This window comes from Janthinobacterium sp. J1-1 (assembly GCF_030944405.1).
In the GTDB taxonomy this organism is placed as follows: Bacteria; Pseudomonadota; Gammaproteobacteria; order Burkholderiales; family Burkholderiaceae_D; genus Janthinobacterium.
Genome location: NZ_CP132339.1, coordinates 5,860,676 through 5,916,789 on the forward strand (window position 1 = coordinate 5,860,676; position 56,114 = coordinate 5,916,789).

The window sequence follows — 56,114 nt, forward strand, 5'->3', positions numbered from 1 at the left end:
GCGCACAGCACGGCAATGACCATGCTTTTCACTGCGCGACCTGCACGTTGGCGTTCGGACTCTCGCCAAACATCTCGGGCGCATACATCGCTTCGATGCGCGTGGCAGGCAGGCTGAAGTCACCCGCATTGTTCAGGCGCACCGTATATTCCACGCTCCACGTGCCCTTCGGCACATAGGCGTAATAGGCGCGGAAGGCGTCGAAGGCGCGCTCCTCGTAGGTGGGCCAGACCCGGCCCGCCACTTTTTCGCCGGCCGTGGCCAGTGCCGAATCGCGGCCCAGGCCATTGCCCAGCACGCTGGCGCTGGCCGGGATCGGATCGCCGACCACCACCCAGCTCATGTCGGCCTGGGCCGACAAATCCAGGCGCACGCGGTAGACGTCGCCACGCGACCATTTGCCGGCCGTTTTCCGCTCGACCGCCGTGACGGTTTTTTTGATCGTGTAGCCGCTAGCCAACGGCGCCTTGAGCGGGATCGCCGCCAGGCTTTGCACGGTGGCCCAGGGCTTGCCGCTACCGCTGTTGGCCAGGCCCAGGGTATCCTTGCCGGCCGGCCAGGCCTGCAACACAGGGCCCAGCTTGTCGGCGTTGTTCCACACCAGCGTTTGGGTATCGCTGCCCAGCTTGGCGGCGACGGCGCCCGTGACTGGAGTGGACTCGAACTTCGCTGAAAATTTCGCGATCGCCAGGGTGCCCCAGGCATTGGCCACCGTGGTGTCCCAGCGGCCCTTCTTCTGGCGGCCCAGGCTACCGCGCATCAGGCGGCCGATATCGTCTTTCCAGGCCGGCTCGTCCAGCACGGCCAGCAGCAGGCGGTTGGCGTTGACGTCGCCGGACACCATCAGCCACCACCAGTTGTCCTTGCGCTCGGTGGAAAAGCCCATGGTCGTGCCCTGGAAGTTCAGGCGGCCACGCAAGATCTGCTGCGCTTCGGCCAGCAACACGTCGCGGCGCGCCAGCTTCGGCGTGCGCCGCAACAGCAGCGACCAGTCGATCACGGCCGAGGTCGGCCACAACTTCGGATCGATGCTGATCGATTCGAGCGCATCGGGCGGCACCTTGCCCGAGCGCGACAGCGCTTCCAGCGCCGCCAGCTTGCGCACCGCCAGGTCGTTGGTGGCCAGCGCCGCATGGCGCACGATACGCCCCTGCACGAAAGCGGTGAGGGCTTCCTCCATGCGGTTCTTCACCTGCTGCGGTATCGCATAGCCCGCTTCCGCACTGGCCGCCAGGATATACGCGGTCAGGCTGTCGCTGCCCTGCTCCATCGACGGGAAATATTTCAGCAAGCCATCCGCATCGAGATAGGCCGGCAGCTTGGCCATGGTGGCCTGCCACAGGGTTTTATCCCCCAAGGCGATGGCTTTCGAGCTGCTCTGCTCGAAGCAGGTGTAGGGGTAGGCCTGCATGTATTCGCGCACGCCGGGCAGGTCGCCACCGAGCCTGGCGGCAAAACTGGTCTGGATGCCGCCACGGCCCGGCAAGGCGCCGGCTGGCAGTTGCACGGGAAGATTGAGCGGCTGGTCGAGCTGCACCAGGGTCGCCTGGTAAGTACGCACCGGCGTGGCCTGCATCACTTTCTGCGTGATCTTCAGCTGATCGGTGCGCCCGCCGGCTTTCGCGCTGACTTGCCACACGACGCCGGCCGCGCCCATAGCCACCTGGTAGTCCCAGCCCGTCTCGCGCGCTTCGCCGGCCGCCAACGTGAGACTCTGGCGCGGCAGCGCCTTGCCGGCGGCGCTGGCATTGAGTTCCACGTTCAGGGAAGCCGAGGTGGTATTGCGTACCGTAAAGCCCGCGCGCAACTGATCGCCTTCGCGCACCACCGCCGGCAGGCCGGACACAATGATCAGGTCCTGCGAGGATCGGATATCCGTGCTGCCGGTGCCAAACAACTGCTGGCCGGCGCTGGCGATGGCCACGATGCGAAAGCCCGTCAATGAATCGTTCAGCGGCACTTGCAGCGTCGCTTCGCCCTTGGCGTCGAGCTTGACCGTGCCCTGCCAGAACAGCAGGGTGTCGAACAGCTCGCGGCTGGCGCCCTTGCCGCCGCCACCGCCGGCCGGGAAGGCCTTGCGGCCGAAGTGGCGCTTGCCGATCACCTGCATCTGCGCGGTCGACGTTTCCACCTGCAGGCTGCGGCGCGCCATCATCGCGTCGAGCAGCTTCCAGCTGTCGTTGGGCATCAGTTCCAGCAAGCCCGTGTCGACGGCGGCCAGCGCCACTTCGGCGCCGGCCGGCAGCGGCTGGCCATCGGCGCGGCGCACGCGCACCGACACCTCGGCCTTGTCGCGGGTCTTGTACACTTCCTTGTCGGACACCACCATCACGCGCAATTCATGCGCCCGCCAGCCCACGTTCAGGGGGGCGATGCCCATCTTGTAGGCCGGCTTGCCCAGGTCGACCAGGGCGGTGGGCTGCACGCCGTCGACCCTGCCGCGCACCACCAGCACCGACACATACACGTTCGGCGCGTAGTTGGGCTTGACGGGAATCGTGACCACCGGTTCGCGCCCGCTCAACTGCCGCACATAGGTGTCGAGTATGCCTTCGCGCTCGACCGTGATCAGGGCCGTGCCGGCGCGAAACGGCATGCGCACCTGCAAGCTGGCCTGTTCACCCGGTTCATGGCGTTTCTTCTCAAGCAGCACGTCGATGCGGTCATTATCGCTGGCGTCGAACCACCAGTCGCCGCCGCCGGCCACCCAGGTGTCGCGGTTGGCCACCGCCGCGCGGCCGGCGCCATCCTGCGTGCTGGCGCGCAAAATCAGATTGCCGCTGGCGGGCGCCTTGACGTCGCACAGCAGCAGGCCTTTGGCGTCGGTCTGGCCGGTGCAAGCCTGGCCCAGCTTGACGATCTCGCTGGTGTTTTCATAGGCATAAAAGCCGCCGATCAGGCGCCGGCGGTGGGAATAACTGTTGCGCTGGAAAAAGTCGACCGCCACCGGCGCATTCGCCACCGGCTTGCCATCAAGCGACAGCACGGCCACCGTAAACTTGAATTGATCTTTGCTCAAGGCCCAGGCGTCGGGCTTGATGCCGATCACCACGCTTGACGGCCACAACGGCACGCGGGTGGCGACCGAGGCCGTCTCGCCATTGGCGTCCTGGAACGCCAGCTCGGCCACCAGGTCGCGCGGCGTGGCCAGCTTGGGCAGCTGGTCGACCACGATGCGCGCGCCGCCGGCCTGATCGAGATTCAAGCTTTGCGTGCGCGCCGCCTGCGCGCCGCCAGGCCGGCCATTGCCTTCATCCTGCCATTCGCCGCCATCGTCCTCCTCGTCCGTGCCTTGCCTGACCAGGCCCTCTTTCACATCGCCATTGCTGAAGCTGTAATCGGCATAGTCGGCAAACGTCACTTGCTTGTCCTGCAGCAAGGTGCGCAGCTTGACCGGCGCACCGGTGGCGGCGCCGCCGACCAGGTAGTTGATCTGCGCGTCGAGGCTGACGGACGACGCTTGCACTGCGGGGTTTTTGGGTCCCTGCAGCACGGCTTTCATGGTCGGCACGCGGAACGCTTCGACGCGAAACGTTCCCGACGGCTTGCCGGCCATGCTGACCTGGTACTCGCCCTGCCTGGCGTCCAGCGGGATCACCCAGTCGTTCTCGGCCGAGCCACTGTTTGACCAGCGTAATGGCAGCTCGTATTTCTGCTCGCTGCCCAGGTGGGCAATCACCACCGAGGTGGCGCTGCCCGGGCCATTGCCCTTGCCCACCAGTGCCAGGCCCTGCTCCGTATGCCTGCGAATAAAATGCTTCATGTGCACGGTTTCGCCGGCGCGCAGCAAGGTGCGGTCAAATACCGTGGCCAGCAGGGTATTGTCGGCGCGCGTGTCGTCGGTGGGCAGGTTGAAGCGCCACGATTCGATGCCGCCGACCCAGTCCGACAAGGTAAACGTCATGTCGCCGCCGCTGCGCGCGCTGACAAAATAATTGGCGTTGTTCTTGCAGCCGGACCGGGCCAGCTCTTCGCGGATCTGCGCCACGCCGTTGTTATCGGTCACGTCCTGCCACAGCAGCTTGCCGGCACAGTCGCGCACCGCCACTTGCGCCCTGGCCACCGGGGCGCCCCTGTCGAGCGAGGTGACCCACACCAGCGACGATTGCGCGCCGTGCTTGAAGTGGGCCGCCATATTCGTCACCAGCGCGGCCGTGCGGACATACGCCGTGGAGGGCTTGCCCTGCACGGCCTTGCCGAGCATGGGGCTGGCCAGTTCCACCACATAAAAGCCGGGCTTGGCCAGCGGTATGCCGATCACCTCGAACGTTTTCTTGCCGGCCGGGCGCGGCAGTTTGATGGCGCGCGTGCCGGTCATGCCGTCGAGCACGGATTTTTTCATGCCGCCCGCATATTGCGCACTCGGCTGCCAGTACTCGCTTGCCTTGCCATCGCCGGCCAGGCGCCGCAGCCACTCGATGATGAACTTGTCGTCATGGTCGGGCACGCGCAAGGTGGCGCCGCTGGCGCCGTCCACGCCGCCGATTTCCTTGCCTGACAGGACGGGTTCGATATTGCGCACCGTCACCGGCAGCAAGCCATCGCCTTTCGCTTCCAGGATGCCGAACGGCGCCGGGAACTTCAGCAGCGGCGGCTGCTCGCCGGTGCGCACCGTCATGGGAAAGCGCGCGCGGTTGAGCAGGTCGCGGCCGGCGTCGTCCTGCAATGTGGGCGGCAGCGCCAGCACCAGGCTGGCTTGCTCGGGAAACGGCCCCTTGAAGGTCGCTGCGGTGAGGAATTCGGCCTTTTCCTCGCCTTCGGCCAAGCTCGGCTGCCAGGTCTTGCCATCGCCTTTCAAGGTCATGGCGCGCACCAGTTCCGCTTTTACGGGCGCGGAAAACTGCACGCGCATCGGCAGGAAGGGGATGCACTGCTCTTTCGGATTGCTGCGCTGGCAGCTGAAGCGGGCCGTGAAGTCGGGCCGCGTCTTGAAGTTCAGGGTCTGCGCCTTGTCGGTGGCGATGCCGCCAGCCCCGGCACTGGCGATCCCGGCGCCCCATACCAGCGATACCTTGGCGTCGGCGGGAAAGCTGCGCTTGCACTGCAGCACGGTGACGGGCAGCGGCGGCGCGCCCTTGCCGCGCGCCAGCATGCCGCTCTTCCACTCGCTGCCGCGGGCCTTGAAGTACACGCTCAGGTAGCGGTCGAGAAAATGCTTGCGCAAGGCCAGTATCTGCTCCAGTTCCTTGCCCTGCAGCAGGCGCACGGCGATCTTTTCATTGATGCCGTCGGCGCGGCAATACGCGTTGGCGGCAATGCTGGCCTCATCCGGCACCGCATCGAGGCCCAGCACGAACACCTGGTTTTCATCGATATATCGCTGGCCGTCATGGGGCGCCGCGTCAACGATGGCCGGCCCGCCGGTGGAAAAGCGGTAGCTGGCCTGGCCCTGCACGGCTTTGCCCGCCTGGTCCTTCAAGTTGGCTTGCAAGGCAAAAGTGCAGGCCACGCCGCCCGGCAAGTCGCGCTCGAAGTCATACGCCCAGTTGCGCTCATCGGCCCAGCGCCCCGTGCCCGCCACCACGCCCGGCGCCGCCTTGCCGCAATCGATGGTGAATGGCGCGGGCAGCGCCATGTCGCCGAACGGCACCATCGGCGTGCCAAACCGCACCCTGACCTGGCGCACGGCCTTGACGGTACCGGTGGGCGAGAAGCTTGCCACGCCGCTGTCGGCCCGGGCCAAGGGCTGCACGACGGCAGACAGCACAACACTGGCCAGGCACAGCAGCATGGACTTGGGGTGGAGGTTGGGCACGGGATGGCTCCTGGCAGGACAGCTGACAATGCGGAAAAAGCAGACTGGTCGGGCGAGGCTGGCTATAACACTGTTGTATAAGTTATCAAGCTCGCCATTGTTGTTAATATACATCGGTCGGCATGGCCCAGTCGTACGATAGACGCCTGTGCCCTCTGGTGATTTCATGCCGCGTAGTGAAAAGGACTAAACAATTTAGTGCTTAAAAATGTTGTATTTGTCTCAGTTTTGCAACACCATTGATATACAACAATCCTTTGTGCGCTAACGCACCGACCGGTTGAACTCGGAAACGTATTCTCCAATCCAACAGCAGTGCATCTCAAACAAAACATGCGCATCTGGAATTGTTGTCGCAGTAGAACGCAGACCATCTAGTCGTTTGATGTGTTAAGAAAAAATCTCTATTAACGTTGGGAGTTACTTGTGAATAATTTAAAAAAAATCGCCGTTGCCGCCGCCGTCTTGTGCTCGTCCTTCGGTGCACAGGCTCAGGAAATCAATCCATCCTGGTACATTCAACCAAGCATTAATGCTTCGAAACCAGATTCGGATTTCTCTTCCGACAAAACCGGCTATGGCGCTGGTCTGCGCTTTGGTAAGCCAGTTTCGCCACAGTGGGACATGCAGTTTGGTACCACCTACACCCGTTCGAAAGACAATGGCAACCGCTACCAGCAAAATACGCTGGGCGTCGATGGCCTGTACTTCTTCACCCGTAATCCAGGATTCGCTCCGTTCGTCGTCGTCGGCGCCGGCATGCAGCGCGACAAGGACAACGGTCCTCTGGGCGAACGCAGCAAGAGCTCCCCATACGCCAACCTGGGCCTGGGTTTCCAGAGCAAGCTGACCGACCAGTGGTCGACCCAGTTGGACGTGCGCAATGTGCATGGCTTCCTGCGCGGCAATACCTTCCCACAAAGCAAATCGAGCAACTGGTATGTCAACGTCGGCCTGAACTACGCTTTCGACAAACCGCCGGTCGCCGCCCAGCCAGCCCCACCACCGCCGCCACCAGTGCGTGAAGAAGTCGTCGTGGTTCCACCACCGCCACCACCGCCACCAGCACCACGCTTTGAAAAAGTGACGATGGCCGCGACCGAACTGTTCGCGTTCGACAGCGCCAAGCTGGCTCCGACCCAGACCAAGCTGGACGAAATCGCCCGCGTGCTGAGCGCAGCACCGGATGTCAACAACGTGGTCATCAGCGGCTACGCCGACCGTATCGGTTCGGCCAAGTACAACCAGAAGCTGTCGCAGCAACGTGCTGATTCGGTCAAGGAATACCTGGTTGCCAAAGGTGTTGCCGCCAACCGCCTGAGCGCCGAAGGCAAGGGTTCGACCAATCCAGTCGTTACTTGCGATAACAAGAAACGCGCTGACCTGATCAAGTGCCTGGAACCGAACCGTCGCGTTGAAGTCGAGCAAATCACGATCGAGCGCCGCGTACGATAATTACGTTTGTTAGTGGTACGCCACTGTTAAAAAAAGGGGCCGCGGCCCCTTTTTTCCATTGAAAGCCACGCATGACTATTTCTAGCCGCAATCCCCGCCTGGCCAGGCTGGCGCCGCTGGGCAAGACGATGCGCAGCGTCATCGTCTGCTCCGTTACCGAATGGCTGGAACACCGCGCGTCCAGCAAGGGCGCCGCGCTCGCCTATTACACTCTGTTTTCCGTCGCTCCCATCCTCGTGCTGGTGATCGCCATCGCCGGCTTTTTCTATGGCCAGTCCGCCGCGCGCGGCGAACTGATGGCCCAGCTGCAAGGCTTGCTCGGCACGCAGGGCGCCGAAGCGATCCAGCTGGTGCTGGCCGGCGCCCAGAACCACGACCAAGGCCGCATCGCCACCCTGATCGCCGGCGCCCTGCTGCTGTTCGGCGCCACCAGCGTGTTTGCCGAGCTGAAGGCCAGCCTGGATGAAATCTGGCAAGTACCGGCTCTGAAGGAATCGGGCGCCTGGGACATGCTGCGCACGCGCCTGCTGTCGTTTGGCCTGGTGCTGGTGCTGGCCTTCCTGCTGATGGTGTCGCTGGTCATCAGCGCCGCCATGGCGATCCTGGAAAATTACTGGGAAGGACACTGGAAAGACGCCGCCGTGCTGTTTTCCGTCCTGTCGAACCTGATCGGCTTCGGCGTGATCGCCTGCCTGTTTGCCGTCATCTACAAAATGCTGCCGCGGGTGCGCCTGTCGTGGCGCGACGTGATGATCGGCGCGCTCGGCACGGCCTTCATGTTCTCGCTGGGAAAATACGCGATCGGCGTGTACATCGGCAACAGCGGCGTGGCCAGCAGCTATGGCGCGGCCGGCTCGCTGGTGGCGCTGCTGATCTGGATTTACTACTCGGCGCAGATCTTTTTCCTCGGCGCCGAATTCACGCGCCAGTTCACCTTGCAACTGGGCAGCATGAAAGACGCACCGAAAACGGAAGATGGCGACCTGGTGACAAAAGTATTGAAGCGGCACCAGTCGTGATGTGATTAACAGCACCACGCAAAAACGGCACCCGAGGGTGCCGTTTTCCGTCATGCGCCAACAGTCGGATAAAGCCACTGTCGCCCGCAAAGGCTCCCGGGCCAAGCGGACCTGAAAAATGTCGAGGGCAAGGCGCAGCGACGAAGACAGTACGCATGTACGGCGAGGAGCTGCAACGCCGCCATCGGCATTTTCTCGGGCCCGCGCCTTCGGCCCGCCATTTTCAGTAATCCGACAACATTGTTGGCATCACTGGTGGTGTCGGGTTACGCCCTTCGGGCTAACCCGACCTACCCCACCTACTCTCCCAGCAACTCCGCCACCACTTCCATGCCCTGCACGCGCTCGGCCACCACCTTGACGATGACGATGATGGGCACGCCCAGCAACAAGCCCCAGACGCCCCACAGCCAGCCCCAGAACAGCAGGCTCACAAACACCGCGGTCGGGTTCATGCGGGCGATGCGCCCGGTCATCCAGGTGGTGACAAAGGTCCCGACCAGGGTGGCGATGCCGAGCGAGGTGGCCATCACCAGCAAGACCATCTCCAGCGATTCGAACTGCAGAAAAGCAACCAGGCCGGTGGCGATGGTGATCAACAGAGGGCCGAAATAGGGAATGATGTGCAGCAAGCCGGCCATGATGGCCCAGGCGCCCGCATTTTCCAGGCCGATGAAATGCAGCACCACCCACATCAGCAGCGCCAGCAAGACATTGGTGACCAGCAGCATGAACATATAGTTCTGGATCGAGGTGTTGATATCTTCCAGGATATGCACGGTGACTTTTTTGCGGCTCAGCGACGGCCCTGTCAGCTTGACCAGCTTGCGCTTGAAGGTATCGCCCGACAGCAGCAAAAAGAACACCAGGAAAATCACCATGGTGGCCTGGCTGACAAAACCCATCAGGCCCAGCGAACCGGCCCATACCCAGTCCATGATCTTGAAATTCGGGCCTTCGGCGGCGGCGGCGCGGCGCACGTTGCGGCGCGCTTCGGCGCCGGCGGCCACCTGCTCGATTTCATTGGCCACCGCCTGCATCTTTTGAAACGTGCTTTCCTTGCCGCCCGTGTTGGCGGCGATCAGGCGCGCCAGCTTGTGCGTGGCGGCCGGCAATTCTTCGACGATGGATTCGAATTCACCCTGCACGCGCTCGATGACGACGATGGAGCCGAACAGGATCAGCGCGGTGACCACGGTGGCGCCGATGGCCCGCGGCAAGCGGATTTTCTCCAGCCAGGCGACGAGCGGATTGAGGGTATAGGCAATGAAGATGCCGAAGATGACGGGTATCAGGAATTTCTGCGCCCACTGCAGCGCATAGACAACACTCACAGTGGCGATGATGCCGAGCGCCAGGCCACGCGCATTGACATGCAGCGGCAGGCGCAAGGCGGGGTCAAGCTGAGGCTCCACAGGCGTGCTTGCAGGTGGCTCGGCAGGAGCGGCGGCAACCGGCTTGGGAGGAAGTTCGGCTGGGTGGTTCATGAGACTCCCGCTACGGTCTGTGGATGGCCAAAGCGCCTGCCATCATGGCAGGCGCTTCGGCGGGACGGACAATGACTTGAAATTACTTGACGCGAATATCGTTCTTGACCGATTTCACGCCTTTGACGCCGCGGGCGATTTCGCCGGCTTTGGCGGCATCACCTGGCTGGGCAACGAAGCCGCTCAGCTGTACCACGCCCTTGAAGGTTTCGACGTTGATTTCGGTGGCTTTCAGGGTCGGCTCGTTGATGATGCTGGCTTTCACCTTGGTGGTGACCAGTGCGTCGTCGACGTATTCGCCCGTGCCTTCCTTGGTTGGGGTCGAAGCACAGCCAGCAACGGCGAACAGGGAAGCAACGAACAGGCCGGTAGCGATAGATTTGGTGAATTTCATGGTATTTTCCTTAGGAGTGGTCAATCAAGGGTGCTCAAAATGAGCTTCTTATTACAGTTCAATTCAAGCGTTTGAAACGCTTAATAGCCGAACTGGGTTTTTGCAGCCTTTACACATTCGTCCTTGGCTGCGCCGGCCAGTGCATCGCACTTTTCAGTGGCGACCTTGTACTCGGCTTTTCTTTTGTCTTCACGCGCATCGCTGCGCGCTTCGATGACTTTCTTGTCCGCCTTGGCATCGGCCAGGGCCGCCACCTTGGTCGACTTGGCCAGCTTGACGCAGACATCCTTGTCGTTGCCGGTCAGCGCATCGCAGCGCTTGAGGTCGACGTCATAGTTGGCATCGGCAATCTTGACGCGGGCCTTGGTGTAGGCGCGCAGGGTATTCGTGTATTGGGCCTGGGCCACCGCTTCGTCATAGGCACGCACGGCTTTCGCTTCGGCGATGCAGACATCTTTCGGGTTGCCGGTGATTTTTTCGCACTCGGCGTGGGCGGCCTTGTAGTTGACGCCAGCCTGGTCGTTGGCCGTTTTGTAGGCGGCCTTCGCTTCCGGCGTGGCGGCCACTGCGGCGCTGCCCCATGCTGCACAAGCCAGGCCCACGAGGACGGCGGCGAAGGTCTTGCTGATATTTTTGTTATTCATGTGATGCTCCCTGGTAGATGAAGATGATCTTTTGCCGATCTGCGTGGCATGACTACCGTTTTACGTGGATCGCCGGCGACGTTCTGTACGCTGCCGTACACAAGCTGGCTAATTTCACATCGCAAGGGAAACAGGGGACAAATAACCACAAATGAAGGGAGCGGCCCATGCCGGATATGGAAATCAGGCAACAAATAAGTACGTGCGGCAGCGTACAGACCGCGGCATTCGCCCTGCCTAAGATGAGCTCATGCACTTTAACAACGTCAGGAGAATAAAATGAAAACCAACGCCACCTTGGCTGCACTGATGCTTGCCGCGACCGCCGTACTGAGTGGTTGCGCCAGTACCGCCCCATCGCAAAACTACAATGGCTCGCAGCCTGAATCGGCCACCTATGGCACCATCGATTCGATCCAGGCCGTCCAGGGCCGTGCACAAACCAGCGGCGCGGGCGCGGTGGTCGGCGGTATCGCCGGCGCCCTGCTGGGCAGCAATATCGGTTCGGGCAGCGGCCGCACCGCCGCCACCGTGGCCGGCGCCGTTGCCGGTGGCGTGGTCGGCAACCAGGTCGAAGGCCGCCAGCAACAGGCACAGAATTACCAGATCAATGTACGCCTGGACAATGGCCAGTACCGCAACGTGGTGCAGGACAGCATCTATGACCTGAATCCGGGCAACCGCGTGCGCGTCATCGACGGCCGCGTCTACCGCTATTAATCCATGACGGCGTGATCGCCGCGTGATGGCCCCGCCGGGCCCTTTCCCTACCGCACACTACAAGGAGTTACCATGGGCACCATTATTCTGGTTATTTTGATCCTGGCGCTGATCGGCGTGCTGCCGACCTGGCCGCACAGCCGCAGCTGGGGCTACGGCCCCAGCGGCGTGGCCGGGCTGATCGTCGTGATCCTGATCCTGCTGTTACTGACAGGCAGGCTGTAACGATAACGAAAAAAGGCGCCGCGGCGCCTTTTTTCATTCTGAGAGGAACTACCATGAACAAGCTTGTCGCCACCCCTTTGACCGCCCTGCTGCTGGCCTGCGCCGCACCATGGTCCCTGGCGCAAACCGCGCCGCCCACCGGTACGCCGCAAGCCGGCGACCCGGCCCGCTGGTACCAGGCCGACAGCACGCCGCAAGCCCAGCTGCGCACCTTGCACAAGGAAATCGGCGCCGCCCTGGGCGAGGCAAAAAAAGCCTGCCGCCAGGAAGCACCTTCCGATCGCAGCGCCTGCCTGAAAGCCGCGCAAGACACGTATCGCCAGGACATGGCCAACGCACAGGTACTGCGCGACGCGGCCCATCCGAAATAAGGTCTATACCGTGCTGCGCTCGTACGGCGGCAGCTCGTGCACCACCAGCGGCGTGTCTTCCGTGACGAACGCCAGCCAGCCGGCCGCCTTGACGGCCCGCAGGCCATCCTGGTAGCCCTGCTCCCAGCGCCATTCGATCGAACCCTTGGAAAAATTGATGTCCTTGGCCGCCATATGCCAGTCGCGGCCCGCATACGGCAGGCGCACGATGTGCATGGTGCTGTCGCAGCCGAGCGCGATCAGCTCCTCGGTCTGCCGGCGGTTGTGGGCGTTGTCGGGCAATTTGGCGTACAGCTCGCGCAGCTTGTGCTGCAGGGTATGCGTGTTGACGTAGTCCTCGATATGGCGCTTCGAGCGCGAGGCAAACGTGACGTCTTTTTGCCGCGTCTGCACTTCGTCCAGGGTGGTCGGTTCCGGCCCTTCCGAACTCCACAGATCGACCATGAAGACCAGGGTGTCGACATGGGGCGTGTCGTCGAGCACGGTTTCCAGCGGCGTATTCGAATACAGGCCGCCATCCCAGTACAGATCGCCATCGACGCGCACGCCGGGAAAACCGGGCGGCAAGGCGCCGCTGGCGCGGATATGGTCGACGTCCAGGCGCTGGTGCTGGCTGTCGAAACTGTGCAGGCTGCCGCATTTCACGCGCAGGGCGTTGACCGACAGCCGCATGCCGGCGGGCTGGTTCAGGTAGTCGAAATCGACCAGTTCTTCCAGGGTGGTGGCCAGCTCGCTGGTGTCGTAGTAGCTCGCCTCTTCGGGCGGCACGGCCAGGCCGGCGGGAAACAGGCTGAACAGGCGTGGCTTGAAGAAGCCGGGCACGCCGCGCAGCACCGTGTCGAGCGTGGCCAGCCAGATATTCGAGCGGCGCTGCGCATCGCCCACGCGCGTCATGTCGATGCTGTCGCGGTGCGACACGCGCCGCCAGAACTCCTTCAGCCGCACCAGCCGGTCTTCATGCTTGTTGCCGGCCAGGATGGCCGCATTGATGGCGCCGATCGAGGTGCCCACCACCCAGTCGGGCGCCAGCGCATGTTCGTGCAGCGCCTGGTACACGCCGGCCTGGTAGGCGCCCAGGGCACCGCCACCCTGCAGCACCAGCACGATGCGCATGCGCGCGGGATTCAAGGGATTGATCATGGTCGTCAAGATAGCTCCGGGCTCTGGCGTGCAATGGCTGCACCGTGATTCATTGTAAGGGATCGCGCGGGCAGGCGCAGGACGCATGGCATGGGTAAGGCAACAGCCGCACGGCGCACCTTGCAAGCCCGGCAGACGACATCGCACCCGAAAACCGTGATACAGATAGTTTTCCTGATGCTTTGCGACGATTTTCCAGATACTTCACCGATCTTTTCAAGTTAATAGTTTCCATAAAACTTTACAAGCAATTGATTAAAAAAGACTTTTTAGATGAAATTTGAGATAATTATTGACACCATTGTCGATAGCAAGGGTGTGTACCATGAGCAATCCCAAGTTCGAACACGTTGAACTCAAGCTATGCAACCCGACATTCGACTCGCCGCTGGTCGATGTCGTCAACGAACTGGAGCATCTCCGGCGCCTGCGACTGGGCGGCAGCACGCCGCCAGACGTGTTCTTCCAGCTCAAGCACATCTTCCACATGCTGGAAAGTCTGGGGTCGGCTCGCATCGAAGGCAATCACACCACCCTGGCCGACCTTGTCGACGCAACCATACAGGACGGCGGCACAGCTGGCGGTGGCGACCAGATGAAAGAAATCACTAACATCGAATTGGCGATGAGGTATGTCGAGCAGGCCATGGAACCGGGCGCGCCATTGACCGAAACGTTCATCCGTGAACTGCACGAGATTGCCGTGCGCACCCTGGAGCGCGAAGGGGACCAGACACCGGGCGCGTATCGGGAGGGATCGGTAAGGATTGTCATGTCGGCACATCTACCACCCGAAGCAGTTGCTGTGCCGCAGTACATGAAGGAGCTGACTGACTTCGTCAACCATGCCTCGGCGCCAAAATACGACCTGATGAAGGTGGCCCTCACACACCACCGGTTTGGCTGGATTCATCCTTTCTCAAATGGAAATGGAAGGGTCGTTCGCCTGCTGACCTACGCCTTGCTCATCAAGTACGGGTTCAACGTCAAGGATGGGCGCGTACTGAATCCGACCGCAGTCTTCTGCAACAACCGGGAGCGCTACTACCAGATGCTCGGTGCGGCGGATACCGGGACGACAAAGGGCATTGAAAACTGGTGCATCTACGTGCTGGAGGGAATTTTACTGGAGCTGCAGAAGGTGGATCGGCTGACGCGATACGACTACATCGAGCAAAAAATTCTCGTGCCGGCACTCCGCCTGTCACGCGAGCGGCAACTGATCACGCCTGACGAACACCAGGTCCTGCTGGAAGTTGTACGACTGAAAAGTGCGAAGTCGGCAGACCTGAAAAAAGTCATGCCCAAGCTGACCGACAACCAGCGCACCTATCAGATAAAAAAATTGGTGGAACTGAACATGCTGCAAGCGATCTACCCGGGCGCCAGGCAATATGCTATCCGTTTCACGCACAATTACCTGCTGCGCGGCGTCATCCAGGCCCTGACCGAAGAGGGATTCGTGCCCGGCTTCATGGAAAAATAAAAAGATTCATGCAAAAAAAACGCCGTCAATGACGGCGTTCGGGATGGTGCTGCAGTTTCAGTGCTTGCGCCGCAGCCAGCCGGCGGCAACGGCGGCGACGGCCACCAGCACCAGCGCCGGCTTGACCAGCTTCTTGCGGCCGATGAAGGACAGCGCCGTCATCGCGTAAGGCATCAGGCTTTGCAGGCGAAAGCCGCCCGGCGCCAGCAGTGATTCGACGCGGTGGCCGGCAAAGCCGCTCACCGTGTGCATCACGCCCTGCAGCATGGTTTCGGGGCGCAGCGCATGGCCCACATTGGCGCGGGCATGCACGATGCTCACGCGGTACAGTTCGCCTTCGGCAATCAATTGCCGCTTGCGCGCCGCTTGCAGCGTCATTTTGTCGTGGTCCGACATGAGTGTTTCTCCTTGGGCAGCATGGCAAAGACAAGGCCCGCAGGGAAGCGATTCCGTGCGGGCCTTGCCAGCTGGTACTAGATCAGCATGTCGCGGTCGGCCTTCAATTCAGCCATGGTGGCTGGCAGCGAAAGCTTGCCTTGACGTAGCATCGCGCGCGCGTACATGACGAGCCCGACAGCCAGCAGCAGGAACACGGCCGTCATGATCAGCAGTATCTTCCAGCCCAGACTATCCCAGGCCAGGAAGACCACCAGCACGCTGCCATAAGCGATGGCAAACAGGCCCGCCACCATCGCCAGGGCGAAAATGACGACCAGTTGCAGCAGATGGTTGCGCACTTCCGACAATTCGATGCTTGCCAGTTCCAGCCGCGACAACATCAGTCCGACCGCGTTTCTGGCCAGGCCGGCGATCGAGGCGATCAATCCCGGCCCCTGGTGAGACGAAGCAGACTTGTCCATATCGCTCCCGACTTGGTTACTTGCGGCCCAGGATAAAGCCGATCAGCACGCCGACGCCAGCGGCGAGGGCCACCGTGCGCCATGGGTTTTCTTTCACATAGCCATCAGCTTGGGATGCCAGTTCCTTGGCCGACACGATGGCGGCGGCTTGGGCTTCCTGCGCCTTGACCAGGGCGGCGTCCAGGGTTTTCATGCCCTTGACGCGCACTTCGTCGGCTTTTTCGCCGGTCAGGGCGGCAGCGGCGCTGAACAATGCCTGGGCATCTTTCACCAGGGTTTTGACATCGTTATTGACGGTGGTGATATTGTTTTCCAACATGGTTAAACTCCTCAGCGGTGGATGAATGTATTGTGGTGACAACGTTTTGACGAAAGCTTATTCCATCAGATCGCGCATGTCGTCGGCGTGCTCTTCTTCGACGGCCATGATCTTGATCAACAAGTGGCGCGTGGTCGGGTCCTTCTCGCCGATCGTGACGATCATCTGGCGGTACGATTCGATCGCCACGCGCTCGGCGATCAGATTGGCCTTGACCATGCTTTGCACGTCGTCGGAGTCATCATACTCGGCATGGCTGCGCTCAAGCAATGTTGCCGGATTAAAATCTGGCTTGCCGTTCAATTGAACGATGCGTTCGGCCAGCCAGTCGGCGTGTTCCTGTTCCTGCTGAGCATGTTCGAGGAACTCGGCCTTGATGGTGCCGTTATCACGTCCGCTCACGGTGTAGTAATGGCGCTTGTAGCGTGCAATGCACACCAGCTCGGTCGCCAGGGCGCCATTCAACATGGTGATGACTTCCTGGCGGTTTCCCTGGTAGCCTTCCGTGACGGCGCCATCGTCCAGATTGCGGGCGGCGGCGCGAATGGCGGCGGTATCGATTCCCGAAGGAGTGGCAACTGAAGTATCGGACATAATTTTCCTCTCAATTCTAGCGTGGGTATCCGCCGGCCAAACAGGGCCGGCGCTGCCTTGGTACTGCCGCGGCACAGGGCGCCTGCCCCGTGCCGCGCGTGACACCAATCAGTTCAGATTAACGACGGGCGGGAATGGCCGTGTTGTCTTCCGACAGCACGATTTCCACGCGGCGATTCAGCTGGCGATTCGCCGCCGTATCGTTGCCCGCCGCAGGGTAAGCGACGCCATAGCCGCGCGTGGCGATGCGGTCGCGGGCGATGCCCTGGCCCAGCAAGGCGTTACGCACGGACTCGGCACGGCGCTGCGACAGTTCCAGGTTATGCGCGGCGCTGCCGGTGCTGTCCGTAAAGCCTTCGATCAGCACGGTGCGCTGCGGATTGTTTTTCAGCACTTCGGCCAGCTTGTTGGCGGTGTTGACGCCGTTCGAAGTCAGGTCGGCCTTGTCGGTGCCGAACAGCACGTCGCCCAGGGTGATGATCATGCCGCGTTCGGTTTTCTTGGCGGCCAGGTCGGCCAGTTGCATTTCCAGGGCGCTAGCGCGGGCCTGGGCATCGCGGGTCGCCATTTCAGCGCTTTGCGCCTGGGCCTTGGCCGCTTCGGCAGCCGCCTGCGCAGCCTGGGCGCGGGCGGTGGCCTGGTCAGCCTGCTGGGTGCGTGCTTCGAGGCGCAATTCGTCGCGCTGCTTGCCAGCGTTGGCGACATCAGCCTCGGCGGCTTTCTGCTTGGCGACTTCCTGTGCGGTGGCGATTTTTTGCTTGGCCAGATAGGCCAGCTTGTCGACCTGCTCCTTGTCTTCCTGGCGGGTGGCGGCGGCATTTGCCGCTTCCAGCGCGGCGCTGGCGTCACGCCATTCGCGCGCCGCATAGGTCGATACCATCGGGTTCGACTGGGCGGCCATGTAGTCGCCGCGGGTCTGGTCGAGCAGGCTGGTGGTGGTTGGCGCGGAGCTGCAGGCGGCAACCAGGGCAGCCATGGCCAGCAGGCCGGGAATCGTGGTGTAGGTAGCTTTTTTCATGATGATGGGTTCCTGTTCTTATTGTTGGGGAGCTTGACTGTTGGCGCGGTTCAGTTCTTCGCGCATGACGCGGATGTTCTCGTTGATTTCGTCGGCGGCGGTGGTCGCCTTGGTCGAATTGGCCTTGCTTTGCGCCAGCTTGGCATCGGCTTGCGCCTGGTCGGCCAGCTCGCGTGCCAGCTTGTAGTCGCGGTCTTTCAGCGCCTGGTTGGCGCGCATCATTTTTTCGCGGGCCGAACGCATTTCATCGGGCGCCAGTTCGGCGGCGCCGGCGCTGGCGGCGTTGTCGAGTGCGGCACGCGATACGGCCACGTCGGCGGTGGCCGGCGTTTTCTGGCTGGCGCAGCCGGTCATCAGGACGACGGCGGTGGCGCAGGCGGCCAGGGCGGTCAGCGGGGATTTCAAAAGATCTCGGTTTGTCATTTTTTTTCTCCTGGAGAACATGAATCGGATAACTTTAGGGGGCATCAAAACTTGTGCTACGGCGCCACGCTGATGCATGAAGCGGCGCCTGATGTATGACGTTATAGCCCCTGCCACGGGCGCTATCAGTTCGGTGCCGCACATAGCGTACGAAAGCGACAATAGTCAGCGCAACAACGTGCGCCAGCGTACAAATGGACGGGAAAAACCGCGCTTTTGCTGTAGCATCGGGCATACTCCCGCACCCTGTACCGCTCGCCAGAATTATCCGGAAAGATTGCTCCATGCCTTACCTGCCGCTCCCCAAATCGCGCCGCGCGAAGATCGTCCTGGCCACCGCCGGCGTGCTGATCGCCGTGCCGGCCACCGCCATCATTGTCCTGTTGAATACCGACTGGAACCGCGCCAAGCCGTGGCTCAACGCCCGCACCAGCGAAGCGCTGGGCCGCCCGTTCGCCATCGAAGGCGACCTGGCGCTGGCCTGGCGCCAGCCGGCGTCAGCGGAAAAACAGCGCGGCTGGCGCGACTACCTGCCCTGGCCACATCTGCAGGCGCGCGATGTGCGCATGGGCAATCCGGCCGGCATCGTCGCCGATCCGCGCCATCCGCAGTCGGCCAGCGTCAGCCAGCTGGCCTTCTCGCTCGACCCGCTGGCCTTGCTTGATAAAAAGATCGTGATACCCGAACTGCGTTTCGACGCGCCGCAGCTACGCCTGCTGCGCGGCAAGGACGGCAACAACAACTGGACGTTTGAAAAACAGAACCCCGGTTCGTCGTGGCAGTTCGAGCTGCAAAGCGTGGTCTTCAGCAAAGGCACGGTGTATCTGGAGGATGGCATCACCAACTCAACCATGCGCGCCGACGTCGACACCATCGTTGACGCGCGCTACGGCATCGCCTGGACCCTGGCCGGCACCTATCGCGGCGCGCCCGTGAAAGGCAGCGGCAAGGCCGGCGGCGTGCTGTCGCTGCAGCAGCAAAGTACGCCGTTCCCGCTGCAGGCCGAGATGCGGTCGGGCAGCACCACCCTGGCCATCGACGGCACGCTGACGCGCCCGACCAGGCTGGCCGCGCTCGACGTGCTGCTGAAAATATCGGGCCCCAGCATGGCCCAGCTGTATGCCTTGACCGGCGTGCTGCTGCCGGAAACGCCGCCGTTCAGCGCGCAAGGACATCTGACCGGTGTGCTCAAGCGCGGCGGCAGCGACTGGATCTATGACAAATTCACCGGCAAGGTGGGCTCCAGCGATATCAGCGGCAGCGCGAAGTATTCCGAGCGCAAGCCGCGCAATGTGTTGACCGGCAATGTCCATTCGAAGCTGCTGCACTTGAACGACCTGGGGCCGCTGGTGGGCGCCGACAACCGCGCCAGCAAGGTGCAGCGCGGCGCGCAACTGAACCAGCCGGCCGGCCGCGTGTTGCCGATCGAAACATTCAAGACCGAACGCTGGGCCAGCCTCGACGCCGACGTGCGCTACACGGCCGACACCATCACGCGCGACGCCAACCTGCCGATCAGCCAGGTCGACACGCATATCGTGCTGAACGACAGCGTGCTCTCGCTCAACCCGCTCAACTTCAATATCGCCGGCGGCACGCTGGTGTCGCAGATCCGGATGGACGGCAGCGGCAAGACAGCGCCCGGGCGCATCGCCGCCGAACTGAAGGCGAGCGCGCGCCGCATGCAGATCAAGCAGCTGTTTCCCAACCTCAAACCATTGCAAGCCAGCGTGGGCCAGATCAATGGCGACGCGGCACTCACCGCCACCGGCAACTCGGTGGCCAGCTTGCTGGGCAATTCCAATGGCGAAGTCAAGGCACTGATCAATGGGGGCAGCGTCAGCAAGCTGCTGCTTGAAGAGATGGGCCTGAACATCGGCAGCGTGGTGCTGGCCAAGCTGTCGGGCGACAAGCAGGTCAAACTCAATTGCATGGCGGCCAGTTTCGGCGTCACGCATGGCCTGATGCAGACGCGCCAGTTCATCGTCGACACGGACGATGCCACCTTGCATGTCGACGGCACCATCAACCTGGAAAATGAAAAACTCGATCTGACCTTGCAACCCGACAGCAAGGGCGTGCGCATCTTCTCGCTGCGCGCACCGATCTATGTGAAGGGCACCTTCAGCGACCCCGATGTCAGTATCGACAAGGGCGTGGTGGCGCTGCGCGCCGGCGGTGCGCTGGCGCTGGCGGCGGTGGCGCCGTTTGCCGCCCTGCTGCCGCTGGTCAATGCCGGCCCCGGAGAACAGAGCGAATGCGCCAGCTTGCTGAACCAGGCCAGCCGCAAGCCGGTGGCGCCCCAGCCGGGCAAGACCCGTGCACGCCAGGGCGCCAAACCGAAGACCGGCGAGCGGGCCCTGCCACGCTGAGGCGCGATGTCGCATTTACATTTGTTACACCCCTATGTGCGTTGCCGAACAGATTTTAATACCTTGCAAACCTATTCTGTAACTGTGCCTGAACATTGACTGGCGTACCTTATTACCGGCCTCTACCCTGCCGGCGCCACGGGACTGAATCCAAAGGAGAACTACCATGCAAACGATTAAAAAACTCGCCGCTACCACTTCCATCGCCGCACTGGTGCTGAGCCTGACCGCTTGCGCCAATATGTCCGGCCAGGATAAAAACACCGCTGTCGGCGCCGGCATCGGCGCCGTTGCCGGCTCCGTGCTGACCGGCGGCAGCGCCGTTGGCGCAGTGGGCGGCGCCGCCGTCGGCGGCGTGATCGGTAACCAGGTCAAACCGAAGTAATCTTCGGCAAGCAAAAAAGCGGGGCGGCTACTTCGGTAGCCGCCCCGCTTTTTTGCGCCTGGCGCCTGGAGCTATACAAAAACATTGGCCATGCCGGCCGTGCCCGTATCCTTGACCAGTTCATAGCAGCGGCACGATACCGCTTCCAGCCCGGCCGAATCGAGGATCTCGATATTGCCGCGGCTATAGGTAATCAGTTTCTGCTGCTGCAGCGCGCTGGCCGCCTTGGTCACGCCGACCCGCCGCACGCCGAGGGTGTGGGCCAGGAATTCATGCGTCAGGTGAAATTTTTCCGACTGCAGGCGGTCACGCGTGATCAGCAGCGAACGGGCCAGCCGCGCTTCGAGCACGTGGAAGCGGCTGCACACGGCAATCTGGATGGCTTGCGCCAGCAGGGTGTCGGTGTAACGGTACAGCAGCCGCTGCAGCGACTCGAGCTGGGCGAATTCGGCGCAGAAATCGGCGCGCGCGATACGGCTGGCGCTGCCGGAACGCTGGACGACGGCGCGCACCTGCGCCAGTTCATGGCCCAGCGCGACGGAGGCGCCCAGCACGCCTTCGCGGCCGACCGAGCCCACTTCGAGCGTCATGCGGCCTTCGGCCACGGCCAGCAGCGAGATCAGGCAGTCGCCCGGAAAATAGATGTGGCCGATCGGCTGGCCCGGCTCGTACAGCACGTCGCCGACGTCGACCGTGACGGTATCGAACAGCGCCGACAGATGCTTGAGGTCGGACTCCGGCAGGCTGGCCAGCAGGCGGTTGCCCGCAGCGGCCGAGGCCAGACCGGAGCGGCCTGCATCACGGGGCAGGTTGATGGTAGCGGTCATTGATGGCATTGCCTTTTCCTTGGTGTCGTTACAACTCGACATAATTTTTACTTAGCCTACGGGGCCGCCTTGCGCATGTATGTACGGTGACGCACGGAAGCGAATCACGTGGCGACGCACACTCGGGGCCTCAAGCCAATAACAAGATTCAAGCAGAGATTCAGAGCGCGCCCTTCCCGGCGCCAGCCATCCAGATTTCATTCACAGACAAGACAGGAGCATTTCATGACCACCACCACCAAATCCTTGCATCCCCTGATCCTCGCCGCGGCCGTTGCCGTGGTGCTGTTTTGCGGCGTCGGCACGGCCGCCCTGATGGGCTGGCTGCCCACCTCGGACAGCCGCGAAGCCGCACCGTTGAGCAGCGCCGCCTCCAGCGAACAGCTGGCCAGCCTGCAGGCGATCGCACCACCGGCAGGCGCCCAGCCGCTGGCCGCCCTCCCCCAACAGCAGCCACAGCAACTGGCGGCACAGCCGGCGCCAGCACCACGCCCACAACCACAGCCTGAACCGCAATATGCGGCGGCCCCGGCACCGGCGCCCAAGGTCTGCGGCAACTGCGGCGTGATCGAAGCCATCCATGAAGTCAATACCCGCGCTTCGGGTAGCGGCGTGGGTGCGGCCGGCGGCGCCGTGGTCGGTGGCCTGCTGGGCAACCAGGTGGGTGGCGGCCATGGCAAGCAGCTGGCCACCGTGCTGGGCGCCGTCGGTGGCGCCGTGGCCGGCAACCAGATCGAAGGCAGCGTGCGCGCCACGCGCAGCTACAACATCGTCGTGCGCCTGGACAACGGCAAGACCCGCACCGTGCATCAAAGTGCGGCGCCGAACTGGCGCCAGGGCGACCGCGTGCGCGTGGTCAACGGCGGCCTGCGCGCCGGCTAAGATCATCTCGTTTCGTTGCTGATTGCACACACGCCCGGCCAGTCCGGGCGTTTTCTTTTTGATCATGTTCGTTGGCGCACAGATGAGTCGGCGCCGGCGTTAGATGATGCACTCAGGAAATCTAAAAGCGCATCACCACCAACGGAGGCGACATGAAGCACGACATTACAGGCAGCAACAAAATATGGCTGAGCTTTATCGGCGGCGGCATGCTGGCGACGATACTGGGCTTTTGCGCGCTGGACCTGGCGCCCGGCGGTGCGGTCGCCCCCGTGTTCGGCGTGATGCTGCTGCTGACCGGCGGCATGCTCAGTTGCCTGGCGGGCGCCGTCGGCATGGCCGGCATGCTGGCCTGGCTGCCCGGCATGGGCGAAGCAGAACATGCCAATGTGCAAGGAAACACGAATAAGTAAGAGTTATGTACGACACCGTACAGATAGTTTCGGCAGCAAAGTAGACAATGCGTCATGGCATCAGCGTTTTGCAGGGAGTGTCACTCCGGCAGCAACGCAAATGGCAAAAAGCCGATGACAGCGCAGGTGCACCCACCTCGCGGTCATCCACACATTACTCACGGAGGACACATCATGCTCTATACAATCGCAGTAGTACTCATCATTCTCTGGCTGCTGGGTTTGGTTACTTCCTACACCATCGGCGGCTTCATCCATATTCTGCTGGTCGTGGCAGTGATCATGATCCTGTTGCGCCTGATCAGCGGGCGCGGTCTATAGAGGCTGTGGCCGGCTCTGCTAGATGCTGGCGGCGGCGCACGTGCGAACGGGCGCCGTCTTTCCATTGGCACTGGCAAGCCCGGCGATTTTGCAGTAACGTGTGCGGGTGATCCCCCCGGGTACTTTCAAGAACAACACTAGGAGAAACTCTATGAATCCATTCAAAACCGGCCCTGGCGCCAAATCCGTGATCGGCATGCTGGCCCTGACGATCGCCGTTTCCGGCTGTGCCGACATGTCGGCCACGCAACGCGGCACGGCCACTGGCGCCGGCGTCGGCGCCGGCCTGGGTGCATTGATCGGTGGCACCACCAGCGGTGGGGGCAGCGGCCGCACGGCTGGCGGCGCCCTGCTGGGCGCGGCTGCCGGCGCAGTGGTCGGCAATATCTGGTCGAACCGCATGGAAAACCAGAAGCGCACGATGGAACAAGCGACGCAAGGTACCGGCGTGCAAGTGACGCAGACCTCGGACAACCGCCTGAAAATGGAAATCCCGAGCGACATCTCGTTCGATACCAACCGCGCCGATATCAAGGGCAACTTCCGCCCCATCCTCGACCGCTTTGCCGCCACCCTGAACGACAACCCGAACACCACCGTGAGCATCATCGGCCACACGGACAGCACCGGCAGCGCCTCGATCAACGAGCCGCTGTCGGTCGAACGCGCCGCCCACACGCGCGACTACCTGTCGATGCGCGGCGTCTCGCCGACCCGCGTGGTGGTCGAAGGCCGCGGCGCGCGTGAACCGATCGCGTCGAACTCCGACAACGACGGCCGCGCCCGCAATCGTCGCGTGGAAATTTACGTAGCCGAGATGGCTCCACGTTAATTTTCAACAGCACCAAACAAAACAGCCGGACCACTTACATGGCCCGGCTGTTTTTTACATGCAGAGGATTACTTCGCGGTCGCCGCCTTGGCGCCGGACTCTTTCGCCACTTTCGCGAAATCGCCGGCCGTCACTACCGACACCACTTCCGGCTTCAGGTAGTCGCGCAGGCTCTGGTTCACCTGCGCCAGGGTCAAGGCCGCCACTTTCGCTTCCAGGTTCTTGTCGTACGCCATGGTGCGGCCATCCGACAGATAGTTCGACAGCGAACGCGCCAGCGGACCGTCTTCGGTGCGGCTCACTTCTTCCGATTGCAGCCAGCCTTTTTTCGCCTCAGCCAGTTCCGCTTCCGTAAAGCCTTCGGCCAGCACCTTGGCGATTTCCTCGCGCAGCGCCGCTTCCACCTTGACGGCATTTTGCGGTGCGCTGATGGCGTAGGCCATCCAGTAGCCGGCCGCTTCATGCACGGGCACGCTCAATTGCGAGCCGACGCCGTACGACAGGCCTTCCTTCTGGCGAATGCGGTCGGCCAGGCGGCTGCGCAGCGCGCCGCCACCGAACATGTGATTGGCGATCACCAGCGCCGGATAGCTGGCGGCGTCATCTTTCAAGGGCACCGGCGCGACGGCGAACAGCACGCTGTTGGCCTTGTCCGGCGTTTCCAGGCTGACCTTTTCGCCACTGACGGGCTTGACGGCGGTTGGAATGCGCACATACGGCTGCTGCGCCTTCCAGTTGCCATACAAGCTGGTCACTTGCGCTTGCAGCGCAGCCGCATCGAAATCGCCGACAGCGGCAAACGTGGCGCTGGAAGCACCATAATAGCCGGCATGGAAGGCCTTCACATCGGCAACCTTGACGCCTTTCCATGCGGCCAGCTCCACCGGCAGCGGATCGACGTGGCGTACATGGCCGGGCGGCGTGGCGTCGATCAGGCGGCGCAGGGCATTGACGGCCAGCGGTTGCGGCTCGGGCATTTCCTGCTCGGCGCGGCCGACACGTTCACGCTGCAATTCCAGGAATTCCGTTTCGGACAGGGCCGGCTTTTGCAGCACTTGCGCCAGCAATTCCATGGCGGCCGACAGGTTCTCGCGCTTGCCCATCAGGAAGGCCGTCACGCCTTCGGCGCCGCCGCTGACATTGAACTGCATCCCCAGCTGGTCGAACTTGTCCTTCACTTCCTGGCGCGACAGTTTATCGGTGCCGCGCGACAGCAGATTGGCCGTGTAGCTGCCGACGGCCGACTTGCCGGCCAGGCTGTCGGCACTGCCCAGGTTCAATTTCAATACTACGCTGACCGTGCCGCCCTTGGTTTTCTTCGGCAGCAAGGCGCTCTTCATGCCGTTAGGCAAGGTGAAGCGCTGCGTGCGCGCTTCGATATTGTCGGGGCTGGGGTCGAATACCTCGCCCTGCGCCACCACCGCGCGGCCCGTGTAGCCGGCAAACTGCGGCGCCAGGTCGGCGTAGGCCGGCACCGTGGTGCGGTCCGGCGTGTCGGTCGGAATGAAGCGGCCCACGGTACGGTTCGAGCTCTTCAGGTATTTTTCGGCGGCCGCCTGCACTTGCGCGGTGGTAACCTTGTCGAGCTGGTCGCGCTGCAGGAAGAACAAGCGCCAGTCGCCGGACGCCAGCGATTCGGTCAGCGCGATGGTCAGGCTGGCCGTATCCGACGACGCCAGCTCGATCTGCTTGGCCAGGTTCTGCTTGGCGCGCGCCACTTCGGCGTCCGTCAGCGGCTGCGATTTGAGGCCTTCGAGCACGTTCAGCATGGCGGCCTGCGCCGCGTCCAAGTCGCCGTCCTTCGGCACCTGCGCGCCGAACAGGTTGTAGCCCGGCTCCAGGGTGCTGAAGGAGTTGTTGATGATCTTGCTGGCCAGCTTGGTTTCCACCAGCGCCTTGTGCAGGCGGCCGGCCGGCGCGCTGGTCAGGACCTCGCCCAGCACATCGATGGCGACCGACTCCGGATTGCCGGCCGGCGCCACGTGGTAGCCGGCGCCCACCAGTTGCGTGCCGCCGCTGCGGCGTACCGTCACCGAACGCTCGCCATCCTGCACCGGCTCGGCCGTGTAGGTCGGCTCGATCACGCGCGTCGGTTTTGGAATCTTGCCGAACAGGTCGTTGATCTGTTTCAGGACCTTGGCTTCGTCGAAGCGGCCGGCCACCATCAGCACGGCGTTATCGGGCTGGTAGTACTTGTGATAAAAGGCGCGCAGGCGGGGAATATTGACCTGCTCGATATCGGAACGCGCGCCGATGGTCGACTTGCCGTAGTTGTGCCAGTCAAACGCCACCGCCTGGATGCGCTGGCTGGTCACGCGCAGCGGATTGCTCTCGCCCATCTCGAACTCGTTGCGCACCACCGTCATTTCACCCTTGTTGGTCTTCGGGTTCCACAAGTCGTTCTGGTCGATGGCGGCATTGACCATGCGGTCCGCTTCCATCGCCAGCATCTGGCGCAGGTTGTCATCATTGGCCGGGAAAGTGGCGTAGTAATTGGTGCGGTCGAACCAGGTGGTGCCGTTGAACTGGGCGCCGGTCGAGTTCAGGATCTCGACCGGGGTTTTGCTGCCTTTTTTGATGCCGAAGTTGGCGCTGGGCTTGAACAGTAGGTGTTCCAGCAAGTGGGCCATGCCGGTCTCGCCATAGTTTTCATGGCGCGAGCCGACCATGTAGACGATATTGGTGGTCAGGGTGGGTTTGCTGGCGTCAGGAAACAACAGCACGCGCAAGCCATTGGCCAGCTTGTATTCGGTAATGCCCTCGATCGAGGTGACCTTCACGGCCGCCGCCGGCGCACCGGCTTTCTGGGTTTTGGCGGACGGCGCCGGCGTGGCGGCCAGCACGAAAGAAGGCGACAGGATGCCGGCGGCAAGCAAGAGAGCGGTAATTGGTTTCAAAGCGTGGTCCTGGTAACACTGCGTTAGTAGAAAAAGGCATCAACATGGAACAACCAGCGCGACAATGTTCACGACACGGCGCTGCGTCTTCGCCGGGGAGTGAAATTGTTACTACAACGCAATTTACTGCAAACTTATCAATTCCGCAAGCAGCTGGTCACAGGCCTGCAATAATGACGTGCTATACTCGACCGTTCCAGAACTATCTGCCTGTATATGAGACGAGCTCTCGTCCTGCTGTGCCTTTTTGTTTTCATCGCTTTACCCCAGGCATACGCCAACATGGCGTATGCCAGCGCTTCCCCATTCCAGCACGCCGGCATGCACGCGGCCAGCGCCGATTGCCCCGACGCCCACTCGCATGCCGAGACCGCTCCGGATATCGCCCCGGATAGCGCGCCCGATGCCGCCAGCGACAGCTGCGACGCCGAAGAGTGCGACAACGACCCCATCACCCTGTATCCCGCATTTCGCCAGGCGGTCCCTTTTTGCGCCATCATCTGGCAGGCGGGACCCGGCGCACTTGCCGAAGCGGACGTGTGGCAGGCCACGCGCCCGCCACGCGTTCGCGGCTGAAGCATGGACCACCCTCACGCCCGGGGCACCCCTGCCGCCGGGCAAGCTTGAAACTTTTTGACTTTACAAGGTAAGACATAATGGAATGGTTATTTGACCCGACAATCTGGGTCGGCCTGCTGACGCTGGTCGTACTGGAAATCGTGCTGGGCATCGACAACCTGATTTTTATCGCCATCCTGGCCGAGAAGCTGCCGCCGCACCAGCGCGACAAGGCGCGCGTGCTGGGCCTGACCCTGGCGCTGGTGATGCGCCTGGGCCTGCTGTCGCTGATCTCCTGGCTGGTGACCCTGACCGCGCCGCTCTTTTCGGTGTGGCAATTTACCTTTTCGGGACGCGACCTGATCCTGCTGGTCGGCGGCCTGTTCCTGCTGTTCAAGGCCACCACCGAGCTGCATGAACGCCTGGAGGGCGTGACGCACGCGGCCACCGGTTCCAAGGTCTATGCGGGCTTCGGCCTGGTGGTGGCGCAGATCGTCGTGCTCGACGCCGTGTTCTCGCTCGACGCGGTGATCACGGCGGTCGGCATGGTCGACGAACTGGGCGTGATGATGGCCGCCGTCATCATTTCCATCGGCGTCATGATGCTGGCCTCGAAATCGCTGACGCGTTTTGTCAATGCGCATCCGACCGTGGTGGTGCTGTGCCTGAGCTTCCTGCTGATGATCGGTCTGTCGCTGATCGCCGAAGGCCTGGGCTTCCATATTCCGAAAGGCTATCTGTATGCGGCCATCGGTTTCTCGGTGGTGATCGAGTTCTTCAACCAGCTGGCGCGCCGCAATTTCCTGAAACTGCAATCGACCACGCCGCTGCGCGACCGTACCGCGCAGGCCGTGCTGAGCCTCCTGGGTGGCCGCAAGGGCCGCGAAGCGGTGCAGGAAGATGAAGTCCAGGAAACGCCGGACATCTCGGCCTTTGGCGTGGAAGAGCGCAATATGGTTAGCGGCGTGCTGACCCTGGGCGAGCGCTCGATCCGTTCCGTGATGACGCCGCGCGGCGACGTATCGTGGGTCAACCTGAACGACAGCAGCGAAAAAATGCTGACCTTGCTGCGCGAAACGCCGCACAGCATGATTCCCGTCTGTAACGATGACCTCGACAATGTGATGGGCCTGGCGCGCAGCAAGGACCTGATCGAAGACCTTGTGTCGCACGGCAAGATCGACCCGGCCAGCATGCGCGAAGCGATCGTGGTGCCGGAAGCGGCCGGCGTGCTGAAAGCGATGGAAACGCTGCGCCGCTCGCGCGGCCAGCTGGTGCTGGTGGTCGACGAGTTCGGCACCGTGCAGGGCGTGCTGACGCCGATCGATATTCTGGAAGCGATCGCCGGCGAATTCCCGGACGAGGACGAACAGCCCGACGTGGAAGTGCTGGGCCCGGGCCACTGGCGCATCGATGGCGCGACCGACCTCCATTACCTGGAGCAAGTGTTCGAGACGGAAACCCTGGTCAGCGAAGACGGCGAATACAACTCGCTGGCCGGCTTCCTGCTGGCGCACTTCGAAAACATGCCGGCCGTCGGCGAAGTGCTGGAACTGAACGACCTGCGCTACGAGATCCTCGAAGCGGACGAGCGCCGCATCGCCTGCGTCGACGTGCGCCGCATCGAACCCGACCATAGCCTGTAATCACAGTTTGTAACAAGAAGGCAAGCGTGCGCCGCCTGCCTTCTTGTATGCTGGGGCCTGCCTTTTCCGGAGACCCCAGCCATGCATTCCACTTTTCCCCGTCTCGCCACCCTCGCTTGCGCGGCCCTGGCTTTCCAGGCCCAAGCCCAGGCGAAAGACACCCCTCCTCCCATCAAGCCCGGCCTGTGGCAAATCGACAGCAAGATGGCCTCGCCCGACGTCGCCACCGACAGCGCCATGTCGATGGTGCTGCAGCAACTGGGCAATTTGCCGCCCGATCAGCGCAAGCAGCTCGAAGCGATGGCCGCCAGCCGCGGCATGGCCGTGCCGACCGTCGGTGCCGATGGCGCCGTGCGCGTGACGGCCTGCGTCACGCCGGAAATGGCGGCGCGCCAGCAGATTCCCACCGGCCAGCCTGGTGACTGCAAGTCGAACAATGTGGCCGTTCCCGGCGGCATGAACGTGTCGTTTACCTGCGCCAATCCGAAGTCCAGTGGCACCGGCAAGGTGAGCTTCCAGGGCGACCAGGCGTTTACCATGCAGTTGAATGCGAGCACCAGCGCGCGCGGCACGGCGGAACAGGTGAATGTGGCCAGCACCGGCAAGTGGCTGGGGGCGACTTGCCCCGTGCCGCCCACAGCTCAGAAGCCGTGACGGAAGCCCAGGTTGAAGGCGGCGTCGCCGCGGCCGCCGTCGCTGGCGTTGCCCACCGTATAGCGCGCGCCGTTCTTGTTGTGGATCTTGGCGTACGAGGCATAGAAGTCGCTGCGTTTTGACAAGGCATAGGTGACGCCGACGGCCACCTGGTTGGCGTCGCGGTTGGACAGATCGCGGTCGTCCTTGCGCACATAGGACGCCAGCAGATTGAAGCCGCGCACCGGCACCGACACGCCCAGCAAGGTGTCGCGGCTGTCCGACGACGACATCGACAGCGCCAGCGAGCTGTAGGCATTGCTCGGATCCCACGGCGAGCTGCCATAGCCCTTGTTGATGCCGACGGCGGCAAACGCGGTGGCCAGGCCCAGGTCCAGGTTGGCGGCGATCAGCGTATTGCGGGCCGACATGTCAATGGCCGGCACGGTGCCTTCGGCCTCGATGAAATTGTTCTTGCGCTGGTGCGACACGCTGACATTGACGGCGCCGGCCGAATAACCGAGCGTGGCGCCATAGGCGCGGTTCCGCGCGCGGCTGTAGGGCGATTCGCCAAAGCTGTAGATGGCCGCGGCGCTGACGCCACGCAAGGCGGGCGAGGCGTATTTGACGGTGTTGTCGTAGCGCTTCACGCCATAGCCGGCCAGGTTGCCGGCGCTGCCGGCCATGCCGCCCTTGAACGGATCGGCGACGTCGCTCAAGGCCTGATATTGCAGATTGTATTGGCGGCCCAGGGTCAGCGCGCCCAGACGGCTGTCGAGGCCGACATAGGCCTGGCGGCCGAACAGGCGGCCTTCCTCCGATTGCCCCGTGTCATTCTCGATGCCCGCTTCGAGCGCATACACGGCGGCCACCTCGTTGCCCAGCGCTTCGCGGCCCTGCACGCCCAGGCGCGAGCCGGAGGCGACGCCGGCCGATAGCCTGGTGCTGCCGCAGTTGCTCACGCAGCCACGCTCGGCCACCACGCCCGCATCGAGCACGCCATACACGGTGGTGCCGCCGCCAGGCGCGGCCGTGGTTTCGGCCTGCGCGCAGGGCGCAAACGGCCCGAGCGCGGTCACGCACGATCCCATCACTACTAGCGCAAGGTACGAGGTCTTCATGATAGCTATCTCGGTAATGTCAGTAAAAATTTGCCGGTACCGATCAGGACACGCGCTGTGTGTCTGACCTACTATCACCTTATCCCCGTTTTTAAGCAAGCGATCTGTGCGATGTACAACAGAAAGCAAGTGCTCGGCATTTGCAGGTGTCCACAAACAACAGCCTGAATTGCTTTCTATTAACGCTGATTGCAAAACAACAAACGTCGCCATTTGCAGGATAGCCCCATGCCTGTGTTCGATGCCGCACGTTGCATGATCTTGCGCAGAAGGTACACTACTGGTTTTACCGACAGCGGCCCGCCCGTTTTTCTGCATGCTAGCTATCCTCGAACGCATTGATCCCTACACCAGCAATATCGACTTGCTGGTCGAACTATTTAATTCATTGCGTCCCAAGCGCCCCCATGACAGCGCCACCGCGATCGCCAACGTGCGCACCTTGCGCCAACTGCTCAAGGGCAATCCGGCCCAGGCCCGCGCCCTGCACGAGTACGTGCTGCGCGTGCTGGCCGCGCGCCGCCACGCCAGCCTGTACACCGATATCGGCGTGCTGTCGAACAGCGGCTTTTTTACCGAACTGAAACGCCGTATTGCCTACCGCATGTTGCCGCCCGCGCTGGGCGACGAATACCTGAACGACGCGCTCGACCAGGTGCTGTACCTGGAAACCGATCATCTGTGGATCAGCAATGTGCCGGCCACCGACTGGCTGGAACTGCTCGACGTGCTGACGGCCGACGATATCGAACTGGCCGTGGGCGACGGCAATATCATGCTGCCCGGCATGCTCGACGCCATCCGCACCCTGTCCTACCGCGTCTGCGCCATGGGCCTGGAGCCGGAACTGACGCGCTTTCACAATGAGATCGAAGTGTTCCAGTCGCCGTTCATGGTGCAGAACACCGAAGTGAACGCCTACCTCGACGCCTACACCCAGTTGCTGCAAGGTAGCCTGGATCATATCGAGGACGCCCGCCATCTGCTGGTGATGCTGGACCAGTGCGACGCCGTGATCGCCAAGATCCGCAAGAAGGCGCTGTACCAGGGCACCAGCATTGCGCTGACGTATTTATTGGTGGCGCTGGCGCAAAGCATCGACCGCCTGCGCAAGCTGCTGTTCCTGGTCGACACCAGCGGCGAGCTGCCCGGCTCGATCAATGTCGACATCGCCGCCATCACTTCTGATGCCACGCCGGACCTGATCGACGCGCGCCCGGTCAGCCGCCGCCGCGCGGGCGCCGTGGCGCTGGCGCTGGAACTGATCCGCGCGCACAACCACAAGTACAAGGTCAGCGATTTGTTTACTGACAATATCAACTTGCTCGCCCGTAACGTGACGGAAAACGCCAGCCGCACCGGCGAACACTATATCGCCGAGAACCGGCGCGAAATGGCCGCCATGTTCCTGTCGTCGGCCGGCGCCGGCGTCATCATCGGCTTCATGGCGCTGTTCAAGATCCTGATGTCGTATCTGCGCTCGGCGCCGCTGGTCGAAGCCTTCATGTTCAGCATGAATTATTCGATCGGCTTCATGTTCATCCATTTGCTGCACTTCACGGTGGCCACCAAGCAGCCGGCCATGACCGCCTCGCGCATCGCCGCCGGCCTGCACAGCAAGGACGGCCGCAATATCGACCTCGACAGCATGGCCGAGCTGATCAATAAAGTGTTCCGCACGCAGAACATGGCGGTGCTGGGCAATATCGCCACGGCGATTCCCACCGCCTGGCTGATCGCGCTGGGCTACCACGCCATCACGGGCCATCATCTGGTGTCACCCGAGAAAGCCATGCATTTGCTGCATGACATCGATCCCATCGGCAGCCCGGCCATTTTCTACGCCATGATCGCCGGCGTCTGCCTGTTCGTGGCCGGCTTGATTTCAGGCTACTATGACAACCAGGCGCTGTACACGCGCTGGGCCCAGCGCATCGCGCAACTGCGCGGCCTGGGCCGGGTGATCGGCCAGGAACGGCTGGCCCGGCTGGGCCTGTATCTGGAAAATAACCTGGGCGGGCTGATGGGTAACTTCTACTTCGGCATCCTGCTGGGCACCATCGGCACCCTGGGTTTTTTGATCGGCCTGCCGATCGATATCCGCCACATTACCTTCTCGGCCGCCAACTTTGCGACAGCGCTTGTCGGACTCGACCACAATATGAGCTGGCAACTGGCCGTCAAGTCGCTGGCCGGCATCTTCGCCATCGGCACGGCCAACCTGCTGGTCAGCTTTGGCCTGGCGCTGTGGGTGGCGCTGCGGTCGCGCCAGGTGCGCTTCAAGCATGGCTTGCAGCTGTTGAAGATCCTGGGCAAGCGTTTCCTGAAGTCGCCGATTTTGTTTTTCTTTGGTTCCAAAAACCCGCCGCCGCTGGCGCTGGCCGATGAAGTGCTAGACCCCTTACCGATAAAAGGCCAAAAATGACTGCGAAGCGCCTGCAGCCCTGTCTTACCGCATTCTTGCTGTGCTGGACCCTGGTTGCATGCGCTGGGTTACCAGACGTCAAGAATCTGAATAACGAACTGGCACCGGTGGCCACGCCCAAAGTGATCACCGGCAAGGGCGCCGTGCTGAACGTCAACAGCCGCGCCGCCCTGCTCAACAAGCGCTGGGCCAAGTCCGGCATGGACCTGAAGACCCAGGCCGCGCTGGAAGAGGCGGCCACCGGCGTGCCGCTGATCAAGGGCAACAAGGTGACCCTGCTGTTCGACGGCCCGCAGACGATGAAGGAAATGCTCAAAGCCATCGCCGAAGCGAAGTCCACCATCAACCTGGAAACCTATATCTTCGACCAGGACCCGATGGGCCTGAAATTTGCCGATGCGCTGATCGAAAAACAGCAGGCGGGCGTGACGGTCAATATCATCTACGACAGCGTGGGGACGCTCGGCGTGCCACAGGCGTTTTTCGAGCGCATGCGCGCGGCCGGCATCCACCTGGTGGCCTTCAACCCCGTCAATCCGGCCAAGCTCAAGGGCGAGGAGTGGAAGATCAACAACCGCGACCACCGCAAGTTGCTGATCGTCGACGGCAAGATGGCGTTTACGGGTGGCATCAATATCAGCAATACCTATTCGAAAAGCTCGCTGTTCCGCTCCAAGGCCAAGCCGTCCGACAAGGATGACGTGGGCTGGCGCGATACCCACGTGAAAATCGAAGGCCCGGCTGCGGCCGCCTTCCAGTGGCTGTTCATCCGCACCTGGGCCCAGCAGGACCAGGCCGACCTGCCCGACGCACCCTACTTCCCGGTGATCGCCGAAGTGGGCGACAAGCTGGTGCGCGTGGTGGCCAGCGAGCCGGGCGGCGGCTTCGAGATCTACAAGGCGTATATCCTGGCGATCCAGGAAGCGAAAAAAAGCATCCATATCACCTCGGCCTATTTCGTGCCCGACAAGCAGACGGTCGACGCCCTGACCGCCGCCGCGAAACGGGGCGTGGAAGTCAAGGTGGTGTTGCCGGGCGTGTCCGACAGCGGCCTGGTGTTCCATGCGGGACACGCCCTGTACGACGAACTGCTGGCCGGCGGCGTGCGCATCTACCACTTGAAACTGGCGGTGCTGCACGCCAAGACGGCGGTCATCGACGGCGCCTGGTCGACCGTCGGCTCGACCAATATCGACATGCGCAGCTTCCTGCATAACAGCGAGCTGAACGTGGTCGTGCTGGGCGACAGCTTTGGCCGCGAAATGGAAAACGCCTTCCAGGAAGACTTGCGCGACTCGGAAGAAATCACCAAGGCCAAGTGGGAATCACGGCCGTGGGCCGACCGCATGAAGGAGTGGGCGGCGCAGTTCATGCATTACTGGCTGTGAACGCCGGCTTGGCCAACCCTGCCACTGGAACTCACCCCGCTTTTGCGCTATATTGCACCAATAGTGTGATAATCGTCGCAAGATGACCATTTACCCGGAGTTGACAACATGAGCACAGTGCGCAAAACCATCACCTTGACGGATAAACAGGACGACTGGATCAAGGCGCAGATAGCGGCTGGCCGTTACACCAACGACAGTGAATATATTCGCGACCTGATCCGGCGTGAACAGGAACGCAGCGCCGAACTCGACGTCATCCGTGCCGCACTGATGGAAGGCGAAGCCAGCGGCGAACCGCGACCTTTCGATGCCAGCGCGTTCAAGCAAAGGATGCTGGCAGCGCATGGCTGAGTATCGGCTCACGCCGGCCGCCGAGCAGGATCTGGAAGCGATCTGGATCCATACCGCGCAGCGCTGGAGTGTGGAGCAGGCAAGCCGCTATATGGATATCATGACGGCTGCCTTTGCCACCCTGGCGCGCTCCCCCAGAGCCGCACCGGCATGCGACGATATTCGGCCAGGCTATCGCCGCCGCAGCGTTGAGCAACACATGATTTATTTCCGTATCACGCCCTATGGCATTGCCATCGTTCGCATCCTGCACCAGCGCATGGATGCACCGCGCCATCTGTAAGCAAACAGAGCTGCATCAAAGCGGCCGCATGCTGGCCCACACCCCGCCCGTGCGCTCGAACGCCTCGGTGCTGACTTTCTCGAAGTTGGCGCTGTCTTCATTCCAGCTGTAGCGCTCGACACGGATATCGCTGTCTTCGATCAGGATCACATTGAAGGAATTCGACTCGCCCCTGCCGCGCGTGGAGGTGGCCGTTCCAGCCTGCACCATCAGCGCCGCGTAGCCGTCGATCTTGTAGCGCTCGGCCGTGTTGCCCGACACGCTGGCGTGCAGGTGGCCGGCCAGCAGCAGGTCGACGCCGCACTCGGAAAACATCTGCAGCGCCTGCGGCGCGCGGTCGACCAGGTCGTCCTTGTCGAAGTGCTCGGGCAGGTCGAACGGGTGATGCGTGACGATGACTCTCGTCAGGCCTTGCGGCAAGGCCGCCATGCGCGTGCGCAAGGCATCAATCTGCTCGTGGCTGATACGGCCGTCCTTGAAGGTCAGGGAGCGCGCCGTGTTGATGCCCAGCACGGCGATTTCATCGTCCACATATTCGGGCGACAGATCGTCCGTCACATAGCGCTGGTATTTCACCAGCGGCGTCAGGAAGCGGCTGAAAATGTTATACAGCGGCACGTCGTGGTTGCCCGGCACCACGATCTGCGGCCCCGGCAAACTGTCCAGGTAACCGCGCGCGGCCTGGAATTCGGCGCTGCGGGCGCGCTGGCTCAGGTCGCCAGAAACCACCACCACGTGCGGTTCGAGCTGGTCGATCAAGGTGCGCAGCGGCGCCAGCAGGGCCTGGTCGACCTTGCCGAAATGCAGGTCGGATAAATGGACGATGGTGCGCATGTCAATTCTCCTCGACAAATACTGGCGCCGGCACAAGCACCTCGAGCGCGGCCGGGCGGATGCGGTATTGCAGCGGCGTATTCATGACCGTCACTTCGCCATCGGTGGCCACGCGCAGGCGGCGGTGGCGGGTGGCGATCTCCACCTCGGTGGTGGTGACGATATCGAAATCCTTGGCCTGGCTCAGCTTGCCGAACAGCGCATGCAGCGCCAGCTTGAGCAGGCCCATGCGGCCAGGACGCTGCGCCACGTACAGACTCAGCTTGCCACCGTCGAGGCGCTCGCGCTCGCCGATATTCAGGCCTTCCATCAGGTATTCGTTATTGCCGATAAACACAAACGGCGTGCGCCGCGCATGCACCTTGTCGTTCAGGCTCAGCTGCACGCTGAGGAAGGGGTAGCGGCGCAGCGCGGCGATCAAGGCCCAGCTGAAGGCCAGCCACTTGCCGCGCCCCAGCCGGCGCTGCTGCTTTTCGCGGTCACGCACGATGTCCGGGTACAGGCCCAGGCTGGAGTTATTCAAAAAGATGCGGCCATTGACTTCGCCCACGTCGACCTGGTGCTTGACGCCCCGCGCCACGTTGGCGATGGCCGCGTCGAGGTCGAGCGGAATGTTCAGATCCTTGGCGAAATGGTTGAGCGTGCCCAGCGGCAGCACGCCAAACGGCGTGCCGCTGCCGACCACCACCGAGGCCACCGCATTGATGGTGCCGTCGCCGCCGCCGGCCACCACGATGGGGGCGCCATCATTGATGGCCTGCTGCGCCGTGGCGATCATTTCCTCGCCGCTCCCGGCCAGGGTGATGGCGGCGTCGAGGCCGACGCCGGCGAAAGTCGCTTCCAGTTGCTGCGCCCAGTCCGATGCGTAACCGCAACCGGCGCCGGCGTTGATGATGACTGCGACTTTGGTAGCCAGGATATTCCCCTTGTTATTTTGTTTGACGAACATGACGGCGGCGGCGCAGCGTCGATACGCCAGCGATGCAGATCGCCAGCCAGCCATAGCTTTCCGCCATCGCCGCCAGCACATCGCTCAGGTAGTGCGCCCCCAGGTAGATGCGGCTGAAACCGACCAGCGCCGCCATGAAAAACGCCGCCAGCGCGATGACGACACGCCGGCGCCATTGCCGATGATCAAGCTGGCACACCAGGTAGGCGCCCAGCAAGCCATACAGCGCCGTGGCGGTGGCCGTATGCCCGCTGGGAAAGCTGTACGTGCTCAGCGCATCGAGCAAGGGCGTCTCGAAACTGGGCCGCGCGCGTCCGAAAATGTACTTTAACAAAACGTTCAGAAACATGACGCCCGGCATGGTAATCACCAGCGTGAACAGCCAATAGGTGGCGCCCTTGCGGTGCAGATACCAGGCCAGCAGGCAGGCGATGGTAATGGCGCCGATCACGCCATGCAGGTGGGTAATCACCAGCAGACACCAGGTGATCCACGGTACCGCATTCTGGTTGAACCAGTGCGCCACCTGCTGGTCAAGCACGGTGATCTGCTCCATGCCCATCACGGCTTCGGCGATTTCATGGAATACCACGATGGCGATCAGCATCAGCACCACGCCCACCGTCATGTGCAGGCCCAGCTCGCCTTCGGGCGACAGCCTGGCTTCGACAAAGCGGCGCAGCCGGGTACCCCAGCGGGTGGTCATGCTCGTGTCATTGTTGTGCGGCAAACTGAGTTCTCCTTGTGTTGTGCGGCATGATCGAAAAAACCACAGCCAAAAAAATATACTGTTTATCCATACAGTAGCTGTGTTTTCATACAGTAGTTGTGCTATTCTGATGACTCGTTCAACACATCTCCCTCAAAGGAATTGTCATGGCAACATTGAATAGCGGTTTTGGCTCACGGTTCGGCCTGGAATACGCCCCAAGCTCCTTCCTGGTCCGCATGGGCAAGCGCGAAATCCTCGTTTGCCGCGACTTTCGCAAGCGTTTTTATACCGTCAATCCCTTGATCGAGTGCGGCACCGGTATCGAGCCGGGCTATGTTGAAGTGCTGCTGATGCGCCGCTGGTTGTTGATTTTATCCAAGGCGCACTGAGAGACTGGCGACAGTCTCCACCCGGCCCCGCCCGCCAGCATACGGTACTGGTCAGCAACATGCTGACCACCCCCTCATTACTGTGCGCTGGACTGCGCGGCCGGGCTGGCAGGTGTTTTCTGCGCCACAAGCACACCAGCAAAATATATTAAGCCCTCGGTCACCCGCACAGGCACAGGCACAGGCACACCGGGCCAAGCGGGCCTGAAAAATGTCGAGGGCAAGGCGCAGCGACGAAGACAGTACGCCAGTACGGCGAGGAGCTGCAACGCCGCCATCGGCATTTTCTCAGACTCGCGTCTCCGGCCCGCCGTTTTTATGCCTTGCGCTGTCAACTGCATGGCGCATGCTTAACTTGACGGCATGACAGAATCGCCTGATACATAGGCCTCATGCCACAAGGTCACAAACAGCACCATCACCACCGGGCCGATAAACAGGCCCACCAGGCCCAGCGTTTCCACACCACCCAGGATACCGAACAGTACCGCAAGAAACGGCAGGCGGGTGGCGTTGCCGATCATGCCGGGACGCACGAAATGATCTGCCACGAACAACACCATCGTGCCCCAGACGGCAACACCAATGGCGCCCGGCACACTGCCCTGGAGCACCAGCACGGCGGCCGCGCAGACATAGGCGAGCGGCGCGCCGAACGGAATAATCGCCAGCACGCCGGTGGCAAACGCCCATAGCGCCGGCGAGGGCAGGCCGGCGATCGCATAGGCGATGCCGATCAGCACGCCTTCGGCCAAACCAACCAGCACCAGGCCGTTGACGGTGGCACGGATGGCGGTCGGCACTTTTTGTGCGTAGCGCAGCCAGCGTTCGGGCTGCAGATAGTGGCTGCCCACTTGCGTGATCTGGCGCGTCAGCGCTTCGCCGTCCTTGTAGAAGAAAAACAGGCACAGAAAGGCCAGGCCGAAGTCGATCAGCCGGTGCAGCAGGTCGGCGCCGAGGATTTTCACAATATCGCGCGCCGAATGAAAACCGCCCACGGCGCTGCCGGACAGCACATGGGCAAGGCCATGCGGCTGGTTCAGCGTGACTTGCCACCAGTCGTCGATCGCATTGCCCGCCAGCGGGATCGATGCGACCCAGGCCGGCACCGGCAAGCCGTCAGCATTGGCGCGCATCAGAAAATCGGCCAGCACCGGCACTTCGCGCGCCGCCTGCGCCACGCCCAGCAGAACGGGAATAATGAAGATGCAGGCCGACGCCAGGGTCAGCAGCGCGGCTGCAATGATGGGGCGCTGTCCCAGCGCCGCGCGCATGCGCAGATACAAAGGCCAGGTGGCCACGCACAGGATGGCGGCCCATACCAGCGGCAAAAAGAAGCGCTGCATCACAAATGCCGCCAGCGCGATCAGCGCCAGGGAAAAGCCTGCACCGACCAGGTCGCGCCGGGTATCGCTCATACCACTCCGTTCTGCCCGGCACGCGCACGTGCCGGATCTGTAGCCATGCGCCAGTTGCGCAGCCGTAGCGTACCACGGGCATTATGCTTCCTGCATGGACGACACGAACGCGCTACACCAGTCCCAGGTCCACCGGTTTCACGCCCGCAAACACCTGGTTCAGCTGGGCCGCATTCAGGCCGAAGGTGCGCTGCAGCAAGCCACCGAGCACGGCGCGGTATTCGTTGAGCACCGGCATGTCACGGTTCTGGAACAGGTTCGCCTGCGTGATCGCCATTTGTTCACCCACCACCTGCTTGCCCTGGATGCTGCCGCCCAGCACCCAGAACACGCTGCCGTGGCCATGGTCGGTGCCGCGGTTGCCGTTTTCGCGGAAGGTGCGGCCAAATTCGCTGACCACCACCACCACGGTATGGCGCCAGCTATCGCCCATTTCCTGGGCATAGGCGGCCAGGCCCCGTCCCAGTTCCTCAAAGCGCCCCGCCAGGTAGCCGCTGACCGCGCCCTGCCCCACATGGGTGTCCCAGCCGCCCACGTCGACAAAGCCGATATTGTATTTATCTTTCATCAGCCGCGCGATGCGCTGCGCTTCCAGTTCGAAACCCTTGGCGCTGATGGCGTTGCGGTTGGCGCCCGGCATCTCGCCGATCAGGCCCTTGGCCACGTCGTCGCGCACCACGAAGCCTTCGCTGACCGGTGCTTGCAAGGCAGTACCCTGGTACATGCTGGCAATAATCTGGCTCTGACGCGCATCGATGCCGGACTTGCCGACCGAGCGCAGCGCCATGTTCGGCACTTGCAGGCCGCCCTGGAAGATCAGCGGCAACTGGTCGGTAAAGGCGATGGCGCCGCTCGCGTTCAAGGTCTGCGCCAGGCGGTTCAGAAAGCCGGAACGGAAATCGCGACGTCCTGTCACCTCCTGGCCCAGTTCGATGCTGTCCTGGGTTTCGAAATGGCTGCGCGACAAGTCGGTGGTGCCGGCAAACGGAATGAAGGCCGCGTCGCCGCTGTTGAACATCGGGTAAATGCTGTCGCGCAAGGCTGGATGCAGGGCCCAGTCGCCATTGAGCGCCAGCGCGCCGTTGTCCGCACCCGGCTTCGGAATGGCGATATTCGGCCGCGCCGCATAGTAAAAATCGCTGCCGGTCGGCACCAGCAGGTTGTTGGCGTCATAGCCACCGCGCAGGAACACGAACAGCAGCCTGGCGTCCGTGGCGGGCGCCGCCAGCAGGCTGCCGGCGCTGCCAAACAAAGAGACGGCGGCCAGCGCTTTCAACAGATCACGACGGTACATGGTGGCTCTCCGGTTAGCGGTGCATCATTTCTGGCGATGAGAGCAGGAACGTGTTCCACTCCTGCGGCGTGCCGGCCTGCTGCAAGGCCAGTCTCGTGGCCGGCCCCAGGGCCGGCTCGATGCTCTGGAAATACACGGCGCTGGCCAGTTGCGGAAAGGCCGGCTTTTCCTGCGGTTGCGGGTCGTCCGTCCTGAACAGGCCGGCGCTGCCCGAGGCGATCGTGCGGGCAATGTCAAAACGCGTCGTCATTTGCCCCGGGCTGGCCCAGGCACTGTCGATCAGCGGATAGCCGTCAGGCGTCTGGCGGCCATACAAAGGCTGGCCCATGCGTGACAGCCAGCCCAGCATCGGTCCGGCGTTCAGGATCGGCTTGTCGTCATACGACAGGCGCACGGCCGACACCACATAGTGCATCGGGTCCTTGAACTTGCGGCCCAGGGATAGCTTGAACGCCTCGCTGGCAAACAGGGTCTGCAGCACGCCGGCGATATCGCCATCGGTTTGCCGGAAGGTTTGCGCCATGCCGGCCACCAGTGCTTCGGGCGGCGTGTCGCCGACAAAATACTGGGCCAGCTTGCCACTGATAAAGCGCGCCGTGGCCGGGCTGCGGGAGAGTCTGTCCAGCGCTTCATCGAGCTCGGCCAATCCCCTGCCCTTGACGGTCTGCCCGAGAAATTGCTTGTCGCCATAGTCGTGGCGGTTCGGATTGAACTCGAACAGGCCGCGCCGCACATACTGGGCTTGCAGCGCCGGTTTGACTTTCGGCGTGTCGGTGCCCAGATTCACCCCGACGCCGGTCAGGATGCGCGCCAGCTCCTGCACGTCCTTCTGGCTGTAGCCGCCGTTCACGCCCAGGGTATGCAGCTCCATCAGCTCGCGCGCATAATTTTCATTGATGCGGTTGGCCGCGTTCGCTTCATTGTCCAGGTAGCGCAGCATGGCCGGGTGGTGCACGGTGGCGGCCAGCAGATCGCGGAACTTGCCCAGCGCATGCGGCGCGATGGCGTTCATTTCATAATCGCCGACCATGGCGCGCAGGTTGTGCTTGCCCTGGTGCACGCTGAAATGATTGAGCCAGAACCAGCTCAGTTGCTGCTGCAATTGATTCGGCGAATACACGTCCAGCAACAGCGAACGGGTGGCCGCTTCGCGCGCCAGGCGATTGAGTTCCTGCTGGTAGTCTTTTTGCGCCTGCTGCTTGGCGGAATCGTCCATCACGGCATAGCCCTCCTTGCGGCGCTGTTCGATCCCCATCACCAGTTGATCCATCGGCGTCTGGCTGATGGTCATGGCGGCTATCTGCGCTTGTATCACTGGCGGCAACACGGCCTTGCCGGGATGCAGCTGTCCTTGCAGATAACCGTCCCAGCCTTGCTGCCGCAACTGGCGCACGCTGCCGGCATTGATGCCGCAGCTGACGCGCTGCTGCATGGCCAGCGCCTGTGCCGGGTTGTCCGGCTGGACGGTGGTGCTGGCGCAGCCGCCCAATAGCACAAAGGCAAGCAAGGTGGTCGGTAGCAGTGGTCGCATGGCCATTCCTCAAGCGGTGTCATCCGAAGTGGGCAAGCTTACGCCTGTCCCGTAACCCGCGACATTGCCATTTGCAACGAGTTGTAATGCCGCTTGGGTTTACCCCAGCAAGGCGCATTGCTCGCGCAGAAAATCGCGCAGCTGCAGCACCACGGGCGTCACTTGCGCGCGGTGCATGCAGACCAGATGCAAGGGTGCGGCCTCGCCGGCCACCTGGGGCAGCAAACGCTGCAAGCGCCCGGCCGCCAGGTCGCCTGCGACATCTAGACGCGATTTATAGGCGATACCCAGCCCCGCCACCGCCCAGCGGCGCACCAGGTCGGCATCGTCGGCGCTGCGGTTGCCGCTGACCTGCACGCTGATTTGTTCGCGCTGCGGCAGGCGGTAAAAGGTCCAGCGGTCGTGCAAGCCGTCTTCCAGCGCAAAGCGCAAGCAATTATGGTGCCGCAAGTCGTCCAGCGAAGACAGCGGGTCGTGCGCGCGCAGGTACGCGGGCGACGCCACCAGCACGCGGTCATTGGCCGGCGCGACCGGCATGGCGATCAGCGAGGAATCATCCTGCTCGCCATAGCGGATAGCCACGTCAACCTGCTGGCGCACCATGTCGGCCAGGCGGTCGCTGACGCTGAGTTGATAGTGCAGCTTGGGGTGGCGCAGCTGGAAGCTGTCGAGCCAGCCCAGCAGCAGATTGCGGCCCAGGTCCGACGGCATGGCAATTTTCAAGGTTCCGCCGAAACTGTCCTTGCCCGCCGCCAGCGCGTCGCTGCCCGCGCGCAGCAGCCGCAGCGCTTCGCGCGCGTGTTCCAGGTATTGCGTGCCTTCGGCCGTCAGGCTCAGCGAACGCGTGGTGCGCACGAACAGGCGCAAGCCCAGTTCCCCTTCCAGGCGCTTGACGGCGGCGCTGGCCAGGGCCGGCGAAATGCCGATCTCGCGCGCGGCCGCCGACAAGCTGCCGCGGTCGGCCGTGCGCACAAATACCTGCAGATCATCGAGGCGCAGCAATTTTCAGCATTCCTTTGAAAGTGTTTCGGTATGCGCCCTCTTTTTCCGGGGCAGAATAGCCACCATCATACGGTATCCCTCCACTCCTCAAGGACCGCCATGAAAGCCATCGCCTACCACCACAGCCTGCCCATCACCGACGCCAAGGCCCTGCTCGATATCGAACTGCCGACGCCTGTCGCCACCGGGCGCGACCTGCTGGTGGCCGTGCACGCCGTGTCCGTCAATCCGGTCGACACCAAGATCCGCAAGAACCGCCAGCCGAAAGACGGCCAGCCGGAAGTGCTGGGCTGGGACGCCACCGGCGTGGTCACCGCCACCGGCCCCGAGGTGAGCCTGTTCCAGGTCGGCGACAAGGTCTGGTACGCGGGCGCCATCAACCGCCCCGGCAGCAACAGCGAGTTCCATCTGGTCGACGAGCGCATCGTCGGCCATATGCCGGCCAGCCTCGACTTCGCCCCGGCCGCCGCCCTGCCGCTGACCGCCATCACCGCCTGGGAATTGCTGTTCGAACGCCTGCAGCTCAGCCGTGACACCAGCAGCACCGGCAAATCGCTGCTGGTGATCGGCGCGGCCGGCGGCGTCGGCTCCATCCTGGTGCAACTGGCGCGCCAGCTGACGGGCGTGACCATTATCGGCACGGCCTCGCGCCAGGAAACAGCCGACTGGGTAAAGGAACTGGGCGCCCACCATGTGATCGATCACAGCCAGCCACTGGCTCTTGAAATCACCCGCCTGGGCTTGCCGCCGGTTGACTATGTGATCAGCCTGAACCAGACCGACAAGCATTTCGAGCAGATCGTCGAACTGATCGCGCCGCAGGGCAAGTTCGCCCTGATCGACGACCCCGAGCAGATCGACGTGCGCAAACTCAAGGCGAAAAGCGTGTCGCTGCACTGGGAACTGATGTTTACCCGTTCGCTGTTCCAGACCGAGGACATGGTCAAGCAGCATGAACTGCTGGAAGAGCTGGCGCAGCTGGTGGACGCCGGCACCATCCGGACCACGGTGGCGGAACGCTTCGGCAAGATCGACGCGGCCAACCTGAAGCGCGCGCATGCTGTGCTGGAAAGCAATACCGCGCGCGGCAAGATCGTGCTGGAAGGTTTTTAAGCGGCCAGGCAGCCGGCCGCCTATTTGGCCGGCTGCTTCGCGTAAATACCCCTGCCCAGGCCATTGTCGGTGTCGCTCACCTGCAGTCCGCCGTCGACCACGCGCAAGGTCAGTTTCTGGAACGGCTGCTTCAGCAGCCACTGGCGGTCGGTGACGGCAAACGCGGCGATGCGTTCGCTCGCACGCCCGGGGGGCACCACCAGCCACTGGTAGTCGGCCTTGGAACCTTCCAGGCGCAGTCCGGCCCGCACCCATTGCTCCGACGCCGGCATCTTGACGATGGCGTCGCCATTCTGCAAGCTGACGGCGGTGGCCGTCTTGCCGCTCTTTGCTTCGAATTTCACTTCCACGCCGGCCATCGGCCCCAGCTGTGGAAAGCCGACGATGGCGACCCACTGCCCTGCCGCAGCCGGTTTGCGGATCCGCATTTCGTCTTCGTCAAACACGCGAAACTGCGGCGCCTTGCCGGGACTGGCCGCGTGCAGGGTCACGTCCTTGCCGGACACGCTCCAGTCGCCGCTGGCCTGCTGGTCGACATTGCCGTAGGCCAGCATCCATTCGAACTTGCCATCTTTTTTCAGCAGCAATTCAGAGCCGACTTCCGTCACGCCCTGCAGATAATAATGCCCGGGCAGCGAGGATGCCGCCTGGTCGGCGGCGATGACAGAAACGGACCAGCTCAACAGGCCGGCGCAAGCCAGCACGGAAAACAGCGATTTTTTCATGGGATGTCCTTTTTGATATGCCATCATAGCAACTTGATTTAGTTGCAAGCACACAATAGAACTACGCCACGATCACTCTCCTGCAGCCGTGATCAGGATGGCGCGGAAATCGTTCACATTGGTCAGGGTGGGGCCGGTGACCACGCTGTCGCCCAGCGCCTGGAAAAAGCCGTGGCCGTCATTATTGTCGAGGCTGTCGCGCGGGCGCATGCCCTGCGCCCAGGCGCGCCGCAAGGTATCGGGCGCCAGGTACGCACCGGCGATGTCTTCCTGGCCATCGACGCCGTCGGTGTCGCCGGCCAGCGCATGCACCTTGGCTTCGCCGTCAAGCGCGATGCCCAGCGACAGCAGGAATTCCACATTGCGCCCACCGCGTCCATTGCCGCGCACGGTGACGGTGGTCTCGCCGCCCGACAGCAACACGCACGGCGTGGCGAACGGCTGGCCGCGCCGCGCCGCCTGCTGGGCGATGCCGGCCATCACCTTGCCGACATCGCGCGCCTCGCCTTCCAGGCTGTCGCCGAGAATATACGGCGTGACGCCGGCCGCGCGCGCCACCGCGGCCGCCGCCTCCAGGGCCATTTGCGGCGTGGCGATCAGTTCGATGCTTGAGTTTGCCAGGCGCGGATCGCCGGGTTTGACAGATTCGCCGCGCCCGCTTTCCAGGGCCTCGCGTATGCTGGCCGGCAAGGCGATGCCATAGCGGCGCACGATATCGAGCGCGTCCTGGCAGCTGGTGGCGTCGGCCACCGTCGGGCCGGAGGCGATATCACCGGGCTTGTCGCCCGGCACGTCGGAAATCGCCAGGGTCAGCACCCGCGCCGGATGGCAGGCGGCGGCCAGCCTGCCGCCCTTGATGGCGGACAAGTGGCGCCGCACGCAATTCATCTCGCCGATGGTGGCGCCGGAAGCGAGCAAGGCGCGGTTCAGGTCCTGTTTGTCGGCCAGGGTGATACCGGCCAATGGCAAGGCCAGCAGCGACGAACCACCGCCGGAAATCAGGCACAGCACGGTGTCATCTACGGTCAGATTGCCGGCCAGCGCCAGCATGCGCTGCGCGGCCTGCATGCCGGCCGCGTCCGGCACCGGATGCGAGGCTTCGACGATCTCGATCCGTGCGCAGGGCACGCCATAGCCATAGCGCGTGACCACCAGGCCGGACAATTCACCGGGCCAGTGTTGCTCCACGGCTTGCGCCATGGCGGCCGAGGCCTTGCCGGCGCCGATCACGATCAGGCGGCCTGTCGGTGCGGCCGGCAAATGCGGCGCCACGCAGTGCGACGGCTGGGCGGCGGCGACGGCGGCGTCGAACATGGCGCGCAGCAGGTCGCGCGGGGATGGTTGGGGCATGGCGCTGTCTCCTCGATATTGTTATGGGTAGTTGGCAGGAACATCGTACAATCGGCCAGGCCAGCGGTCACCGTGCGGATGCATGAATATTCCTGGCACTTACTTTATTTTTTCATGCAAATGCACCAATGAAAACCCATCCCGTGGCCACCATCACCACCGCCCTGGCGCAGCAGATCGTCCAGCGTACCACGCAGATCATTCCCTTCAAGGTCAATCTGATCGATGCGCAGGGCGTGATACTGGCCAGTACCGATCCCGGCCGCGTCGGCAGCGTGCATCCGGGCGCGCAGCTGGCGCTGGCCAGGGGAGCCAGCGTGGAGCTCGATGCGGCAGCGGCGCGTTTGCTGCCCGGCGCCAGGCCCGGCATCAACCTGCCGCTGCTGGTGCGCGGTGTCGTCTGCGGCGTGGTGGGCCTGACGGGCGAACCGGAGGCGGTGCGCCAGTTCGGCGAACTGGTGCGCGCAATGGCGGAAATGATGCTGGAGCAGGCCCAGCTGGTCAGCGAACTGCAGCATGAAAAACGCTACCGCGAGGAATTCGTCTCGCAGCTGATTGCGCGCAGCGGCGTGTCCGACGCCGCCATGCAAGCGTGGGCGGCGCGCCTGACGCTCGATCTGCGCGTGCCGCGCGCCATGTTCGTGCTGGAAGTGCCGGAGGCAGGCAAGCGGCTCGACCAGGTGCTGACGCAGCTGCAGCAGGTGCAGGCGGACCTGGCGCTGCGCTGGCCGGCATTGCTGACGGCCGTGGTGTCGCCGGGCGAACTGGCCATGCTCGATGCCTTTCCCGCTGCCGGGCCGCAACAGGCGCGCGCCCAGCAAGGCCGCCAGCGCCTGCAGGAATTGCAGCAGGTGGCGCAACAGGCGCTCGCTTCGCCGTTTACCCTGGCGATGGGCGTGGCCCTGCCAGGACTCGATGGCGCCAGCGCTTCGTATGAATCGGCGCGCCAGACGGCGCGCGTGGGCCGCGCCCGCGACCAGGCGCAGCCCTTGCATTCCTACCTGGAACTGAGCCTGCCGGTGCTGCTGTCCGGCCTGCAGGACGGCTGGCAGGCCGGGCAGTTGCGGCAGACCCTGGCGCCACTGCGGGCGCGCGACCGCTCGGGCGTGCTGCTGCGCACCTTGAGTGCCTGGTTCCGCCACCATAGCCACCCGACGGCCACCGCCAGGGCGCTGCATATCCACCGCAACACGCTCGATTACCGCCTGCAAAAAGTTGCCGAACTGACGGGCTTGAATCTCGATGAAACGGATGACCGTTTGCTGCTGTACGTGGCCTTGCAGCTTACAATGGCCGCTGATTTCACACAGGAATAGAATATGCAGGCAAGCATGGAATGGGCCGGAATCGCCCGTACTTTCGGATTGTTTACCGTCACGGCCGTGGCCGAACTGCTGGGCTGCTACCTGCCCATGCTATGGCTGAGCAACAAGGGCGGCGCCTGGCTGTTGCTGCCGGCCGGCATCAGCCTGCTGGTATTCGTGTGGCTGCTGACCCTGCATCCGGCCGCCAGCGGCCGGGTCTACGCCACCTATGGCGCCATCTATATCGCCACCGCGCTGGCATGGCTGTGGCTGGTGGACGGCGTCACGCCGGCCTGGACCGATATTGCCGGCGTAGGCCTGGCGCTGGCGGGCGCCGCCGTGATCGCCATGGGGCACAAACCGGCTTAAGCCGTTGCGTGTTCACGGAAATTGGTTTCCGACGACCATGCCGTACCGGCACGCGCCAGCAATACCGCTTCGCCATCGGCCAGCCAGTCGTCGGCGTCGGCGATCTTCCACATGGTTTGCAGCAGCTTGCGGCGCAGGTCCGGATCGGTAATTTCTTCCAGCAGGCTGTCGATCACCGTATTGCTCAGTTGTACCGAGCCGTGCAGGGTCGAGGTCAGCATGTCGTCGCACAGGTCTTGCAGCAGGCGCTGGAAGTCGGCGGGGTCCAGGTCGATATGGTCGAGGATCTTGCTGCGGTCCAGCGCTTGCAGTTCGGAACTGGCCAGGTTGCCGTCGACGATCATCATCAGGGCCAGAATACGGCCGGCCGCCTGGGGACTGTTTTTTGAGTAGCTACGCATTCTTGATTCCATTCATGAATTATTGGGTGAATGCGCCCGCCGTGGCGGGCGCTCTACTACGGATTACTTGTCTTCTTTCTTGGCGATAAACACGCTGGCCAGGCAACTCGAGGCGATCAGCACGGCCACCACCACCAAGGACGCTTCGACCGGCACGTGGTACCACGGCATGATCAGCATTTTCGCGCCGATAAACACCAGCACCATCGCCAGGCCAAACTTGAGCAGGTGGAAACGGTCAGCCACGTCCACCAGCAGGAAGTACAAGGCCCGCAGTCCCAGGATCGCAAACAGGTTCGAGGTGAACACGATGAACGGGTCGGTCGTGATGGCGAAAATCGCCGGGATCGAATCGACCGCGAAAATCAGGTCCGTCACCTCGATCAGGATCAGCACCAGGAACAGCGGCGTGACATAACGCAAACCACCCTTGACCACCATGAACTTCTCGCCATGGTCACCGTCAGCCACCCGCAAGTGGCGGCGGGCAAAACGCAGCACCGGGTTGTTCGCCACGTCCGGCTCGGAATCGGCCGCCACCAGCATGCGCACACCGGTAATCAACAGGAAGGCGCCGAACAGGTACAGTACCCAGCTGAATTCGCTGACCACCCAAGCACCCGCCAAAATCATTACCGCCCGCATCACGATCGCGCCCAGCACGCCGTAGATCAACACCCGGCGCTGGTACTGGATCGGCACCTGGAAGGCGCTGAAGATCAGCAGGAACACGAACACGTTATCGACCGACAGGGCCTTTTCAATCAGGTAGCCGGAGAAAAACTCCAGCGCCTTCTGGTTGGCGACCTCGGCGCCGACAGTACCGTTCAGGTACCACCACAAGCCGCCGTTGAAGATCATCGCCATGCTGACCCAGACCAGCGACCAGATCGCCGCTTCCTTGACGCTCACCTTGTGTGCCTTGTTGCCGCCGAAGACAAACAGATCGAGCGCCAGCATCAACAGCACGAAGGCGATAAAACCGGCCCACATGGGCACGGACGCAATGCTTTCCAAACCGTTCATCGGTAGCCTCCCTGGTCAAATTGATGAATACTGAAACACATGATGTTTCTCCTCAGATAAATATATGAAACGCATGAGCATCCATGCATGAGCAGCCATCATAGGGCGAATAACAACATCGAACAAATCGAATATAATTGAACGATACATCGAAAAAACCGATCTATAGAGATTCGGCAAGCCAACCATGTCTACATTGAACTTCAAACACCTGCGGTATTTCTGGATGGTCGCGAAAACCGGCAGCATCGCGCGCGCGGCCGAGCAGCTGCACCTGACGCCGCAATCGATCTCGGGCCAGCTCAGCGAGTTTGCCGATACCCTGGGCGTGGAACTGTTCCGCCGCGCCGGGCGCAGCCTGGAGCTGACCGACACGGGCCGGCGCATATTGAGTCATGCCGAAGAGATCTTCAGCACCGGCGACGAATTGCTGGAAATCGTGCGCGACCAGTCGCGCACCACGACCACCACCTTTCGCGTCGGCTGCGCCGATTCGGTGTCGAAACTGATCGCCTGCCGGCTGGTGGAGCCGGCGCTGGGCCTGGCCGAACCGCTGCGCATCATCTGCCGCGAAGGCAGGCTGGCCAGCCTGCTGGCGGACCTGGCCGTGCACCGGCTCGACCTGATCATCGCCGACCGCCCGATGCCGGCCCACTTGAGCGTGCGCGGCTTTAACCACCTGCTCGGCGAAAGCGGCATGACCCTGCTCGGCACCAAGGCCCTGGCCGCCACCCTCTCCGGCGATTTTCCGCGCTGCCTGCACCGCGCGCCGCTGCTGCTGCCGGGCGAGGACTTCGCCATCTATGCGCGCCTGCTGCAGTGGCTCAGCGAAAACAATCTGCATCCGCGCATCGTCGGCGAATTCGACGACAGCGCCATGATGAACGCCTTCGGTCAGTCCGGCGCCGGCCTGTTCTTCGCCCCCACCGTGATCGCCCACCAGGTCTGCGAGCAATACAATGTGGTGGCGCTGGGCCGGGTCGACAGCCTGGTCGAGCAGGTGTATGCGATCACCACCGAGCGCCGCCTGAGCCACCCGGCCACGCTGGCAATCAGCCAGAGCGCGCGGCGCGACCTGTTCGTCTGAGTTGTTTCAAGTACGCCACGAAATACGCCAGGCAAATACATTCGACCAAATATATCGGTACAATGGCAAGTCTCCCGACGCCACGCGCCACCCCTCCCGGATTTGCCACCATGAAGCACTTGCACGATATTCCTTCTGCCTTCAAGCATGAATTTGCCGACCCGCGCCTGTGGTGGTCGCGCGCGGTGGTGGTCGGCATGGCGGCGATTGCCGGCCTGGTGGTGGTCGGTTTTACCTGGCTGGCGGAAGAAGCGCTCGAGCTGTTTCGCTTTTTTAATGCCAAGGCCTGGTGGTTCACCCTGCTGTGGACGCCGCTGTGCGCCGCCGTGCTGGTGTGGCTGACGCGGCGCTACGCCATCGGCGCGGCCGGCTCCGGCATTCCGCAGGTGATGGCGGCGCTGGACCCGTCGGTGGGTGCCGGACAGCGTTCGCTGTATGTTTCCTTGAAACTGTCGGCCGCCAAGATCGCGCTGACGGCGGGTGGCCTGCTCGGCGGACTCTCGCTGGGCCGCGAGGGGCCATCGGTGCAGATCGCCGCAGGCGTGATGCTGGCCGCGCGCCGCTGGCTGCCGCAGCAGTCGCTGGTGTCGCCGCACTCCCTGCTGGTGGCCGGCGGCGCGGCCGGCATCGCCGCCGCCTTCAATACGCCGCTGGCCGGCGTGATGTTCGCCATCGAAGAATTGTCGCGCTCGCCGGAACAGCGCAACAGCGGCCTGATCGTCGCCGGCATCGTGCTGGCCGGCATGATGGCCGTCTCCATCCACGGCAACGCCACCCACTTCGGCGTGATCCACCCGGGTCCGATCGGCCTGGCGCTGGCCTTGCCCGGCTTGCTGGTGACGTTGGTGGCCGGCGTGGCCGGCGGCCTGTTCGCCCGGCTGCTGCTCGCTTCCACGCGCGGCAATCCATTGGGCAGATTATCGGCCTGGCGCAAGGACCGGCCGGTGCTGTTCGCCGCCGCCTGCGGCTTGCTGGTGGCGGTGATCGGCGTCGCCAGCCATGGCGCCACCTTCGGCAGCGGCACCGTGGCCACGCGCGCCATGCTTGACGGCGCCGCCGACGTGCCGGCCGCCTTTGTCGCCTTCAAATACGTGGCGACCTGGCTGACGGTGTGGTCGGGCGTACCGGCCGGCATTTTTGCCCCGTCGCTGGCGATCGGCGCCGGCATCGGCCACGATATCGCGCTGCTGCTGCACTACCCGCACGCGCCGGCCCTGATCGCGCTGGGCATGGTGGGCTTCCTGGCGGCCGCCACCCAAGCGCCGCTGACGGCATTCATTATTGTGATGGAAATGGTCGACGGCCACGGCATGGTGCTCAGCCTGATGGCCTGCGCGGTGGTCGCCAGCACCGTCTCGCGCGTGCTCAGCGAACCGCTGTACGGGGCGCTGGCGCAATTGCAGCTGCAGCGCCTGCCCAGGACCGCCCAGCCTGCTGCAGCCGCGCCAGCTACATCGTAAACGCCAGCGGCTGCAGTCCCGCCTGGCGGTCGTCGGGCGCCACCACCGCCAGCAAGGCCGCCAGCCCGCTGTTCAGCTGCGCCAGGCTAGCCGCATCGAGCCGGCCCAGCGCACTGGGCAGCAAGCCGCGCGCCGGCTGTGGCGCAGCGGCGATCACGGCCTGGCCGGTGTCGGTCAGGTGCAGGGTGACCACCCGTTGATCGGGCTGGTCGCGCGCCTTGCGCAGATGCGTTTTTTTCACCAGCGCATCGACCAGGTTGCTGGCCGTGGTCTGGTGGATCGACATTTTCACCGCCAGTTCGCCGATGCGCAGGCCTGGCTGGTCGTACACTTCCTGCATTACCCACAATTGCGCGCCCGACACGCCACATTGCTTTTCGATCTGCATCGAATGGCGCTGCGCCGCGCGCATCACCACGCGCAGGCTTTGCAGCGCCAGGCTGCGCGCCTTGTCCGCGTCATCCACTCCAGCCACCGCTTGCGCGGATGTATTGTCTTGCGTCACAGCCATCTCCTGATAGTGTGCCGGCCCTGATCGCCGCACGCCGACATGATACCTGTATCGGCATGGCGGCAGCCAACGCATTGGCAGACACATCAGGAATCAGACGATCAGGATTTTTGCACCGGATAGCGGCTCAACAGCTCTTGGAAGCGCTTGTCCTTGCGCAGCGTATCCAGATCGCGGTCTTGCGCCATTTGGTCAAAATAGCTGAAGCCATCGTTGAAGCTGCGTTCGAACTCAGCCAGCGCGTCCTCCGTGCGGTTCTGCTTCAGGCGCAGTATCGCCATGTTGTAGGACACCAGTACATTTTTCTGATCGCGCAAGCGCGCCTCACCGAGCTCTTTTTCGGCCTCATCCAGCTTGCCTTGCGCCATTTTCGAAATCGCCGCTTTCAGCATTTCATTGGCTGCGGCCTTGCTGCTGGCCGCCTCGGCACCCGCCGCATCACCACTGGCCAGCTTCTGGTCGCCTTCGATACGCAAAGCCTTGGTTTTCTGGTCATCGGGCGCCAGCACAGCGCTCTTGCCCTGTTCGACCACCGTTTGCGCAGCCTCGATGAGCGCGGGGGCCGCTTCGGCAATCACTGTTGCCGCAGCGATGGGACGCGTCAGGTACCAGTAACCACCGGCACCGGCTCCCAGCACCAGCACGCCGGCGATGGCCGCTACCAGCACTTTTTTATTGCCGCCACCAGAGCCACCCGAAGTGCCAGCCTGCAATTCCAGCAGCGTTGCGCATTGCGGGCATTTCAAATCATCACCGGGCGAGCGCTCGAACACCTCTCCAGAATTGGCCTTGTCGCAATCACCGAGCGTCGGGCATTTGTATTTTGCCATTTTCTTACCTTTTATTGTTGTGGGACCGGTACGCCAGCATCACGCTGGCGCACCATGATTGATCGTTACCCGGTTCGCTTACGGCATGCGTATCAGCGTGCGCAGTGGATCGCGCAGCGAACGCAGTGCCAGGAACTGCGGATCCTGGTCATCCTGGCCGGCCGCCTCGAAACACTGGTTTGCCAGCTCGGTGTATTGCCTGAACAGCGACGTCTTCTGGTCGATATGCTGGTATTCCGCGTCGATCTTGCGCGCCACTTCCTTTTCGATGGCTTTCTGCAGGTCGATCGGATGCTCGGTTTCCAGCACATCCTGCAAGCTCTTGCCGGACAGGACCTTGGACGATGGCATGCCATCCTCCATTGCAATGAACACCCACTCGGGCAAGCCGGACTGGCGATTCGTGCGCTGTTTGATCATCTGCAGCAAGTTCGCCAGCAGCAAGGTCGGCTTGCGCATGCCGCGCGCCTGGGTTTCCGTTGCCGTACGTGCAAACAGCGGTGGCAGCTTCTTGCCATCGCCTTCGCCATGCAACAGATACGATTCGTTATGATCAGCCATCAGACCATCGTAATGACGCTTGAGATAAGTCAGCGATTCCGTGTAGCGGAGCGGCATCAGTGCGGTGACCTTCATGATCACGATCTGGTTCGGCATCTGGCCTACGCTGATGGTAGTCGCCGAGGCGGAGTCGCGCTGCGACCTGAACTCGCTTTCCAGGTCCGCCCGGAATGCTTTCTGGTGTTCGCACGCAGGCAGGAAGACCCCCACGGTTTCATACACGCCGGGACTGGCACCGCCAACCGTGCGGTCGACTTCGGTCTTGTTGAAGACCAGCGTACTGCCAGCTTCATCGTACAGACTTTGGACGAATTGCTTGAGGCCACTCTTATTGGCGTCATACTGCTTCTGCAGGCGCTCGACGATATTGACATGCAACACAGGTGGCAGGTTCTTGGCGATCTCGCCGTGCGCCAGTTCCACGATGCGCGCCGACTCCTGCGACAGCGTGGAAATGATGCTGCCCAGCGAAATATGGCGATTGAGTTTCTCGAAAGAATCGACCTCGACACCGGCCAGGTTGATCAGGGACTGGCGTACGCGCTGCGTGCGCGCGGCCTGGCTGATTTCATCGCTGATCATCGCCTTCAGAATGGCGCTGATCGCGCCCATGTCAAAGATGCGTTTCTGATACGCGGCATCGGCCGCGCCCAGGCGCGCCGCCTGTTCCTGGTTGAACTGATCGGTGGCCACCGCCAGGTTCTGGTGCAGTTCGTCAATCTTGCCGCGCAAGGTCAGCAACTGCTCTTTCACGAAAGGCAGCAAGCTCGTGGCAAAACGCATGCCTTCGAGCGCGGTGCGGGCAATGTACAGGTCCTGATGCTGGGTAGCGATATCGGCAAACAGCCCTCCTCGCTTGTCCGTCAGGTGCTTGCCCAAAAAGCCGACTTTGTTAAACTGCACCGACAGCTCCGTATTGCGCTGCTGAATGCCCTGCATGACGCTTGGCATCTTGGCAATGCGTTCCAGGAAGAGGTCCTGCTTTTCGTCCAGCGCCAGCACCAGTGCATCCGTGTAATGGCGCAACTGCAACAGGGAAGCAGTACCGGATTTCCACCGCCCGAACAATTCTTTTTCGATATGCCGGCCGATATGGCGTGCCATGTCCAGACGTGCATTGCCTTTCACTTCATAAAACTTGCGTACCCCGCCCATGGTTCGATAGGTATCATCGAATACCTTGGCCAGGCGCGTGTTGAGCGCATCGATCCAGCCGGTCTCTTCGATCACTTTGTCGGCCTTGATTTCAGGCGCCAGGCGACTGACGATCTGCTTCCAGTATTCCTGCGGCGGTTTCCAGTTGCTGTTCTTGATATCGTCGTCCAGTATGCCGGTGTCGAGCGTCAGATGCGCATCGGTCAACAGCAGGCTTTGCAGCACTTCGGGCTTGCGTACCTCGGAACCCCAGTCCTTTTCCACCGCTTCATCGGCATAGCCCTCGCCCTGGCGGAAATTGTTGAACATCAGTTGGCGGCTGGCCTGCTCGGCAAAACCGTAGGCGAGAAATTCCTTGATTTCCTGCTCCGGCACGACCACCCGCTTGATGCCGAACGACAGGAACAGCTTGGCGCGCGCCTTGCCGACGTCCTCCTCGGTCTCGAAATTGATGATGTCGTTTTCGCCCTTCTCGGCACGGTTCAGGCCTTCCCAGGCCTTGTTCAGGGTCTTCTGGTAAATGAATTCGGCCACGATGGTCGGCAGCTCGGACTCCACCTCGAACTGGATACCATGTTCGTTGACATTGTTGATCAGGTAGCAGCCATTGAAATACACATCGTGCGCCATCGGCACGCCATCGAGCAGATTGATCGGATGATACTTGCCGACCGCCATGGCGTTGAGTTCGGCCAGCGCGGCATAGCCGTTGGCATAATAGTTGGAGAACCCAGCCACATCCTTGACGCGCTTCGAATTTTTCTCGGGCAGGAAAGCGTAAATCAGGATGCGATATTTATCGTGCTCCGGCAACTGGTGTCTGATCTGTGCTACCGCATCGACGAC

At 62.6% G+C, this 56,114-nt stretch carries 54 protein-coding genes (2 of these 54 running past the window's edge); 25 read left to right on the top strand and 29 right to left on the bottom strand.

The annotated features are described in order from the left end of the window. Both pbpC and Q8L25_RS26735 read right to left on the bottom strand, forming a co-directional pair. Positions 1 to 23, bottom strand: the beginning of a protein-coding gene (pbpC, locus tag Q8L25_RS26730; RefSeq protein WP_308925813.1) for a penicillin-binding protein 1C. 2,122 nt of this gene lie to the left of the window's left edge; the window shows 23 of its 2,145 coding nt (coding positions 1-23); it begins with the start codon at positions 21 to 23; the stop codon falls past the left edge of the window. A 5-nt stretch (positions 24 to 28) separates the two neighbouring features. Beyond that, on the bottom strand, positions 29 to 5,755 hold the full coding sequence (locus Q8L25_RS26735) for an MG2 domain-containing protein (RefSeq protein ID WP_308922270.1): 5,727 nt from the start codon (positions 5,753 to 5,755) through the stop codon (positions 29 to 31). A 426-nt stretch (positions 5,756 to 6,181) separates the two neighbouring features. Between Q8L25_RS26735 and Q8L25_RS26740 the strand changes: the two genes are divergently transcribed. Both Q8L25_RS26740 and Q8L25_RS26745 read left to right on the top strand, forming a co-directional pair. Further along, a complete protein-coding gene (locus tag Q8L25_RS26740) occupies positions 6,182 to 7,210 on the top strand; it encodes an OmpA family protein (protein ID WP_308922271.1) in 1,029 nt (342 codons plus the stop codon). 71 nt (positions 7,211 to 7,281) lie between these two features. Beyond that, a complete protein-coding gene (locus Q8L25_RS26745; RefSeq protein ID WP_308922272.1) occupies positions 7,282 to 8,229 on the top strand; it encodes a YihY/virulence factor BrkB family protein in 948 nt (315 codons plus the stop codon). 299 nt (positions 8,230 to 8,528) lie between these two features. Here Q8L25_RS26745 and Q8L25_RS26750 read toward each other — a convergent pair whose 3' ends face one another. From Q8L25_RS26750 to Q8L25_RS26760, 3 genes are all read right to left on the bottom strand, one after another. Next, on the bottom strand, positions 8,529 to 9,716 hold the full coding sequence (locus Q8L25_RS26750; protein WP_374694208.1) for an AI-2E family transporter: 1,188 nt from the start codon (positions 9,714 to 9,716) through the stop codon (positions 8,529 to 8,531). Between the two features lie 82 nt (positions 9,717 to 9,798). Continuing rightward, positions 9,799 to 10,110: a BON domain-containing protein gene (locus Q8L25_RS26755; RefSeq protein WP_152244645.1), complete on the bottom strand. Its 312-nt coding sequence runs from the start codon at positions 10,108 to 10,110 to the stop codon at positions 9,799 to 9,801. 80 nt (positions 10,111 to 10,190) lie between these two features. After that, positions 10,191 to 10,754 (bottom strand): hypothetical protein, encoded by a 564-nt coding sequence (locus Q8L25_RS26760; RefSeq protein WP_308922273.1) that lies wholly within the window; start codon positions 10,752 to 10,754, stop codon positions 10,191 to 10,193. 279 nt (positions 10,755 to 11,033) lie between these two features. Here Q8L25_RS26760 and Q8L25_RS26765 point away from each other — a divergent pair, with 279 nt between their 5' ends. The 3 genes from Q8L25_RS26765 to Q8L25_RS26775 all read left to right on the top strand — a co-directional run bounded on the left by Q8L25_RS26765 (position 11,034) and on the right by Q8L25_RS26775 (position 12,070). Beyond that, positions 11,034 to 11,474 carry a glycine zipper 2TM domain-containing protein gene (locus tag Q8L25_RS26765; RefSeq protein ID WP_308922274.1) on the top strand — a complete coding sequence of 147 codons (441 nt, stop codon included), beginning with the start codon at positions 11,034 to 11,036 and terminating at the stop codon, positions 11,472 to 11,474. Between the two features lie 72 nt (positions 11,475 to 11,546). Then, positions 11,547 to 11,699, top strand: a complete 153-nt coding sequence (locus Q8L25_RS26770; protein ID WP_065307223.1) for a DUF3309 family protein — start codon at positions 11,547 to 11,549, stop codon at positions 11,697 to 11,699. Positions 11,700 to 11,752: 53 nt separating this feature from the next. Continuing rightward, a complete protein-coding gene (locus Q8L25_RS26775; RefSeq protein ID WP_308922275.1) occupies positions 11,753 to 12,070 on the top strand; it encodes a hypothetical protein in 318 nt (105 codons plus the stop codon). Between the two features lie 3 nt (positions 12,071 to 12,073). On the opposite strand, the gene Q8L25_RS26780 is transcribed toward Q8L25_RS26775, so the two are convergent. Continuing rightward, the gene (locus Q8L25_RS26780; RefSeq protein ID WP_308925815.1) at positions 12,074 to 13,210 is read right to left on the bottom strand and encodes a patatin-like phospholipase family protein; all 1,137 of its coding nucleotides are present in this window, start codon (positions 13,208 to 13,210) and stop codon (positions 12,074 to 12,076) included. Between the two features lie 325 nt (positions 13,211 to 13,535). Here Q8L25_RS26780 and Q8L25_RS26785 point away from each other — a divergent pair, with 325 nt between their 5' ends. Beyond that, a complete protein-coding gene (locus tag Q8L25_RS26785; protein ID WP_308922276.1) occupies positions 13,536 to 14,696 on the top strand; it encodes a Fic family protein in 1,161 nt (386 codons plus the stop codon). 57 nt (positions 14,697 to 14,753) lie between these two features. On the opposite strand, the gene Q8L25_RS26790 is transcribed toward Q8L25_RS26785, so the two are convergent. The 6 genes from Q8L25_RS26790 to Q8L25_RS26815 form a co-directional block, all read right to left on the bottom strand. After that, entirely contained in the window at positions 14,754 to 15,092 is a 339-nt protein-coding gene (locus tag Q8L25_RS26790) for a hypothetical protein (RefSeq protein WP_308922277.1), read from the bottom strand. A 77-nt stretch (positions 15,093 to 15,169) separates the two neighbouring features. After that, positions 15,170 to 15,556 (bottom strand): phage holin family protein, encoded by a 387-nt coding sequence (locus Q8L25_RS26795; protein WP_308922278.1) that lies wholly within the window; start codon positions 15,554 to 15,556, stop codon positions 15,170 to 15,172. Between the two features lie 16 nt (positions 15,557 to 15,572). Then, entirely contained in the window at positions 15,573 to 15,875 is a 303-nt protein-coding gene (locus tag Q8L25_RS26800; protein WP_094446027.1) for a YqjD family protein, read from the bottom strand. Positions 15,876 to 15,932: 57 nt separating this feature from the next. Beyond that, positions 15,933 to 16,469 carry a ferritin-like domain-containing protein gene (locus tag Q8L25_RS26805; protein WP_308922279.1) on the bottom strand — a complete coding sequence of 179 codons (537 nt, stop codon included), beginning with the start codon at positions 16,467 to 16,469 and terminating at the stop codon, positions 15,933 to 15,935. Between the two features lie 118 nt (positions 16,470 to 16,587). Then, a complete protein-coding gene (locus Q8L25_RS26810) occupies positions 16,588 to 17,487 on the bottom strand; it encodes an OmpA family protein (RefSeq protein ID WP_308922280.1) in 900 nt (299 codons plus the stop codon). Between the two features lie 18 nt (positions 17,488 to 17,505). Further along, complete coding sequence (locus tag Q8L25_RS26815) at positions 17,506 to 17,910, bottom strand: DUF4398 domain-containing protein (RefSeq protein ID WP_308922281.1); 405 nt, start codon at positions 17,908 to 17,910, stop codon at positions 17,506 to 17,508. Between the two features lie 284 nt (positions 17,911 to 18,194). On the opposite strand from Q8L25_RS26815, the gene Q8L25_RS26820 reads away from it, so the two are divergent. After that, positions 18,195 to 20,282 carry an AsmA family protein gene (locus Q8L25_RS26820; RefSeq protein WP_308922282.1) on the top strand — a complete coding sequence of 696 codons (2,088 nt, stop codon included), beginning with the start codon at positions 18,195 to 18,197 and terminating at the stop codon, positions 20,280 to 20,282. Between the two features lie 166 nt (positions 20,283 to 20,448). Then, positions 20,449 to 20,667 (top strand): glycine zipper 2TM domain-containing protein, encoded by a 219-nt coding sequence (locus tag Q8L25_RS26825; protein WP_065307233.1) that lies wholly within the window; start codon positions 20,449 to 20,451, stop codon positions 20,665 to 20,667. A gap of 71 nt (positions 20,668 to 20,738) precedes the next feature. Here the strand turns inward: Q8L25_RS26825 and Q8L25_RS26830 are convergent, their stop codons facing one another. Beyond that, a complete protein-coding gene (locus tag Q8L25_RS26830; RefSeq protein ID WP_374694329.1) occupies positions 20,739 to 21,494 on the bottom strand; it encodes a Crp/Fnr family transcriptional regulator in 756 nt (251 codons plus the stop codon). 225 nt (positions 21,495 to 21,719) lie between these two features. Between Q8L25_RS26830 and Q8L25_RS26835 the strand changes: the two genes are divergently transcribed. From Q8L25_RS26835 to Q8L25_RS26850, 4 genes are all read left to right on the top strand, one after another. Continuing rightward, the gene (locus Q8L25_RS26835) at positions 21,720 to 22,376 is read left to right on the top strand and encodes a glycine zipper 2TM domain-containing protein (RefSeq protein ID WP_308922284.1); all 657 of its coding nucleotides are present in this window, start codon (positions 21,720 to 21,722) and stop codon (positions 22,374 to 22,376) included. Between the two features lie 152 nt (positions 22,377 to 22,528). Continuing rightward, positions 22,529 to 22,789, top strand: a complete 261-nt coding sequence (locus Q8L25_RS26840; RefSeq protein ID WP_308922285.1) for a hypothetical protein — start codon at positions 22,529 to 22,531, stop codon at positions 22,787 to 22,789. Between the two features lie 174 nt (positions 22,790 to 22,963). Beyond that, positions 22,964 to 23,110: a lmo0937 family membrane protein gene (locus tag Q8L25_RS26845; RefSeq protein ID WP_121670992.1), complete on the top strand. Its 147-nt coding sequence runs from the start codon at positions 22,964 to 22,966 to the stop codon at positions 23,108 to 23,110. Positions 23,111 to 23,261: 151 nt separating this feature from the next. Continuing rightward, positions 23,262 to 23,942, top strand: coding sequence for an OmpA family protein (locus Q8L25_RS26850; RefSeq protein ID WP_308922286.1), 681 nt, complete (start codon positions 23,262 to 23,264; stop codon positions 23,940 to 23,942). A gap of 68 nt (positions 23,943 to 24,010) precedes the next feature. Here the strand turns inward: Q8L25_RS26850 and Q8L25_RS26855 are convergent, their stop codons facing one another. After that, positions 24,011 to 26,839 carry a pitrilysin family protein gene (locus Q8L25_RS26855; RefSeq protein WP_308922287.1) on the bottom strand — a complete coding sequence of 943 codons (2,829 nt, stop codon included), beginning with the start codon at positions 26,837 to 26,839 and terminating at the stop codon, positions 24,011 to 24,013. A 282-nt stretch (positions 26,840 to 27,121) separates the two neighbouring features. On the opposite strand from Q8L25_RS26855, the gene Q8L25_RS26860 reads away from it, so the two are divergent. The 3 genes from Q8L25_RS26860 (at position 27,122) to Q8L25_RS26870 (ending at position 29,697) form a co-directional block, all read left to right on the top strand. Further along, positions 27,122 to 27,415 carry a hypothetical protein gene (locus Q8L25_RS26860; protein ID WP_308922288.1) on the top strand — a complete coding sequence of 98 codons (294 nt, stop codon included), beginning with the start codon at positions 27,122 to 27,124 and terminating at the stop codon, positions 27,413 to 27,415. Positions 27,416 to 27,495: 80 nt separating this feature from the next. After that, positions 27,496 to 29,043: a TerC family protein gene (locus Q8L25_RS26865; protein WP_308922289.1), complete on the top strand. Its 1,548-nt coding sequence runs from the start codon at positions 27,496 to 27,498 to the stop codon at positions 29,041 to 29,043. 81 nt (positions 29,044 to 29,124) lie between these two features. Beyond that, a complete protein-coding gene (locus Q8L25_RS26870; RefSeq protein ID WP_308922290.1) occupies positions 29,125 to 29,697 on the top strand; it encodes a DUF3617 domain-containing protein in 573 nt (190 codons plus the stop codon). Here Q8L25_RS26870 and Q8L25_RS26875 read toward each other — a convergent pair. After that, on the bottom strand, positions 29,685 to 30,797 hold the full coding sequence (locus Q8L25_RS26875; protein WP_308922291.1) for a porin: 1,113 nt from the start codon (positions 30,795 to 30,797) through the stop codon (positions 29,685 to 29,687). The genes Q8L25_RS26870 and Q8L25_RS26875 overlap by 13 nt on opposite strands. 316 nt (positions 30,798 to 31,113) lie before the next feature. Between Q8L25_RS26875 and Q8L25_RS26880 the strand changes: the two genes are divergently transcribed. From Q8L25_RS26880 to Q8L25_RS26895, 4 genes are all read left to right on the top strand, one after another. Then, positions 31,114 to 33,222, top strand: a complete 2,109-nt coding sequence (locus tag Q8L25_RS26880; protein ID WP_308922292.1) for a site-specific recombinase — start codon at positions 31,114 to 31,116, stop codon at positions 33,220 to 33,222. Continuing rightward, the gene (gene cls / locus Q8L25_RS26885; protein ID WP_308922293.1) at positions 33,219 to 34,610 is read left to right on the top strand and encodes a cardiolipin synthase; all 1,392 of its coding nucleotides are present in this window, start codon (positions 33,219 to 33,221) and stop codon (positions 34,608 to 34,610) included. The genes Q8L25_RS26880 and cls overlap by 4 nt, the downstream gene beginning before the upstream one ends. Before the next feature lie 108 nt (positions 34,611 to 34,718). Further along, a complete protein-coding gene (locus Q8L25_RS26890) occupies positions 34,719 to 34,964 on the top strand; it encodes a type II toxin-antitoxin system ParD family antitoxin (RefSeq protein WP_308922294.1) in 246 nt (81 codons plus the stop codon). After that, on the top strand, positions 34,957 to 35,247 hold the full coding sequence (locus tag Q8L25_RS26895; protein ID WP_308922295.1) for a type II toxin-antitoxin system RelE/ParE family toxin: 291 nt from the start codon (positions 34,957 to 34,959) through the stop codon (positions 35,245 to 35,247). Before Q8L25_RS26890 ends, Q8L25_RS26895 begins: the two co-directional genes overlap by 8 nt. A gap of 15 nt (positions 35,248 to 35,262) precedes the next feature. Here Q8L25_RS26895 and Q8L25_RS26900 read toward each other — a convergent pair whose 3' ends face one another. From Q8L25_RS26900 to Q8L25_RS26910, 3 genes are read right to left on the bottom strand one after another with little or no spacing between them, the layout of a single operon-like run. Next, entirely contained in the window at positions 35,263 to 36,081 is an 819-nt protein-coding gene (locus Q8L25_RS26900) for a metallophosphoesterase family protein (RefSeq protein WP_308922296.1), read from the bottom strand. Between the two features lies 1 nt (position 36,082). Beyond that, entirely contained in the window at positions 36,083 to 37,030 is a 948-nt protein-coding gene (locus tag Q8L25_RS26905) for a diacylglycerol kinase family protein (RefSeq protein WP_308922297.1), read from the bottom strand. Further along, the gene (locus Q8L25_RS26910; protein WP_308922298.1) at positions 37,011 to 37,736 is read right to left on the bottom strand and encodes a phosphatase PAP2 family protein; all 726 of its coding nucleotides are present in this window, start codon (positions 37,734 to 37,736) and stop codon (positions 37,011 to 37,013) included. The genes Q8L25_RS26905 and Q8L25_RS26910 overlap by 20 nt, the downstream gene beginning before the upstream one ends. A 170-nt stretch (positions 37,737 to 37,906) precedes the next feature. Here Q8L25_RS26910 and Q8L25_RS26915 point away from each other — a divergent pair, with 170 nt between their 5' ends. Beyond that, entirely contained in the window at positions 37,907 to 38,131 is a 225-nt protein-coding gene (locus tag Q8L25_RS26915; RefSeq protein WP_065307247.1) for a hypothetical protein, read from the top strand. A gap of 350 nt (positions 38,132 to 38,481) precedes the next feature. Here the strand turns inward: Q8L25_RS26915 and Q8L25_RS26920 are convergent, their stop codons facing one another. From Q8L25_RS26920 to Q8L25_RS26935, 4 genes are all read right to left on the bottom strand, one after another. Continuing rightward, positions 38,482 to 39,549, bottom strand: coding sequence for an AI-2E family transporter (locus tag Q8L25_RS26920; RefSeq protein WP_308922299.1), 1,068 nt, complete (start codon positions 39,547 to 39,549; stop codon positions 38,482 to 38,484). Positions 39,550 to 39,661: 112 nt separating this feature from the next. Continuing rightward, positions 39,662 to 40,843, bottom strand: a complete 1,182-nt coding sequence (locus Q8L25_RS26925) for a DUF1501 domain-containing protein (protein WP_308922300.1) — start codon at positions 40,841 to 40,843, stop codon at positions 39,662 to 39,664. A gap of 13 nt (positions 40,844 to 40,856) precedes the next feature. Further along, positions 40,857 to 42,374: a DUF1800 domain-containing protein gene (locus Q8L25_RS26930; protein WP_308922301.1), complete on the bottom strand. Its 1,518-nt coding sequence runs from the start codon at positions 42,372 to 42,374 to the stop codon at positions 40,857 to 40,859. 99 nt (positions 42,375 to 42,473) lie between these two features. After that, positions 42,474 to 43,376, bottom strand: coding sequence for a LysR family transcriptional regulator (locus tag Q8L25_RS26935; protein ID WP_308922302.1), 903 nt, complete (start codon positions 43,374 to 43,376; stop codon positions 42,474 to 42,476). A 99-nt stretch (positions 43,377 to 43,475) separates the two neighbouring features. On the opposite strand from Q8L25_RS26935, the gene Q8L25_RS26940 reads away from it, so the two are divergent. Beyond that, complete coding sequence (locus Q8L25_RS26940; protein ID WP_308922303.1) at positions 43,476 to 44,489, top strand: zinc-binding alcohol dehydrogenase family protein; 1,014 nt, start codon at positions 43,476 to 43,478, stop codon at positions 44,487 to 44,489. Positions 44,490 to 44,509: 20 nt separating this feature from the next. Here the strand turns inward: Q8L25_RS26940 and Q8L25_RS26945 are convergent, their stop codons facing one another. Both Q8L25_RS26945 and Q8L25_RS26950 read right to left on the bottom strand, forming a co-directional pair. Beyond that, entirely contained in the window at positions 44,510 to 45,214 is a 705-nt protein-coding gene (locus Q8L25_RS26945; RefSeq protein ID WP_308922304.1) for a hypothetical protein, read from the bottom strand. A gap of 72 nt (positions 45,215 to 45,286) precedes the next feature. Beyond that, positions 45,287 to 46,564 carry a glycerate kinase gene (locus tag Q8L25_RS26950; RefSeq protein WP_308922305.1) on the bottom strand — a complete coding sequence of 426 codons (1,278 nt, stop codon included), beginning with the start codon at positions 46,562 to 46,564 and terminating at the stop codon, positions 45,287 to 45,289. A gap of 128 nt (positions 46,565 to 46,692) precedes the next feature. Here Q8L25_RS26950 and Q8L25_RS26955 point away from each other — a divergent pair, with 128 nt between their 5' ends. Both Q8L25_RS26955 and Q8L25_RS26960 read left to right on the top strand, forming a co-directional pair. Then, positions 46,693 to 47,880 carry a sugar diacid recognition domain-containing protein gene (locus Q8L25_RS26955; protein WP_308922306.1) on the top strand — a complete coding sequence of 396 codons (1,188 nt, stop codon included), beginning with the start codon at positions 46,693 to 46,695 and terminating at the stop codon, positions 47,878 to 47,880. 15 nt (positions 47,881 to 47,895) lie between these two features. After that, entirely contained in the window at positions 47,896 to 48,237 is a 342-nt protein-coding gene (locus tag Q8L25_RS26960) for a YnfA family protein (RefSeq protein ID WP_308922307.1), read from the top strand. Here Q8L25_RS26960 and Q8L25_RS26965 read toward each other — a convergent pair. Further along, positions 48,234 to 48,638, bottom strand: a complete 405-nt coding sequence (locus tag Q8L25_RS26965; RefSeq protein ID WP_308922308.1) for a TerB family tellurite resistance protein — start codon at positions 48,636 to 48,638, stop codon at positions 48,234 to 48,236. The genes Q8L25_RS26960 and Q8L25_RS26965 overlap by 4 nt on opposite strands. Before the next feature lie 63 nt (positions 48,639 to 48,701). Continuing rightward, complete coding sequence (locus tag Q8L25_RS26970; RefSeq protein ID WP_308922309.1) at positions 48,702 to 49,664, bottom strand: TerC family protein; 963 nt, start codon at positions 49,662 to 49,664, stop codon at positions 48,702 to 48,704. Between the two features lie 187 nt (positions 49,665 to 49,851). Between Q8L25_RS26970 and nhaR the strand changes: the two genes are divergently transcribed. Both nhaR and Q8L25_RS26980 read left to right on the top strand, forming a co-directional pair. Further along, positions 49,852 to 50,751, top strand: a complete 900-nt coding sequence (gene nhaR, locus Q8L25_RS26975) for a transcriptional activator NhaR (RefSeq protein ID WP_308922310.1) — start codon at positions 49,852 to 49,854, stop codon at positions 50,749 to 50,751. 110 nt (positions 50,752 to 50,861) lie between these two features. Continuing rightward, the gene (locus Q8L25_RS26980) at positions 50,862 to 52,211 is read left to right on the top strand and encodes a chloride channel protein (protein WP_308922311.1); all 1,350 of its coding nucleotides are present in this window, start codon (positions 50,862 to 50,864) and stop codon (positions 52,209 to 52,211) included. Here Q8L25_RS26980 and Q8L25_RS26985 read toward each other — a convergent pair. The 3 genes from Q8L25_RS26985 to Q8L25_RS26995 all read right to left on the bottom strand — a co-directional run. After that, complete coding sequence (locus tag Q8L25_RS26985) at positions 52,201 to 52,716, bottom strand: MarR family winged helix-turn-helix transcriptional regulator (protein ID WP_308922312.1); 516 nt, start codon at positions 52,714 to 52,716, stop codon at positions 52,201 to 52,203. The two genes, Q8L25_RS26980 and Q8L25_RS26985, sit on opposite strands and share 11 nt — an antisense overlap. A gap of 107 nt (positions 52,717 to 52,823) precedes the next feature. Beyond that, the gene (locus Q8L25_RS26990; RefSeq protein ID WP_308922313.1) at positions 52,824 to 53,552 is read right to left on the bottom strand and encodes a tetratricopeptide repeat protein; all 729 of its coding nucleotides are present in this window, start codon (positions 53,550 to 53,552) and stop codon (positions 52,824 to 52,826) included. Positions 53,553 to 53,630: 78 nt separating this feature from the next. Continuing rightward, positions 53,631 to 56,114: the 3' portion of a tubulin-like doman-containing protein gene (locus Q8L25_RS26995; protein ID WP_308922314.1), read on the bottom strand. It continues 501 nt past the right edge of the window; the window shows 2,484 of its 2,985 coding nt (coding positions 502-2,985); its start codon lies off the right edge, out of view — the gene reads right to left on this strand; its stop codon occupies positions 53,631 to 53,633.

Coding starts and splice junctions, on each gene's coding strand:
- Q8L25_RS26920 (WP_308922299.1), bottom strand. CDS start 39,549: ATGAGCGATACCCGGCGCGACCTGGTCGGTGCAGGCTTTTCCCTGGCG.
- Q8L25_RS26770 (WP_065307223.1), top strand. CDS start 11,547: ATGGGCACCATTATTCTGGTTATTTTGATCCTGGCGCTGATCGGCGTG.
- Q8L25_RS26760 (WP_308922273.1), bottom strand. CDS start 10,754: ATGAATAACAAAAATATCAGCAAGACCTTCGCCGCCGTCCTCGTGGGC.
- Q8L25_RS26875 (WP_308922291.1), bottom strand. CDS start 30,797: ATGAAGACCTCGTACCTTGCGCTAGTAGTGATGGGATCGTGCGTGACC.
- Q8L25_RS26765 (WP_308922274.1), top strand. CDS start 11,034: ATGAAAACCAACGCCACCTTGGCTGCACTGATGCTTGCCGCGACCGCC.
- Q8L25_RS26865 (WP_308922289.1), top strand. CDS start 27,496: ATGGAATGGTTATTTGACCCGACAATCTGGGTCGGCCTGCTGACGCTG.
- Q8L25_RS26910 (WP_308922298.1), bottom strand. CDS start 37,736: ATGACCACCCGCTGGGGTACCCGGCTGCGCCGCTTTGTCGAAGCCAGG.
- Q8L25_RS26810 (WP_308922280.1), bottom strand. CDS start 17,487: ATGAAAAAAGCTACCTACACCACGATTCCCGGCCTGCTGGCCATGGCT.
- Q8L25_RS26850 (WP_308922286.1), top strand. CDS start 23,262: ATGAATCCATTCAAAACCGGCCCTGGCGCCAAATCCGTGATCGGCATG.
- Q8L25_RS26960 (WP_308922307.1), top strand. CDS start 47,896: ATGGAATGGGCCGGAATCGCCCGTACTTTCGGATTGTTTACCGTCACG.
- Q8L25_RS26970 (WP_308922309.1), bottom strand. CDS start 49,664: ATGAACGGTTTGGAAAGCATTGCGTCCGTGCCCATGTGGGCCGGTTTT.
- Q8L25_RS26785 (WP_308922276.1), top strand. CDS start 13,536: ATGAGCAATCCCAAGTTCGAACACGTTGAACTCAAGCTATGCAACCCG.
- Q8L25_RS26755 (WP_152244645.1), bottom strand. CDS start 10,110: ATGAAATTCACCAAATCTATCGCTACCGGCCTGTTCGTTGCTTCCCTG.
- Q8L25_RS26845 (WP_121670992.1), top strand. CDS start 22,964: ATGCTCTATACAATCGCAGTAGTACTCATCATTCTCTGGCTGCTGGGT.
- Q8L25_RS26800 (WP_094446027.1), bottom strand. CDS start 15,875: ATGTTGGAAAACAATATCACCACCGTCAATAACGATGTCAAAACCCTG.
- Q8L25_RS26980 (WP_308922311.1), top strand. CDS start 50,862: ATGAAGCACTTGCACGATATTCCTTCTGCCTTCAAGCATGAATTTGCC.
- Q8L25_RS26900 (WP_308922296.1), bottom strand. CDS start 36,081: ATGCGCACCATCGTCCATTTATCCGACCTGCATTTCGGCAAGGTCGAC.
- Q8L25_RS26815 (WP_308922281.1), bottom strand. CDS start 17,910: ATGACAAACCGAGATCTTTTGAAATCCCCGCTGACCGCCCTGGCCGCC.
- Q8L25_RS26840 (WP_308922285.1), top strand. CDS start 22,529: ATGAAGCACGACATTACAGGCAGCAACAAAATATGGCTGAGCTTTATC.
- Q8L25_RS26905 (WP_308922297.1), bottom strand. CDS start 37,030: ATGTTCGTCAAACAAAATAACAAGGGGAATATCCTGGCTACCAAAGTC.
- Q8L25_RS26925 (WP_308922300.1), bottom strand. CDS start 40,843: ATGTACCGTCGTGATCTGTTGAAAGCGCTGGCCGCCGTCTCTTTGTTT.
- Q8L25_RS26950 (WP_308922305.1), bottom strand. CDS start 46,564: ATGCCCCAACCATCCCCGCGCGACCTGCTGCGCGCCATGTTCGACGCC.
- Q8L25_RS26835 (WP_308922284.1), top strand. CDS start 21,720: ATGACCACCACCACCAAATCCTTGCATCCCCTGATCCTCGCCGCGGCC.
- Q8L25_RS26790 (WP_308922277.1), bottom strand. CDS start 15,092: ATGTCGGACCACGACAAAATGACGCTGCAAGCGGCGCGCAAGCGGCAA.
- Q8L25_RS26830 (WP_374694329.1), bottom strand. CDS start 21,494: ATGACCGCTACCATCAACCTGCCCCGTGATGCAGGCCGCTCCGGTCTG.
- Q8L25_RS26825 (WP_065307233.1), top strand. CDS start 20,449: ATGCAAACGATTAAAAAACTCGCCGCTACCACTTCCATCGCCGCACTG.
- Q8L25_RS26890 (WP_308922294.1), top strand. CDS start 34,719: ATGAGCACAGTGCGCAAAACCATCACCTTGACGGATAAACAGGACGAC.
- cls (WP_308922293.1), top strand. CDS start 33,219: ATGACTGCGAAGCGCCTGCAGCCCTGTCTTACCGCATTCTTGCTGTGC.
- Q8L25_RS26780 (WP_308925815.1), bottom strand. CDS start 13,210: ATGATCAATCCCTTGAATCCCGCGCGCATGCGCATCGTGCTGGTGCTG.
- Q8L25_RS26795 (WP_308922278.1), bottom strand. CDS start 15,556: ATGGACAAGTCTGCTTCGTCTCACCAGGGGCCGGGATTGATCGCCTCG.
- Q8L25_RS26990 (WP_308922313.1), bottom strand. CDS start 53,552: ATGGCAAAATACAAATGCCCGACGCTCGGTGATTGCGACAAGGCCAAT.
- Q8L25_RS26745 (WP_308922272.1), top strand. CDS start 7,282: ATGACTATTTCTAGCCGCAATCCCCGCCTGGCCAGGCTGGCGCCGCTG.
- Q8L25_RS26775 (WP_308922275.1), top strand. CDS start 11,753: ATGAACAAGCTTGTCGCCACCCCTTTGACCGCCCTGCTGCTGGCCTGC.
- Q8L25_RS26915 (WP_065307247.1), top strand. CDS start 37,907: ATGGCAACATTGAATAGCGGTTTTGGCTCACGGTTCGGCCTGGAATAC.
- Q8L25_RS26750 (WP_374694208.1), bottom strand. CDS start 9,716: ATGAACCACCCAGCCGAACTTCCTCCCAAGCCGGTTGCCGCCGCTCCT.
- Q8L25_RS26870 (WP_308922290.1), top strand. CDS start 29,125: ATGCATTCCACTTTTCCCCGTCTCGCCACCCTCGCTTGCGCGGCCCTG.
- Q8L25_RS26965 (WP_308922308.1), bottom strand. CDS start 48,638: ATGCGTAGCTACTCAAAAAACAGTCCCCAGGCGGCCGGCCGTATTCTG.
- Q8L25_RS26820 (WP_308922282.1), top strand. CDS start 18,195: ATGCCTTACCTGCCGCTCCCCAAATCGCGCCGCGCGAAGATCGTCCTG.
- Q8L25_RS26880 (WP_308922292.1), top strand. CDS start 31,114: ATGCTAGCTATCCTCGAACGCATTGATCCCTACACCAGCAATATCGAC.
- Q8L25_RS26805 (WP_308922279.1), bottom strand. CDS start 16,469: ATGTCCGATACTTCAGTTGCCACTCCTTCGGGAATCGATACCGCCGCC.
- Q8L25_RS26945 (WP_308922304.1), bottom strand. CDS start 45,214: ATGAAAAAATCGCTGTTTTCCGTGCTGGCTTGCGCCGGCCTGTTGAGC.
- Q8L25_RS26940 (WP_308922303.1), top strand. CDS start 43,476: ATGAAAGCCATCGCCTACCACCACAGCCTGCCCATCACCGACGCCAAG.
- Q8L25_RS26955 (WP_308922306.1), top strand. CDS start 46,693: ATGAAAACCCATCCCGTGGCCACCATCACCACCGCCCTGGCGCAGCAG.
- Q8L25_RS26860 (WP_308922288.1), top strand. CDS start 27,122: ATGGCGTATGCCAGCGCTTCCCCATTCCAGCACGCCGGCATGCACGCG.
- Q8L25_RS26930 (WP_308922301.1), bottom strand. CDS start 42,374: ATGCGACCACTGCTACCGACCACCTTGCTTGCCTTTGTGCTATTGGGC.
- Q8L25_RS26895 (WP_308922295.1), top strand. CDS start 34,957: ATGGCTGAGTATCGGCTCACGCCGGCCGCCGAGCAGGATCTGGAAGCG.
- nhaR (WP_308922310.1), top strand. CDS start 49,852: ATGTCTACATTGAACTTCAAACACCTGCGGTATTTCTGGATGGTCGCG.